The 57,060-nt window shown below is 67.2% G+C and carries 50 protein-coding genes, 1 tRNA gene and 2 pseudogenes (2 of these 53 cut by a window edge); 23 read left to right on the top strand and 30 right to left on the bottom strand.

All coding sequences use genetic code 11. The features are described from left to right. The 3 genes from CVUC_RS10575 to CVUC_RS10565 form a co-directional block, all read left to right on the top strand. On the top strand, positions 1-551 hold the 3' portion of the coding sequence (locus tag CVUC_RS10575) for a LacI family DNA-binding transcriptional regulator (protein WP_096032468.1). It extends 496 nt beyond the left edge of the window; only the last 551 of its 1,047 coding nucleotides appear in the window; its start codon lies off the left edge, out of view; it ends in the stop codon at positions 549-551. A gap of 12 nt (positions 552-563) precedes the next feature. After that, positions 564-3,167, top strand: coding sequence for a GH92 family glycosyl hydrolase (locus tag CVUC_RS10570; RefSeq protein ID WP_096032469.1), 2,604 nt, complete (start codon positions 564-566; stop codon positions 3,165-3,167). 311 nt (positions 3,168-3,478) lie between these two features. Further along, entirely contained in the window at positions 3,479-4,951 is a 1,473-nt protein-coding gene (locus CVUC_RS10565) for a serine hydrolase domain-containing protein (protein WP_096032470.1), read from the top strand. A gap of 479 nt (positions 4,952-5,430) precedes the next feature. On the opposite strand, the gene CVUC_RS10560 is transcribed toward CVUC_RS10565, so the two are convergent. The 6 genes and pseudogenes from CVUC_RS10560 to CVUC_RS10535 all read right to left on the bottom strand — a co-directional run bounded on the left by CVUC_RS10560 (position 5,431) and on the right by CVUC_RS10535 (position 12,746). After that, a complete protein-coding gene (locus tag CVUC_RS10560) occupies positions 5,431-6,315 on the bottom strand; it encodes an isoaspartyl peptidase/L-asparaginase family protein (protein ID WP_096032471.1) in 885 nt (294 codons plus the stop codon). Then, positions 6,312-7,607, bottom strand: coding sequence for a cyanophycinase (locus tag CVUC_RS10555; protein ID WP_236849605.1), 1,296 nt, complete (start codon positions 7,605-7,607; stop codon positions 6,312-6,314). The genes CVUC_RS10560 and CVUC_RS10555 overlap by 4 nt, the downstream gene beginning before the upstream one ends. Further along, complete coding sequence (gene yfcC, locus CVUC_RS10550; RefSeq protein WP_096032473.1) at positions 7,532-9,019, bottom strand: putative basic amino acid antiporter YfcC; 1,488 nt, start codon at positions 9,017-9,019, stop codon at positions 7,532-7,534. The genes CVUC_RS10555 and yfcC overlap by 76 nt, the downstream gene beginning before the upstream one ends. A gap of 61 nt (positions 9,020-9,080) precedes the next feature. After that, positions 9,081-11,987 (bottom strand): annotated as a pseudogene (locus CVUC_RS10545) (TonB-dependent receptor plug domain-containing protein); the annotation flags it as partial. A gap of 106 nt (positions 11,988-12,093) precedes the next feature. After that, positions 12,094-12,165, bottom strand: coding sequence for a hypothetical protein (locus CVUC_RS10540; RefSeq protein ID WP_024265571.1), 72 nt, complete (start codon positions 12,163-12,165; stop codon positions 12,094-12,096). A gap of 125 nt (positions 12,166-12,290) precedes the next feature. After that, on the bottom strand, positions 12,291-12,746 hold the full coding sequence (locus CVUC_RS10535) for an Lrp/AsnC family transcriptional regulator (RefSeq protein WP_024265572.1): 456 nt from the start codon (positions 12,744-12,746) through the stop codon (positions 12,291-12,293). A gap of 118 nt (positions 12,747-12,864) precedes the next feature. Between CVUC_RS10535 and CVUC_RS10530 the strand changes: the two genes are divergently transcribed. From CVUC_RS10530 to CVUC_RS10515, 4 genes are read left to right on the top strand one after another with little or no spacing between them, the layout of a single operon-like run. After that, entirely contained in the window at positions 12,865-13,908 is a 1,044-nt protein-coding gene (locus CVUC_RS10530) for an arginine N-succinyltransferase (RefSeq protein ID WP_010918468.1), read from the top strand. After that, positions 13,895-15,313, top strand: coding sequence for a succinylglutamate-semialdehyde dehydrogenase (gene astD / locus CVUC_RS10525; protein ID WP_096032475.1), 1,419 nt, complete (start codon positions 13,895-13,897; stop codon positions 15,311-15,313). Before CVUC_RS10530 ends, astD begins: the two co-directional genes overlap by 14 nt. After that, positions 15,310-16,590, top strand: a complete 1,281-nt coding sequence (locus tag CVUC_RS10520; RefSeq protein ID WP_096032476.1) for an N-succinylarginine dihydrolase — start codon at positions 15,310-15,312, stop codon at positions 16,588-16,590. The genes astD and CVUC_RS10520 overlap by 4 nt, the downstream gene beginning before the upstream one ends. 9 nt (positions 16,591-16,599) lie before the next feature. After that, positions 16,600-17,778 carry an aspartate aminotransferase family protein gene (locus tag CVUC_RS10515; RefSeq protein WP_096032477.1) on the top strand — a complete coding sequence of 393 codons (1,179 nt, stop codon included), beginning with the start codon at positions 16,600-16,602 and terminating at the stop codon, positions 17,776-17,778. Between the two features lie 403 nt (positions 17,779-18,181). Here the strand turns inward: CVUC_RS10515 and CVUC_RS10510 are convergent, their stop codons facing one another. Continuing rightward, positions 18,182-18,736, bottom strand: a complete 555-nt coding sequence (locus CVUC_RS10510) for a hypothetical protein (RefSeq protein ID WP_096032478.1) — start codon at positions 18,734-18,736, stop codon at positions 18,182-18,184. A 19-nt stretch (positions 18,737-18,755) separates the two neighbouring features. On the opposite strand from CVUC_RS10510, the gene CVUC_RS10505 reads away from it, so the two are divergent. Together CVUC_RS10505 and CVUC_RS10500 are read left to right on the top strand one after the other, a co-directional pair. Continuing rightward, positions 18,756-18,941, top strand: a complete 186-nt coding sequence (locus CVUC_RS10505; RefSeq protein ID WP_012640011.1) for a hypothetical protein — start codon at positions 18,756-18,758, stop codon at positions 18,939-18,941. Between the two features lie 137 nt (positions 18,942-19,078). After that, positions 19,079-21,286, top strand: a complete 2,208-nt coding sequence (locus CVUC_RS10500; protein WP_096032479.1) for a PAS domain S-box protein — start codon at positions 19,079-19,081, stop codon at positions 21,284-21,286. 81 nt (positions 21,287-21,367) lie between these two features. Here the strand turns inward: CVUC_RS10500 and CVUC_RS10495 are convergent, their stop codons facing one another. After that, complete coding sequence (locus CVUC_RS10495; RefSeq protein WP_164468061.1) at positions 21,368-22,531, bottom strand: pentapeptide repeat-containing protein; 1,164 nt, start codon at positions 22,529-22,531, stop codon at positions 21,368-21,370. A 101-nt stretch (positions 22,532-22,632) separates the two neighbouring features. Between CVUC_RS10495 and CVUC_RS10490 the strand changes: the two genes are divergently transcribed. Beyond that, entirely contained in the window at positions 22,633-23,010 is a 378-nt protein-coding gene (locus CVUC_RS10490; RefSeq protein WP_096032481.1) for a response regulator transcription factor, read from the top strand. 53 nt (positions 23,011-23,063) lie between these two features. Here CVUC_RS10490 and CVUC_RS10485 read toward each other — a convergent pair whose 3' ends face one another. The 3 genes from CVUC_RS10485 to CVUC_RS10475 form a co-directional block, all read right to left on the bottom strand. Continuing rightward, entirely contained in the window at positions 23,064-24,977 is a 1,914-nt protein-coding gene (locus tag CVUC_RS10485; protein ID WP_096032482.1) for a methyl-accepting chemotaxis protein, read from the bottom strand. A 78-nt stretch (positions 24,978-25,055) separates the two neighbouring features. After that, positions 25,056-25,517: a hypothetical protein gene (locus CVUC_RS10480; protein WP_096032483.1), complete on the bottom strand. Its 462-nt coding sequence runs from the start codon at positions 25,515-25,517 to the stop codon at positions 25,056-25,058. Between the two features lie 5 nt (positions 25,518-25,522). Continuing rightward, positions 25,523-25,906, bottom strand: a complete 384-nt coding sequence (locus tag CVUC_RS10475) for a response regulator (protein ID WP_010918478.1) — start codon at positions 25,904-25,906, stop codon at positions 25,523-25,525. A 591-nt stretch (positions 25,907-26,497) separates the two neighbouring features. Between CVUC_RS10475 and CVUC_RS10465 the strand changes: the two genes are divergently transcribed. The 6 genes from CVUC_RS10465 to CVUC_RS10440 are packed head-to-tail and all read left to right on the top strand — an operon-like array spanning position 26,498 to position 33,430. Further along, positions 26,498-28,384 carry a methyl-accepting chemotaxis protein gene (locus CVUC_RS10465; protein ID WP_096032484.1) on the top strand — a complete coding sequence of 629 codons (1,887 nt, stop codon included), beginning with the start codon at positions 26,498-26,500 and terminating at the stop codon, positions 28,382-28,384. A gap of 37 nt (positions 28,385-28,421) precedes the next feature. Continuing rightward, positions 28,422-30,716 (top strand): chemotaxis protein CheA, encoded by a 2,295-nt coding sequence (locus tag CVUC_RS10460; protein WP_096032485.1) that lies wholly within the window; start codon positions 28,422-28,424, stop codon positions 30,714-30,716. After that, the gene (locus tag CVUC_RS10455; protein WP_096032486.1) at positions 30,713-31,165 is read left to right on the top strand and encodes a chemotaxis protein CheW; all 453 of its coding nucleotides are present in this window, start codon (positions 30,713-30,715) and stop codon (positions 31,163-31,165) included. Before CVUC_RS10460 ends, CVUC_RS10455 begins: the two co-directional genes overlap by 4 nt. Continuing rightward, positions 31,162-31,530: a response regulator gene (locus CVUC_RS10450; protein WP_010918483.1), complete on the top strand. Its 369-nt coding sequence runs from the start codon at positions 31,162-31,164 to the stop codon at positions 31,528-31,530. The genes CVUC_RS10455 and CVUC_RS10450 overlap by 4 nt, the downstream gene beginning before the upstream one ends. Then, entirely contained in the window at positions 31,527-32,603 is a 1,077-nt protein-coding gene (locus CVUC_RS10445; RefSeq protein WP_096032487.1) for a protein-glutamate methylesterase/protein-glutamine glutaminase, read from the top strand. Before CVUC_RS10450 ends, CVUC_RS10445 begins: the two co-directional genes overlap by 4 nt. Further along, positions 32,600-33,430: a CheR family methyltransferase gene (locus CVUC_RS10440; protein WP_010918485.1), complete on the top strand. Its 831-nt coding sequence runs from the start codon at positions 32,600-32,602 to the stop codon at positions 33,428-33,430. The genes CVUC_RS10445 and CVUC_RS10440 overlap by 4 nt, the downstream gene beginning before the upstream one ends. A gap of 17 nt (positions 33,431-33,447) precedes the next feature. On the opposite strand, the gene CVUC_RS10435 is transcribed toward CVUC_RS10440, so the two are convergent. Then, positions 33,448-33,524, bottom strand: a tRNA-Arg gene (locus CVUC_RS10435). Positions 33,525-33,610: 86 nt separating this feature from the next. Between CVUC_RS10435 and CVUC_RS10430 the strand changes: the two genes are divergently transcribed. The 3 genes from CVUC_RS10430 (at position 33,611) to CVUC_RS10420 (ending at position 36,527) form a co-directional block, all read left to right on the top strand. Continuing rightward, positions 33,611-34,864 carry a dicarboxylate/amino acid:cation symporter gene (locus CVUC_RS10430; RefSeq protein WP_164468269.1) on the top strand — a complete coding sequence of 418 codons (1,254 nt, stop codon included), beginning with the start codon at positions 33,611-33,613 and terminating at the stop codon, positions 34,862-34,864. A gap of 167 nt (positions 34,865-35,031) precedes the next feature. Continuing rightward, the gene (locus CVUC_RS10425) at positions 35,032-36,177 is read left to right on the top strand and encodes a sensor histidine kinase (protein ID WP_012640022.1); all 1,146 of its coding nucleotides are present in this window, start codon (positions 35,032-35,034) and stop codon (positions 36,175-36,177) included. After that, positions 36,174-36,527 (top strand): response regulator, encoded by a 354-nt coding sequence (locus CVUC_RS10420; protein WP_010918516.1) that lies wholly within the window; start codon positions 36,174-36,176, stop codon positions 36,525-36,527. Before CVUC_RS10425 ends, CVUC_RS10420 begins: the two co-directional genes overlap by 4 nt. 62 nt (positions 36,528-36,589) lie before the next feature. On the opposite strand, the gene CVUC_RS10415 is transcribed toward CVUC_RS10420, so the two are convergent. The 6 genes from CVUC_RS10415 to CVUC_RS10390 all read right to left on the bottom strand — a co-directional run bounded on the left by CVUC_RS10415 (position 36,590) and on the right by CVUC_RS10390 (position 43,777). Beyond that, on the bottom strand, positions 36,590-37,774 hold the full coding sequence (locus tag CVUC_RS10415) for a glycosyltransferase family 61 protein (protein ID WP_096032490.1): 1,185 nt from the start codon (positions 37,772-37,774) through the stop codon (positions 36,590-36,592). A gap of 10 nt (positions 37,775-37,784) precedes the next feature. Beyond that, complete coding sequence (locus CVUC_RS10410; RefSeq protein WP_096032491.1) at positions 37,785-38,837, bottom strand: glycosyltransferase family 61 protein; 1,053 nt, start codon at positions 38,835-38,837, stop codon at positions 37,785-37,787. Then, positions 38,834-41,290 (bottom strand): glycoside hydrolase family 99-like domain-containing protein, encoded by a 2,457-nt coding sequence (locus CVUC_RS10405; protein WP_096032492.1) that lies wholly within the window; start codon positions 41,288-41,290, stop codon positions 38,834-38,836. Before CVUC_RS10405 ends, CVUC_RS10410 begins: the two co-directional genes overlap by 4 nt. Next, complete coding sequence (locus CVUC_RS10400) at positions 41,287-42,039, bottom strand: ABC transporter ATP-binding protein (RefSeq protein WP_096032493.1); 753 nt, start codon at positions 42,037-42,039, stop codon at positions 41,287-41,289. Before CVUC_RS10400 ends, CVUC_RS10405 begins: the two co-directional genes overlap by 4 nt. Positions 42,040-42,048: 9 nt before the next feature. After that, positions 42,049-42,840 (bottom strand): ABC transporter permease, encoded by a 792-nt coding sequence (locus CVUC_RS10395; protein ID WP_096032494.1) that lies wholly within the window; start codon positions 42,838-42,840, stop codon positions 42,049-42,051. Between the two features lie 133 nt (positions 42,841-42,973). After that, complete coding sequence (locus CVUC_RS10390; protein ID WP_096032495.1) at positions 42,974-43,777, bottom strand: hypothetical protein; 804 nt, start codon at positions 43,775-43,777, stop codon at positions 42,974-42,976. Between the two features lie 87 nt (positions 43,778-43,864). Here CVUC_RS10390 and CVUC_RS10385 point away from each other — a divergent pair, with 87 nt between their 5' ends. Then, a complete protein-coding gene (locus CVUC_RS10385) occupies positions 43,865-44,872 on the top strand; it encodes an AraC family transcriptional regulator (RefSeq protein ID WP_096032496.1) in 1,008 nt (335 codons plus the stop codon). Here the strand turns inward: CVUC_RS10385 and CVUC_RS10380 are convergent. From CVUC_RS10380 to rplK, 5 genes are all read right to left on the bottom strand, one after another. Next, on the bottom strand, positions 44,869-46,077 hold the full coding sequence (locus CVUC_RS10380) for an NAD(P)/FAD-dependent oxidoreductase (RefSeq protein WP_096032497.1): 1,209 nt from the start codon (positions 46,075-46,077) through the stop codon (positions 44,869-44,871). The two genes, CVUC_RS10385 and CVUC_RS10380, sit on opposite strands and share 4 nt — an antisense overlap. Further along, positions 46,077-46,472: a type II toxin-antitoxin system VapC family toxin gene (locus CVUC_RS10375; RefSeq protein ID WP_096032498.1), complete on the bottom strand. Its 396-nt coding sequence runs from the start codon at positions 46,470-46,472 to the stop codon at positions 46,077-46,079. Before CVUC_RS10375 ends, CVUC_RS10380 begins: the two co-directional genes overlap by 1 nt. Beyond that, entirely contained in the window at positions 46,472-46,711 is a 240-nt protein-coding gene (locus CVUC_RS10370; protein ID WP_096032499.1) for a type II toxin-antitoxin system VapB family antitoxin, read from the bottom strand. Before CVUC_RS10370 ends, CVUC_RS10375 begins: the two co-directional genes overlap by 1 nt. A gap of 226 nt (positions 46,712-46,937) precedes the next feature. After that, on the bottom strand, positions 46,938-47,627 hold the full coding sequence (gene rplA / locus CVUC_RS10365; protein ID WP_096032500.1) for a 50S ribosomal protein L1: 690 nt from the start codon (positions 47,625-47,627) through the stop codon (positions 46,938-46,940). Positions 47,628-47,631: 4 nt separating this feature from the next. Then, the gene (gene rplK, locus CVUC_RS10360) at positions 47,632-48,063 is read right to left on the bottom strand and encodes a 50S ribosomal protein L11 (protein WP_058346464.1); all 432 of its coding nucleotides are present in this window, start codon (positions 48,061-48,063) and stop codon (positions 47,632-47,634) included. A gap of 560 nt (positions 48,064-48,623) precedes the next feature. On the opposite strand from rplK, the pseudogene CVUC_RS10350 reads away from it, so the two are divergent. Continuing rightward, a pseudogene (locus tag CVUC_RS10350) lies at positions 48,624-48,803 on the top strand (hypothetical protein); the annotation flags it as partial. Positions 48,804-49,218: 415 nt separating this feature from the next. Here the strand turns inward: CVUC_RS10350 and CVUC_RS10345 are convergent. Together CVUC_RS10345 and CVUC_RS10340 are read right to left on the bottom strand one after the other, a co-directional pair. Further along, entirely contained in the window at positions 49,219-49,854 is a 636-nt protein-coding gene (locus CVUC_RS10345; RefSeq protein ID WP_164512718.1) for a 2-hydroxychromene-2-carboxylate isomerase, read from the bottom strand. Further along, positions 49,851-50,588, bottom strand: a complete 738-nt coding sequence (locus CVUC_RS10340) for an SDR family NAD(P)-dependent oxidoreductase (protein ID WP_096032503.1) — start codon at positions 50,586-50,588, stop codon at positions 49,851-49,853. The genes CVUC_RS10345 and CVUC_RS10340 overlap by 4 nt, the downstream gene beginning before the upstream one ends. A gap of 95 nt (positions 50,589-50,683) precedes the next feature. On the opposite strand from CVUC_RS10340, the gene CVUC_RS10335 reads away from it, so the two are divergent. Next, the gene (locus CVUC_RS10335) at positions 50,684-51,142 is read left to right on the top strand and encodes a winged helix-turn-helix transcriptional regulator (protein ID WP_096032504.1); all 459 of its coding nucleotides are present in this window, start codon (positions 50,684-50,686) and stop codon (positions 51,140-51,142) included. Positions 51,143-51,339: 197 nt separating this feature from the next. Here the strand turns inward: CVUC_RS10335 and CVUC_RS10330 are convergent, their stop codons facing one another. The 5 genes from CVUC_RS10330 to CVUC_RS10310 form a co-directional block, all read right to left on the bottom strand. Further along, a complete protein-coding gene (locus CVUC_RS10330) occupies positions 51,340-52,869 on the bottom strand; it encodes a cryptochrome/photolyase family protein (protein ID WP_096032505.1) in 1,530 nt (509 codons plus the stop codon). A gap of 12 nt (positions 52,870-52,881) precedes the next feature. Next, on the bottom strand, positions 52,882-53,520 hold the full coding sequence (chrR, locus tag CVUC_RS10325) for a cadmium/peroxide/UV radiation responsive anti-sigma factor ChrR (protein ID WP_096032506.1): 639 nt from the start codon (positions 53,518-53,520) through the stop codon (positions 52,882-52,884). Next, the gene (locus CVUC_RS10320; protein WP_096032507.1) at positions 53,517-54,128 is read right to left on the bottom strand and encodes a sigma-70 family RNA polymerase sigma factor; all 612 of its coding nucleotides are present in this window, start codon (positions 54,126-54,128) and stop codon (positions 53,517-53,519) included. The genes chrR and CVUC_RS10320 overlap by 4 nt, the downstream gene beginning before the upstream one ends. An 86-nt stretch (positions 54,129-54,214) precedes the next feature. Further along, on the bottom strand, positions 54,215-54,586 hold the full coding sequence (locus CVUC_RS10315) for a DUF6491 family protein (RefSeq protein WP_164468062.1): 372 nt from the start codon (positions 54,584-54,586) through the stop codon (positions 54,215-54,217). Between the two features lie 58 nt (positions 54,587-54,644). Beyond that, complete coding sequence (locus CVUC_RS10310) at positions 54,645-55,955, bottom strand: DUF5690 family protein (RefSeq protein WP_096032509.1); 1,311 nt, start codon at positions 55,953-55,955, stop codon at positions 54,645-54,647. Between the two features lie 208 nt (positions 55,956-56,163). Between CVUC_RS10310 and CVUC_RS10305 the strand changes: the two genes are divergently transcribed. After that, a protein-coding gene (locus tag CVUC_RS10305; RefSeq protein WP_096032510.1) for a PAS domain-containing hybrid sensor histidine kinase/response regulator crosses the window boundary here: on the top strand, positions 56,164-57,060 show its start. 1,434 nt of this gene lie beyond the right edge of the window; the window shows 897 of its 2,331 coding nt (coding positions 1-897); it begins with the start codon at positions 56,164-56,166; its stop codon lies off the right edge, out of view.

Genomic DNA, 57,060 nt, shown 5'->3' with positions numbered 1-57,060 from the left:
AGGCCGTGACCATGGACGACCGGGGCGGCGCGCATGACGCGGTATTGGCCGCTGCTGCGCTCGGACGCACCCGCATCGCCCATCTGGCGGGCTATGACGCGATCAACATCGGGCGTGAACGCCGGGCTGGCTATGAGGCCGGCATGCGGGCGGCAGGCCTGTCGATCAATCCCGACTGGGTCATCACCGGCGGGTTGGCCGAGGCCGACGGCTATCAGGCGTTCGAGCGCCTGTGGTCCCAAGCCGAGCGGCCTGACGCGATCTTTTGCGCCTCATTCCCACTGGCGGTCGGGGTGGCCGATGCAATGCGCGCCCTGGCGCCGGAGGCGATCGGCAAGGTGCTGCTGATGTTCTTCGGTGTGGCCGAGATGGCCCGCTTCTTCCCCGAGCCGTACATCTGCGTCGTCCAACCTGCAGCGGCCATGGGGCGTGTCGCCGTCGACAGGATCCTGCATCTGATTCAGGACCGGGAAATGGAACGCCATCCTCCCTTGCCGGTCCACCTGATGGCGTCGCCTGCGCTGAGCGCGCCGCTGACCTCAAGACACTGAACCAGAACAACCGTGAACCCGGGAAAGGGACCTGTCGTGCGTTTCCGAGTCCAACTCCTTGTCGTCGGCTTTGCTCTGGCTCTTGGGGCCGCTCACCAAGCCCAAGCCGCGCCCGGTCGTGCGCTCTACAAGCTTCCCGACCTTCGCGTCGGCTTGGGAGACGATAATCAAGGCGACACCATTCCCGGGCCGACCCGGCCAAACGGATCGATCCACCCGTCGCCGGACACGCTGAAGGCCAGTAACGCCGGCTACAACCCGGCCGAACCGATCAGCGGCTTTGCTCAGCTTCATTCGCAAGGATCCGGTGGCGTCACCACCTACGGGACCTTCCTGTTGTCGCCGCAGGTCGGCGAGCCTGTTTTCGACGAAGCCGCCCATCTGTCGCCCAAGGCCGATGAGACCCTGGCGGCCGACGCCTATTCAGTCCGGCTCACCCGCTACGACACCAAGGTGGAGATCACGCCGGCGCACTACGCGGCCATCTACCGGCTGACCTATCCCACGACCGACCAGGCGCAGGTCGTCCTGGACGTGACCCGCAAGGTCGGCGGGCTGGTGGCTTCGGAACAGGCCGATGTCCAACTGTTCCCCGAGCAGGGGCGTATCGTTGGCCACGTCAAGGCCAAGGGTTACTGGAACCCGGCCCTGATCGACATCTGGTTCGTGGCCGAGTTTGATCAGAACCCGACCGCCTGGGGTGTCTTCGACAAGGCTGAACGCAGGGACGGCGCCCTGTCGGGCCGCACAGGGTCGGATGAGCGGCTGGGCGCCTGGCTCACCTTCAAGACCACGCCCACCAAGCCCCTCCTGGTGAAGATCGCCGTCTCCTTTGTCAGCGCCGAGATGGCCAAGGCCTTGCTGGACCGCGAGATCCCTGACTGGGACTTCGAGCGGGTTCGCCGCGACACCCAAGCCGCCTGGAACGATCGTTTGGGTCAGGTGCGCGTGGAGGGAATGGCCGAAAGCCAACAGCGTCGCTTCTACAGCGCGCTGTACCACGCCTCGACGCACCCGCGTGACCGCTCGCTGGACCAGCCGGCCGCAAGACTTGGCCGTCCGAACTGGGACGAGCACTACACCCTCTGGGACACCTATCGGACGCTGTTCCCGCTGATATCGGTGCTCCGGCCCAGCCTCTACACAGCCAATGTCAATTCGCTGATCCACACCTTCGACAAGTTCGGGGCGGCGGATACGGCGATCATCGGCGGCCAGAACTATCATGTCGGGCAGGGCGGGGATGAAGTCGACAACGTCCTGGGCGAGGCCCTGCTGCGCGGGGCCGAGGGTGTGAACTGGCGCGACGCCTGGCGGGTCGCTCGTTTCAACGCTTTTGAGCGGCGCCGCCCGCGCTATCTGGAGAGCGGCTATTTCGCGGTCGGCGACCGTAGCCCCGAGCCGAACAACCAGAGGGCCAAGTCAGGCTCCTCGACCCTGGGCTTCGCGCTGAACGACTTCTATGCCGCCCAGGTCGCCGCCAAGGCCGGCCAGACCGACGAGGCCAAGATCCTGACCGAGCGCTCGGCCAACTGGCGCAAGATCTGGAACCCTGACGCGACCAGCGACGGCTTCTCAGGCTTTCTGATGCCGCGCTATGCCGACGGAAAGTTTCAGGACATCGACCCGAAGCTCGGCTGGGACGGCAAGGTCCACAACAACGTCGGCTACTATGAGGGCACGGCCTGGATCTATTCGTATGGGGTGCTGCACGACTTGCCGGGCCTGGTCGAGGCGATGGGCGGTCGCGTTCGGTTCAATGAGCGCCTGAACCACGCCCTCGATGCGGGCCTGATCGACATCACCAACGAGCCGTCGTTCGCCACGCCATGGTTGTTCCACGCGATCGGACGGGCGGATCTGTCGTCCCGTTGGGCGGGGGAGGTGGTCAAGCACTTCACCGCGGACGCCTATCCGGGCGATGAGGACGCCGGCGCGATGAGCTCCAACTTCGTCTTCAACAGCCTGGGGCTGTTCCCGAAGCTGGGCAGCGATCTCTACTACCTGCACGGGCCCCGCTATGGTCGCACCGTGATCCAGTTGGAGAACGGCAAGACGCTTGAGATCCTGGCGGCCAAAGCCGGAGCCAGCCGTCCCTACATCGCGAGCGCGAGCTTCAACGGCAAACCTTTGGCCGGGCCCTATGTCTCGCAGGCCCAGCTCTTGGGCGGCGGCGTTCTGTCCCTGTCGATGTCCGATCAGCCGGGACAGTGGATCTATGCGGGCGCGGTGCTGACGGCGCGCGCCGATCAGCCCAGCCTTGTCGACGGCAAGACCTCGACGGGTTGGCGCGCCGCGCCGGGCCAGTCGGTCACCCTCAGTCTCAAGGCGCCCGCCTGCATCGCCGCCTATTCTGTCAGCGTCGGCCCCGACCAAGCCGATCCCTCGCACTGGACCCTGCAGGCCCATGACGGGCGAGTCTGGGTGAGCGTCGACCAGCAGAGCAAGGTGGTGTTCGACCATCGCCACGCGACCCGGACCTTCCCGCTGGCGCCGGGACGATACGCCCGTCTGCGATGGGTGCTGGACGGTGGCAGTGAGGCGAGCGTCTCCGAGGTCGAGCTCATCGCGGGGGCGTCCTGTGCGGCGCCCACCTCGGGTGCGCCGCCGCTCTGAGGTTGAGGAGGTATCCGAAATCCGCGCCCTCTACCCCACTCACCACCGGTCGCGTCCGCGCCGAGGTGGAAGCGATCGGACGTAGCAAAGGCGACGTGAACACCTCCGCCGAATGTCGCCTTTCTAGAGGTTAGTCAACGGCAGCAAATGGCGCACTTCCCACGCCAAGAGAGAGGACTGTTTGCGCTTCTCGCGGTAGTGCTGGAAATCGAGCCGGCCGTTCGAACGCGGCCTGATGCCTTCCACCAAATGGCCTAGCAAATCCCCCAAGCGATCCTTATGGGGGGGTGAAACATGGCTGGAAGATTTCTATGATGCGGTTCTCGGGTGATGGCCTTCAGCGCCGCAGTTTTCTGGCCCTCGTATCCACGACACCTCTGCTGACTGCATGGGATGTCCGAGCGCAAACACGACCGGATCCTATCGACGCCCTGGTTGCAAAGATCGTCACAGAGCATCAGGCCGATGGCATCTCGGTGGCCGTCGTCCAGGATAACCGCACGCGACACTACAATGCCGGTCTGATGGCGCGCGACGGATCCCCGGTTAGCGAGCGATCTGTTTTTGAAATTGGCTCAATCTCCAAGACTTTCACCGGCCTTCTTTTGGCCCATGCCATAAAAGAGCGGCGGCTTGTCGCCTCAGACGACGTACGGCAACATCTGCCCGCAGGGTATGACAATCTCGTGCGCGACGGGCGTCCGGTTCGGCTGATCGACCTCGTCAACACAACATCGGCGCTGCCGGATAACATTCCTGACTGGCGCACTGCTGCTGCAAACGCCAAGCCATCCGAGGCCGCGTTGGTCGCAGCTCAGATGCTGGCAAACTACAGTACCGATCAGTTGATGATCGATCTTCGCAACGCCAGCTTGGTCGATGTCCCTGGTCGAACGCCTAGGCATTCCAATGTGGCGTCCGAGCTTCTTCGTGTCGTTCTCGAACGCGTTTACGGACAATCCTATCAGACCTTGCTGGCGCGCTACATCGAGCGGCCCTTTGGCATGGGGGCAGGCGTCGTCGAGCCGCCACGTAGTATTCTGGCGCGAGGCTATGATGGAACTGGGCTTGAGGCTCCGCCATCCATCGATGCGGTAAGCCTCGGCGCAGGAAACCTTCGCTATTCAGCGATCGACATGGCGCGTTACCTCAACGCCCATTTGGCGGCGTCGAGCCCGGCCATTGCGCTCACTCATGAGCCAACCTTCGGCACACCGGAGACCGGCGCGATTGGCTATCATTGGCTCGTCAACAAAACGGCCGACAGTCAACTCTATCTGAGCCACAGCGGGAGCACATACGGCTTTTCCAGCTACTGCGAATTCTATCCCGGTAAGGGGTATGGCTCCGTCATCCTGGCCAACCGCGTGGGCTTGGAATGGCGCCTAGGAGAGCTTGCACGGGCGGTGCATGAAGCCCTGTTTGGACCACCTGCAGGTTTGAAGGCGCTAGAGGCGATGCTTGAAGAAAGCGACTACGCGGATGTGGCCGCATCGGTGTCCCTTGTCCGCCAGCGCTACCCCGAACTTCACCTCACTGAGGACTATGTGAATGGCTGGGGCTATCGCCTAATTGAGGCAGGGCGGCCCGTCGCTGGACGCGCGATGTTCGCGTTCAACGTCGCCAGTTTCCCAGCTAGCGCCAATGCTTACGACAGTTACGGAGATGGCTTGGCGGCCACTGGCGACAAGGGGGCGGCGATTTCCAACTATCGCCGTTCCCTTGAGCTGAATCCCGGTAACGATCACGCTCGCGAAATGATCGCCAAGCTTGTGCAGCCCTGAAGGCCAAGATCCTAGGGGCGGGCGTCCATCGCTGGCAAACGTCGCCTTTCGGCAGGCGCCAGGCCAGGCGTCGCCGTTCGGCAATCGTCAGGCCCGGCAAGCGATGGTTGACTTTCGGAAGGTCCGCAAGCGGGCGGGGAGGGCAGATCGACGTGCCCAGCGGGAGCGCTCCGACCTTCAGATAGCCATACGAACACCTGAGCTATCGTAGCCGCTGCGCTGCAGGCTGAGACCGCTCGACTTATCCCCTGACGGGTGCGTAAGCGTCCAACCAAGAAAGCCGGAAATGTTCCTGTAGCGGCAGGTCATCCGGCCTCCCAGCGCCAGCGGCTGACATTGGCGCACCTCTAGGATGTTCGGGCAGAGGTGTCGCGCAATCGAAAACGACTAGAGATGGCGCCTAGAGGTCGGCCTGCTCGGATGTTTCCAGCGCGTCGTCGAGCTCGAGGCCACCGAATCTGTGAACGTCGCATTTGCCGCTAAACCACCGCTTGCGTGAGGCGCCCGCAGCCAGCCACCGCGCGCTTCAGGCCCGGTGAATTGAACTGGAAGCTCACACGGCCGCGCCGGTCCACGGCGATCAGGCCACCATCCCCGCCCAGTTCGCCGATCCGGGCTATGGCGCCCTGGCAGGCTTGGTCGAGGGATTGTCCCGCGTAGCGAAGGCGGGCGGCGACGTCATAGGCCGTCGCGCCGAGAATGAAGTACTCGCCGACCCCGGTGCAGGACACGGCGACTTCGCCGTCAGCCCATACGCCCGCGCCGGGCAGAGGGGTGTCGCCTACTCGTCCGGGCCGCTTTCCGAAGACACCGCCCGTCGACGTCGCCGCGGCCAGGGCTCCCCGCCGGTCGAGCGCCACGGCGCCCACCGTGCCGTGCGCCAAGGCGGCGGCCTCAGCGTCGATGTCGGCCTGAGTGAGGCCGACAGGCGTGCGGTAGAAGTTTGCGGGATCCCCGATCAGCGGCAGGCCGCGCGCGCGCGCGAACTGACTGGCGCCTTCTCCGGCCAGGAGAACGTGCGGCGTGGCCTCAAGCACCTGGCGCGCCGCGCCCACTGGACTGGCGACGCCCTGTATGGCGCAGACCGCCCCCGCGCGGTGGCGCGCGCCGTCCATGATCGAGGCATCCATTTCGACCACGCCCACAGCGTTCGGGGCCGAGCCGCGCCCAGCAACATAGAGGCCGCTGTCCTCCATTTCCGTCACGGCGATCTCGACCGCGTCGATCGCGTCGAGCCCGTCCGCGAGCTTGGATGACATCCGCGCCGCAAGATCGCGAAGATGGTCGAGCGCGCGACCATAGTCCCGTCCCGGGATCACGCCCGCCCCGCCATGCAGAGCGATTACATAGGGGACATCGGTCATGGTCGGCCCTGCGGTTCTTTGGATTGGATGTGCGACGTGATCGAAAGCTTCACGTCAATGAGCGTGACGCCCGATCGGTCAGGCTGATCGGGGCCAACGAAGACCCTGGCGCCTCGCGCCCGCGCGAAGCTGAAGTCGACGCGCGCATGGTCACCGATCGGCTGAGTCAGCCGGTGTGCGGCGCCAACGGGCAGCGCGAGAAGCTCAGAAGCCAGCCGCGCCTCGGGTCGTGATCGCGCGGACAATGGCGTCGCGACGAGCACTTTTCCGGAGGACGGCGTCACATGCAGTGACCGCAGATCGATCGCGTCGCCATCGGTGAGCATGGTGAGCGTCGCGTTCCGCAAGGCGTAGGGCTCACGCCGCAGGCGGCCCGGCTTACGGGCGTCCAGCACGGTCACCGCGCCGGCGCCGATCACGCGGGCTGCGTGTCGATCGACATCGACCACCATGGCGGTGTTCTCGTCGACGCCGAAGCCCAGCCGCTGGGTCGGCGATAGGGCGCCCAGCGCGCGCGCCAAGCGCCCCAGGCGTTTGCGACGGTCGAAATGTTGATCGACGAGCCCAAACGAAAAGAAGCCCAAGCCCTGGCCCATGGAGAGTGGTTCGCCCAGCGGCCCCGCTGCTGCGCCCACCGGCAACACGAGGGCGGCCGGACTATCGCCTGCGACGATCATCGGACCACTCATCATGGCAGCGCCAGCGCTGGTCCCGCCGATCGCCGCACCAGTCCGCCACCGCGCGCGCAGACGCGCCAGGAACGGCGTATCGCCGCCCTGGTGGGTCTTCAGCGTCGCGATGATCCGGGACTGATCGCCGCCGACGAACCAGATCCCGTCGGCGGTCGAGAGCTTGGCGATCTCGCTGGCCAAGCTGGCGCCGTCGCGCCATCGTGATTCGTCGACTGCGGGCGTCTCCGGATCGTCGACCATCGCGATCTCGGCGACGGCGATCACCTCACGCGCCACGCCCCGTCGGACAAGATGGCCGATCATCGCCTCGGCGGATCCGCTGGGTTCGGCGGAGCCCGCGGGCACGATCACGAAGCGGGGCGCGCGAGGATCGGCGGCGTGACGCGCCGCCTCGGCGATAAAGGCGCCGTAAAGCGCGTCGTTGGCCGGATCCACCGCGCCGCCGGCGATCACTAGGCGCCCGGTCTCCGCCAAGGCCGGCCCCGCCGCCAGCACGGCGAGACCAAGTCCCATCGTCAGCCGCTTCATTGGTAGCCCAGCCCCTGCGCGATCAGGATGAAGGCCGCCGCCAGCAGCAGGAGACCCGCGAGCGGACGCCAGACGAAGGTGATCCAGGTGGAGAAGCCGAGGCGCCCGGCCGCTAGGCATCCCATCAGGGCCGCAGAGGTCGGCGCGACAATATTGGTCAGCCCGTCGCCCAGTTGGAACGCCAACACGGCCGTTTGCCGAGACACGCCCGCTAGGTCAGCCAGCGGAGCCATCAGGGGCATGGTCAGGGCGGCCTGGCCGGAGCCCGACACGATGACGAGGTTGATCGCGCTCTGGAAGCCCAGCATGCCCAAGGCCGTCGCCCAGTCGGGCAGTAAGGCCGTCAGGCCGCCCATGGCGTGAAGCAGACTGTTGAGCAGACTCCAGTGGTCGGGCTTGTCGCCGCCGATCATCAGCAAGACGCCCTTGGCGATCCCGACGACGAGCGCCGCTGGCGCCAGCTGCGCGGCGCCTTCGCCGAACGCTCGAACCAGATCGTTCGCGCCGGACTGGCCCAGTTTCAGAACGTAGGCGATCAGACCAACGGCCAGACCCATCGCGAAGAACTGCGCCGCGATCTCGGCGAGATAATAGCCCTTGGCGATGACGCCCCACGCGACCCAGATGACGGTCGCCAGCAGCAAGGCCAACACCACGAGGTCGCCCTTCCGAAAGGCGGTTGAGTCGACGACCGAGGCGGTGTCGCGCCAGCGCGCGTCGGACTGGAAGGCGACCGAAAGCGTCGGATCGCGGCGCACGCGGCGGGCGTACCAGCCAAGATAGGCCACCCCGACCAAGGTGAAGACCACCCACATGACGAGGCGCAGGCTCATCCCCGACAGGGTGGGCAAACCCGAGATGCTTTGCGCGATCACCAAGCCGAACGGGTTCATCCAGGAGGTGGCGAAGCCGACCTGGGTCGCCACGTAGCAGGTCAGCATGCCGGTGATGGAGTCATAGCCGCTGCGCACCAGGATCGGCGTCAGGATGAGGCTGATGGCGATTGCTTCCTCGCTCATGCCGAAAACGGCGCCCGCCAGCGAGAAGGCGACGAACAGGCCCATCACCATGAGGTCGCCACGCACTGTCCCCAGCTTGTCTGGCGGACCGATCAGGGCGGTCAGCACCCGGTCGATCGAGCCGGTGCGCATCAGGACGCCGAACACGCCGCCGATCACGAGGATGAAGGCCATCAGCCCGACCGTCGTGGAGGATCGGTCGCCGGCGACCAGTCCCTCGAACGGAACGTTCAAAAAGCCCACGGCGCCGTCCTGGCCAAAGAGCGGCGCGCGTAGCGGCGCCGCGCCGGCCTCGAACGACGTCGGATCGATGCGTCCCTTAGCGCTCAAGGCGTAGCGACCGGGCGTGAAGATCCAGGTGCTCACGAAGGCCGCCAGGGCCAGAAACAGCAGAATCAGAAAGGTGTCGGGCAGCTTGCTCTTGCCCGGCGCACCCTTCGGCGGATCTGAGGTCGGGGACGACATGGGAAATCTCAAAAAGGCGCGCGTGGCTCCGCGCCGCGAAGCCACGCGCTGGGCCCAAGGGCTAGAAGCGATGTGTCAGGCGGAGTGTAGCAAACCGCCCGATGAGGTCATGATTGTAGAGGTCGACGTTCGCGCTTGAGCCCAGAACCCGAGGCGGCGCCTCGTCCAGCAGGTTGCGGACGTTCAGCTGAATGTAGCTGTGCTCCGAGAAGTCGTAGCTGACGCTGCCGTCCAGCGTGAACGAGGCGTCCACCTTGACCTTGGTATTGGCCGCGATACCGACCGCTGCCAGGGTGCGCGGGTCGGGCTGGTCGGTGTAACGACTAACATAGCGGGCGCCCAAGGAGGCTCGCAAGGCGTCCTTGCTCCAGCGGATCCGGGCGTTCGCCATGAATCGCGGATAGAGATAGTCGCCGGCCAGGCGCTCAATCAGCGCGTCGGCCGAGGCCTTGCGGTCGAAGGCGATCAGATAGGTCGCGTCGAACGTCGCGGTGAAGCGCCCCGCCGAGCTCTCGGGCAGGTGCTGGGTATAGGAGAAATCGACGCCGCGGGTCTTCTGGTAGCCAAGATTGCTGATCTGGAAGTGCGCGTCCGTAACGAAGCCGTTAGTGACCTCGACACCCGCCTGGCCCGTCGGAAGTTGGCCCGGCCCCTTCACCGGGAAAGCCCCGGCCAGGGCGCGACGGATGAAGTCGTCCTCCGCGACGCCCACCAGGTTGCGGTGTTCGATATTCCAGTAGTCCAGCTTGATCTCAATATCGTCGGTCGGCTCGAACAACAGACCACCGCCCCAAGTCTTGGCGTTCTCGGCCTTCAGTTCGGGGTTGCCGACGTCCTCCGACAGGAGCGCCTGTCCGTTTGCGGTCGCGCTGCCGCCGCAGGCCTGCGGGGTGATCCTGCAGTTCACGCGGTAGCTGGACAGCAGCACGCCGGCGCCGCTCTGGGCCAAGGATGGCGCGCGGAATGAGGTGGACCAGTTCGCCCGGAACGTCAGGGCGTCCGTCGCGCGGAACCGCGCGGAAACCTTCGGATTGAAGTCGCCGCCGAACGCGTCGTAGTGGTCGTACCGGGCCGCCAGCTGCAGATCCAGACGGTCCGATAGCGGGGCATAGACCTCGCCGTAGACGGCCCACTGGTCCCGTTCTGCCTTGGCGCTGGTCGATGAGAAACCCAGGATCGGTTCGGGGTTGGTCGCGGTGGCCACGGCGTCGCCGGACGGCGTGTCGCGCAGGGTCTCGCGGCGATACTCCGCCCCGAAGGCGCCCTTCACCTGACGACCAGCCAGGGTGAACAGGTCCCCCGACAGCGACCCGTCCAAGGCGTAGGCGCGAGAGCGACCCTCGCGGCGGGCCTTGGTTTCCAACCGGTCGGTCAAGCCGCCCGGTTGCTGGGTCTGGCCGCCGAACGGATTGTACCAAAGCGTCGTCTTGCCCGCCGCCTCACATGTGGCGCCGACATAGGTGGCGCTGGGCCGGCTTAGGTTGACGTTCCAGCGTCGGACAGCCGATCCGTCCGTACACAGATTTCCGAGATTGGCGTCATAGAAGGCCTTCGAGCGGTAGAGCCCCGAGAGGCCTTCCTGCGTCCGGTCGTTGCCGCCGATGGTCAGGCCTGCATCATAGGTCCAACCCGAGGCCAACCGACCCTTCAGGCCCGTCACGAAGCGGTAGGATTGCGACTCCACTTCCACGGCGCGGGAGTCGATCAGCTTGCCCCAGGCGAAGATCGGAAAGCCGTAATAGGAACTGAAGCGCCGCACCTTGCCCTCGGCGACGAGGTCGTCCTTCAGCGTGGTCGGCCAGTTGGGATTTTCCGGATCGATAGGCGCCCGTGAGAAGTTGGCCGGCGAGCTCGTGCCCTGCGCCTTGGAGGACTGGAACAGGAGTTCGTTGTACCAAGTCGCCCCGTCGCCGAAGCTGTAGCTGTGCGAGATCAGCCCGCCGACGCTTTCCTGCTCGTCCTGAGAGGAGACGTAGCGGTTGGCGTTGACCTGACAGTACTCGCCGAGGTTCCCGACCTTGAAGTCCGCGCTCGCGCAACCGCTTCCGCCAGGCCCTTCGGTCTGGTCGTTGGTCATGAAGAAGAGATCGTTGAAGCTGGGATGGAAGCCCTGCTGGCTGGGTCGGAAAGAGTCGCGGGAAGCGGCGCGGTCTCGCAGATAGAAGGCGTTGCGCTTGAAGTAGTCGACCACAGCCGTCACGTGGTGATCGCCGAACGCCTTGCCGGCGACAAGGTTGAAATTGACCCGGCCTTCGTCGCTCTTGGCCGTCGAGTCGCCGTAGGAGAGCGACGCTTCCAGGCCCTCGAAGTCCTTGCGCAGGACATAGTTAACGACACCGGCCACCGCGTCTGCGCCGTAGAGGGCCGAGGCGCCGTTAGGGAGGATCTCGACGCGCTCGAGCGCGGCCAATGGGATAGCGCTGGCGTCGATGAAGGATTCCTGGCCCCGAGCGAAGGCGCTGATCGACGCGCGTCGACCGTTGATCAGGGTCAAGGTGGCGCTGGTTCCCAGCCCCCGCAGCGAGACGCCTGACGCGCCGACGGGCGTGTCCCCGGAAAGCGCGCCGGCGCTGGCCGTCGAGAAGGTGCCGCCGCCGCCGGCGGCGATTGGCAGCTGGTTGAATAGGTCGATGACCGAAGTCGCCCCCGACTCGTCGATCAGTTCGCGGTCGATCTGATAGGCTTGCACCGCCCCCTTCAGATCCAGACCCTGGATCCGGGTGCCCGTTACGGTCACGGCTTCGAGCACCTGCGGCTCATCCTGGGCGGCGGGCGGTTTGGCTGGCTTGGTTTCCTGGGCGAAGGCGGTCTGCGTCAGGCCGAGCGCCAGTATCGCCCCGAGCACATGGCTCAGGTCGTTGCGATGGAAGTTCATGGAAAATGTCCCCCGGAGCCACGCGACGGGACCTTGCCCGCGAGCGGCGCTATGTCGATGGCGAAGAGCGGTGGAAGGCGGGACGCCGCAAGGGTTCCGACCATCGCGAGGCGCGACGGCTCAGGGCCTGTATGGGGATGTCCAAGGGCGCCCTAGGGGCGCACGCCTATGGCCGACCGCTGGGCGGCCGGGGGGCGTATCACTCGTTGAACCAGTCTTTCAGATGGTACTGAACAGACCGGCGCACGAGAACCTGATGCGGGGTGCGCATGGCTGAGCGTGTCCTCTCGACGCGATAACGCTACATAAAAGTCCGCATCTGGCAAGCCGCCTGCAAGATGATGCCGCCGAAGACCCACGTCACCGCTCAAAATTCAGGCGCCGCCACCGGGTCGCCTAGAGCGGATATCCGACGAAGGGCTTGGTCTCCTTCATCAGGATGTGGGTGGCGATTTTGTCGACGCCCAACTCGCTGCGAAGCAGACTGTCCGCCAGCTCCCGCCAGCTGAGCACGTCGCGGGCGCAGACCTTCAGGAAGTAGTCGAACGGACCGCTGACCTGAGCCGCCTCAATGACTTCCGGCAAGTCGGCGATGGCGGTTTCGAACACCAGAAAGTCATCCGGATGGTGCCGCTTGAGCGTCACCTCGGCGTACACGATCACAGTCGGCCGCAGGCGCTCCACGGCCAGACGGGCATGGTAGCTGAGCAGGTAACCCTCGGCCTCCAGGCGACGGGTTCGCACCAGGCAGGCGCTGGGCGAGAGGCCCACCTGTTCGGCCAGGGCCGCGTTGGTCAGGCGCGCATCGGCCTGCAGCGCCCGCAGAATCTTCTCGTCGATCCGATCCACCACAGCTTCTGTCGCTCCGCCCTTAGAGAACCGCATTTTCTTCGGCCTGAACGCCGAAGTTCAATCAGCAATGCCGTGAAACCTCGGCAAGACTGGAGACTAATCGGGAGGAGAAAATTCGGTGTCAAGGCCACCCACAACGCCATCCGCGCCCCAGACGGCCGATCTGGTTCGCCCTGCGCGCCGCGGCGACCTTGACGGACTGTTGGCTTTGGCGCGGGCGGCCGATGCGGGAATGACCAATCTCCCCGCCGACCGAGCCGCGCTCGACGACCGCTTGGCCGCGTCGGAACAGGCCTTGATCGACCCGGAAACCCGCAACGCCGGAGCGGCGGTCTATCTGGTCCTGGAGCGGCAAGGCCGCGTTATTGGCGCGGCCTGCGTGTTCGCCCGGATCGGGGTCGCTCAACCCTTCTACAGCTATCGCGTCACCCGCCTGACCCAACTGTCGCCGGACCTGGGCAAGCGCGTCGAAATGTCTGTGCTGACTCTGGTCAACGACCTTACCGACCAAGCCGAGGTCGGAGGGCTGTTCGTCGCGCCGGACGCGCGCAAGGGCCAGGCAGGGCGACTGATGGCCCGTAGCCGCTATCTGTTCATGGCCCGCCACCGGGACTGGTTCGGCGAGCAGGTGATTGCAGACCTTCGGGGCGTTCAGGACGCAGATGGTCGCTCGCCGGTCTGGGATGCGCTCGGCGCGCATTTTTACGCCATGGATTTCGCGGCGGCCGACCGCGCCTGCGCGCTGAGCGGCACCCGCTTCATCTCCGACCTCGGTCCCAAGTATCCGATCTACGTCGGGCTGCTGCCGCCCGCAGCCCAGGCGGCGCTGGGCAAGCCCCACCAGGACGGTGTCGGGGCCGAGCGCCTGCTGCGCGAAGAGGGCTTCGTCAGCGACGGCTATGTCGACATCTTCGACGGCGGTCCGACCTTGCGCGCGCGGATCGACGATCTGAAGGCCATTCGCGAGGCGCGTCGCGCGCCGTTAGCCGGTCTGACCGACACCCCCACCGACGACGCCCTGGTCTGCGCGGGGGCCGGCGCGGCGTTCCGTGTGGTGCGCGGCGGCCTGAGCGCGGGCGACGACGGCGTCCGCGCCGAAGCCTCGCTCATCAACGCCCTGGGCTTGGCGCCCGGCCAGGAGATCACCCATGTCCGCTTCTAGGCTCATCTCTCGTGACCCCTATACGGGCGAGGCGATCGCGGATTTCGCTGTGAACGATGCGCGCAGCATCGACGCGGCTTGCCATAGTGCTCGCGCCGCGTTCGCGGAATGGGCGATGACGCCGCTGGCCGAGCGCCGCGCGATCGCCCTGCGCTTCGCCGAGATCGTCCGTGCACGCCGGGAGGAGATCGCCACCCTGATCGCCCGCGAGACCGGCAAGCCGATGTGGGAGGCGCTTACCGAGGCCGACAGCGTCGCGGCCAAGGTCGCCATCTCGATCCGCGCCCAGGACGAGCGAGCGGGCGAGCGGTCCGAGTCCATGGCCGACGCTACTGCGCGGCTGGCGCACCGGCCTCACGGCGTCCTGGCTGTGATCGGCCCGTTCAATTTTCCCATGCACCTGGCCAATGGCCACATCGTTCCGGCCCTGTTGGCGGGTAACGCCGTGGTGTTCAAGCCCAGCGAAAAGACGCCCGCCTGCGGCCAGTTGATGGGCGAACTCTGGCGCGCGGCGGGACTGCCGGACCACGTCCTGACCATCGTGATCGGTGGCGGCGAGGCGGGCGAGGCGCTGGTTCGGCACGAGGCGGTGGACGGCGTTCTGTTCACCGGCGGAGTCCAGGCCGGGCGCGCCATCCATCGGGCGCTGGCTGACGCCCCGCACAAGATTCTGGCGTTGGAGCTGGGCGGCAACGCGCCCCTGGTCGTCTGGGACGTCGCGGACATTGAAGCGGCGGCGCACCTGATCGTCCAGTCCGCCTATGTGACCGCCGGCCAGCGCTGCACCTGCGCGCGGCGGCTGATTCTGCCCGAGGGCGCACGCGGCGATGCGCTGCTGGAGGCGCTGACGATGCTGATGGACCGCTTGGTGATCGGCGGCCCCTTCCAATCGCCCGCGCCCTTCATGGGCCCGGTGATCGACGCCCACGCGGCGGCTCAGGTTCTGGCGGCCCAGGACCGGATGACCGCCGACGGCGGGCGACCGTTGCGGCTGGCCGCGGTCCGCGAAGCGCGCTCGGCTCTACTCTCGCCTGGCCTGATCGAGCTCACCGACGCGCCGCTGCGCGACGAGGAGATCTTCGGACCGCTGCTTCAGGTTCGCCGCGCGGCGGATTTCGACGCCGCCCTGGCCCTGGCCAACGCCACAAGATTTGGTCTCGCCGCCGGTCTCATCAGCGATGACGAGGCGCTCTACCGGCGCTTCTGGGCCAGCGTGCGCGCCGGGATCGTCAACTGGAACCGTCCCACAACCGGCGCCTCGTCGGCCGCGCCCTTCGGCGGGGTTGGCGGGTCTGGCAACCACCGCCCCAGCGCCTACTACGCCGCCGACTACAGCGCCTATCCCGTCGCCGGGCTGGAAAGCCCCAGCCCCGTCTTCCGTCTGCCGATCGGCCTGACCCCATGACCTTGGAAATCAATTTCGACGGCCTGATCGGACCGACCCACAACTATGCGGGCCTGTCCTTGGGCAACATCGCCTCGCACAGCAACGCGGGCGCGGTCTCAAGCCCACGCGCGGCGGCCCTGCAGGGCCTGACCAAGATGCGCACGCTTCTGGATCTGGGCCTGACCCAGGGCTTTCTACCGCCGCCGCCGCGCCCAGCCGCGCATGTCCTTCGTCGGCTGGGCTTCAAGGGTTCGGACCAAGCGGTCCTGGCCCAGGTCGCCGACGAGGATCTAGACCTGTTGCGCGCGGCGTCCTCAGCGTCGTCGATGTGGACCGCCAACGCCGCCACGGTGCTCGCCGCGCCCGACACCGCCGACGGCCGCGTCCACCTGGTCACGGCCAATCTGGGCACGATGATTCATCGGTCGCTGGAGGCGGATGACACCTACGCCACGCTGCGGCGCGTCTTTTCCGGCGAGGCCTTCGCGGTCCATGCCCCTCTGCCGTTCGCGGCCCATCTGGGCGACGAGGGCGCGGCCAACCATATGCGGCTGGCGGCGAACCACGGCGCGCGCGGCGTCAATGTCTTTGTCCACGGCGCGCCGCGGGGCGGCCGCTTCCCCGAACGCCAGGCCCTGCGCGCGAGTCAGGCCGCGGCGCGGCTGGCGGGCGTTCAGCCCGCCGCGCTTTTCGCGATGCAGAGCGCCGAGGCGATCAAGGCCGGCGCCTTTCACAACGACGTCGTCGCGGTCGCCAACGCCAACGTCCTGCTGGCCCACCCTCAGGCTTTCGCCACGCGTCCCGACCTGCTGGCCGAACTCTCCGCGCGGCTGCCCGGGCTGGTGGTCATCGAGACGCGCGACCTGAGCCTCGAAGACGCAGTCGCTTCCTACCTGTTCAATTCGCAACTGGTGTCCTTGCCGGACGGCGACATGGCCCTGATCGTCCCAGTCGAGGCGCGCGATAACGCCGCCGCCTGGCGTGAGATTCAGACGATCCTGGCGGCGGACAATCCGGTCACAAAGGTTAAGGTCGTCGATCTTCGCCAGAGCATGAGCAACGGCGGCGGTCCGGCCTGCCTGCGCCTGCGCGTACCCGTTGCGGCCGCAGCGCGCGACCAGATCAACCCGGCCTTCCTGCTGGACCACGCACGCCTCGATCGGCTGACACGCCTGGTCGAAACCTGGTGGCCAAGAGCTATAGCGCCATCCGATCTGACCGATCCCGCGCTCTGGGAAGCCGCCATGGTCGCCCACGCCGCCCTCGAAACCTTCCTCACCGCCCCGACCGTCTAGGAGACCGCCGTGTCCGCCCTGATGAACACCTATGCGCGCGCCAACATCGACATCGTCCGCGGCGAAGGCTGCTGGCTCTACGACCAGGACGGCCGCGACTACCTGGATCTCGCCGCCGGCGTGGCGGTCAACACCCTGGGTCACGGCGATCCGCGTCTGGTCCAGGCGCTGAAGACACAGGCCGACATCCTGTGGCACGCCTCCAACCTCTACCGGCTGCCGGCCCAGGAAGCCCTGGCCACCAAGCTGACCGACGCGACCTTCGCCGACCGCGTGTTCTTCGCTAACTCCGGCGCCGAGGCGGTCGAGGCCGCCATCAAGACCGCGCGGCGCTGGCAAGGCGCGAAGGGCCGCCCTGAGCGTTACCGTGTGCTGACCTTCGGCAACGCCTTCCATGGCCGCACCCTGGCGACCATCTCGGCCACCGATCAGATGAAGGTTCGGGAAGGCTTTACGCCGCTCTACGACGCCTTCGACACCACACCGTTCAACGATATCGAGGGCGCAGCGCGCGCGATCACCCCACAGACCGCCGCGATTCTGGTCGAACCGATCCAGGGCGAAGGCGGCCTAACGCCGGCGACTCCCGGGTTCCTGGCCGGCCTTCGCGCCCTGTGCGACCAGCATGACCTGCTGCTGATCCTTGACGAGGTGCAGACCGGCATCGGTCGCACGGGCCACCTGTTCGCCCATGAGCTCTATGGCGTGCGGCCCGATATCATCGCTGTGGCCAAGGGGCTGGGCGGCGGCTTTCCAATCGGCGCTTGCCTTGCGACCGAGGACGCCGCCAGCGGCATGACGCCTGGGTCACACGGCAGCACCTACGGCGGCAATCCACTGGCCTGCGCTGTCGCCTCGGCGGTGCTGGACGCGGTGCTGGCGCCTGGCTTTCTGGAGACTGTTCGTGAACGGGCGGCGCTTGTGGACGCTCTGCTACAGCGCCTCTTGCGTCGACACAGCGACCTGTTCGTCCGAGCTCAGGGCCATGGTCTGATGCGAGGACTTCAGGTTCGTGCGTCGGCGCGGGACGTCGTCGCGCACTTGCGAGACTTTGGCGTCATGACCGTTGCGGCGGGCGCCGATGTCGTGCGCCTCCTGCCGCCGCTGACGATCAGCGAACTGGAGATCGCCGAAGCCGAAGCTCGACTACTGCGCGCTGCGGAAGCTTGGTTGCCTATCGCTGCGTGACATGCCGGCCCGGGCCTAGAGGCAGCGAGTGAGCCAGTTACCCATTTGCTTGAATTATCTGCTCATGCTGGCCGGCGACGGCGCGTCATCTTCAAAGGCCAAAGGGGCGTATCGGGTTGACGGTATGCGCGCCATCACGGGCGCTACTCTCAAACCCCGTTGGCCGAAGCGCCCCGGCCACAGCTGCCATTCTTGCAACTGAGTCGCAAAGGCTGACAGCCTTAAGTGGTCAAAGTGGACAGCGTTAGGTGGTCCGTACAATACCCCTGTGGGGACCATTTTACGCTGTCCGCGTAGCCCTTTGATTTTTCAGAACACTGCCAAATCGACCATTTGGGGTCACCACTCAACGCTGGCCACAAACGGCATGGTGACCACTTAAGGCTGTCCAGAGACGCGCGGGTCATGCGTCCTCCCAGGCCTTGTTCAGGATCTTCGCGGCCCATGCGGCAACGGGCCCTCGATGGCGCCCGCGCCCCGTATAGGGATTGAAAATGCCGTAGCGCTGAATCGCCAGTCGCCAAGCTTCATAGAACGTATTCTGATCATAGGCGGCGCTCTTGCTCGTCGCCTTCATGGTCTTCACGAAAAAGGTCCCGGGATCCGCCGCGCCCCCAAGGAGGCGCGGCCTGTGAACCTTCAGATAGGCGCCGATCTGATCGTAGAGGCCGCCGAGGTCCGGCAGCAGCAGGCGAAACGGCTGGCGACCGAAGTACGAAGATCCCGCGTTCTTGAACGCGACAGCAGGGATGAACGCCTCCCAGCCCCCTTCACGTTCGTTCCAGCGGAGCTCGCCGCATTTCAGTGTCTCTAGGCGGCGCTCAGACGAGGCGGGCGCGCCGCGCTGGCAGATCAAAAGCTGGCGCAGGTTCTTCTGGCGTAGGCCTAGATGCAGTCCAAAGCGCAGCATCAGAAAGGCCCTGGACACGACCGACGGCGAGGCCGAAGCTTGGGCCACCCTCGCTGAGGAAGCCGCCTTGGACGATCAGCCTGGAGGCGTCGTCATACGCTTCATCACCGAAGGTCAAGACGTCCCGTCCGATGAAGACATCGTGCAGCGGGAGTGTGCCGACAAGCTCCGCGCCTTCATCGCCTTGGCTGAGGACCTCTTGGCAGGCTTGTGGCGACAAATACTTCGACATTGGCCCCTAGACCGCTCCTGACCTGCGGCCAATAGTCTCAGCGACCGTGATCCTCTCCTGGATGGCGTGCTTGGGCCGACCGAGAAGAATAGATTGAACGACGTGCTGCGCGACCGGATAGCCTCGCGCTGTGTAGGCCCTCAGAGATTGCCCAGTTCATGACCTCAGAGCACATGGCAGGCTCGGTCCCTGATCATCCGGCGATACACGCCCTCCTGTCCCTATATCGGAGGCGGCTTGGTGTTGAGGCTCTGGAGCTGATCAGACGCGGGACGTCGCAGAACGCCCTCCCAGGCAAGGGTTTCGCGGTCGATGTCGGCGCGTCCGGCTCTGACTTGTGTCTGTGGGCGAGCGGCTCAGACGGAGAGGCGGCGCGGGAGCTCTTGACGGAACTGGCGTCGCTCGTGGCCGACCTTGTCGCCGATGCGTCGCCCTTTGCAATGCTCGAACAGGCGCCCGACGATCTGATCAGCCATTATGACCTCACCGGACGCCTGCTGCGGGTCTCGCCGGCCTGGTCGCGCATCATTGGCGGTTCGGTCGCAGAGGCCGCGGGCCGTCGCACCTGGGATTTCATCGCGCCCGAGGATCACGCCGCGGTCGCGGCCTACTATGCGGACCTGCTGCGCGAGGGCGCGGCTCCGTCCAGCCGCTTGCGGATGCGTGTGCGGCACGTCGCCGGTGACATTCGCGTGCTCGAGTCCCGCCCCATGCCGATCCGGAACGCCGAGGGCGTCGTCACCGGCTTTGTCGATATTGCGCGCGACATCACAGAACAGATCGAGACCGAACGCCGCTATCAACTGGCGCTGGCGCAGGCGCATGAAGCGCGCGAACGCGCCGAGGCCAGCGAATGGCGCTTAAGGCTGCTGGCGGAGTCGGCGCAGGATCTCACCGTGCAAGTCGATGCGTCCGGAAAGATCCTCTACGCGTCGTCCTCGGCTGACCGCCTTGGCTTGGCGAACCTTGCTCAGGAAGGCGCGTCGTTCATGTCCCTGGTTCACCCCGATGAGACCGAGCGCGCGGCGGCCTTCATCGCCGGCGCCTTCGAGAGCCGCGGCGACAAGCGGCCGTCCCTGGACACCGAACTGCGATTCCTGAGCGTCGACGGCGACTATCGCTGGATGGAGGGCAAGGGGTGGCTGGAGCGCGACGCGGACGGTGTCCCCGTAGCCCTGACCTCGACCTTTCGCGATATGACCGATCGACACTCGTTGGAGGAGAGCCTGATCGCGGCTCGGGTGCGCGCCGAGGCCGCCGTGCGGGCCAAATCCGCCTTTCTGGCCAATATGACGCACGAGTTGCGCACCCCCCTGACCAGCGTCATTGGTTTCGCCGAGCAGATCCAGGCCGAGCCCGCGCTGTCGCCGACCGTACGCCATGCGTCCGATCGCATTTCCGCGGGCGGCCGCGCCTTGCTGTCCACGATCAACGACATTCTCGATTTCTCGAAGCTTGAAAGCGGGGGCGTGCGCATCGTCACCGCGGCCACAGAGGTCAATGGTCTGATCGCCGAGACGGTCGCCTTGCTCAGCGTGCAGGCCGACCGCAAGGGGCTGAGCTTAAGCTACGATGGCTCGGCGGTCCTCGGTCTGTGCGCGGCGCTGGACAGCCAGCACGTGCGGCAGGTGTTGCTGAATCTGATCGGCAACGCCATCAAGTTCACCGAACAGGGCGGCGTTACGGTCACTGCTCAGCGCAATGACGACGGAATGCTCGAGATTGCGGTAGCCGACACGGGCATCGGCATCGCGGAGGATCACCTGGAGCGCTTATTCGGCCGCTTCTCGCAGGTGGATGACACTATTGCGCGGCGGTTTGGCGGCTCGGGGCTGGGCCTCGCCATCGGTCGATTCTTGGCGGAGGCGATGGGCGGTGAAATCCAGGTGAGCTCGACGGTGGGGCAGGGATCGACCTTCACGCTGACCTTGCCCATGCTGTCGCTGGACGCGGCTCCCGAGAGCGCCGCCGCCTCGCCCGTCTTGCCCGAAGGGGCGCCGATCCTGCTTGTTGGATCGGCGATCCAGAGCCTGTCAGCGGTCCTGGCCGATGCGGGCGCGCGCGTTGACGAGGCTACAACAGCCGAGGCGGCCCTCAGTCTCAGCGAGGCGCGGGGCTATGACTGTGTCGTGTTCCAACTGGACCTCGATCTTGACGGCCATTGCGACCTGGCGCGGCGGATGCGGCAAGCCGGCCAAAATCGCTACGCCCCCTATCTGGCCGTCGTGTCCCGCGAGGCGGCCGCCACGCCCCCGCCGCAGATCCTTGATGGACTTCTGGCGCAGGACGCGAGCCCCGCGACGGCGATCCGGTCGGTCGCGGCCATGATGGATGACGGGCTTCCGGAGGGCGTGGGGCCAGCCTAGAGCGCTTTAGCCTTAGACGGGATCAGCGAAAGCGAAAGGGCTCCAAACATCTGATCTCAAAGCCTCTAAGCGCCGAGAAACCTAAAGGCCGCGAGCGCCCGTTGTATCAGCCTGCGGCCAGTTTCCGCTGCGCTTGGCCTCGCGAAGATCGGCGTACCGCAGCATCGCGCCATCGAGCTTGGTCGTCAGGTCCCGCCCGGTTTCAAGTCCAAGGTTGCGCAGATCGGCTTCTCGAAGATCGGCTTGCGAGAGGTTGGCGCCGCGCAATGAGGCGCCGCGGAGGTCGGCGCCGCGGAGGTCCGCTCCACGCAGATCCGCCTCGTCCAGATCGGCGCCCTGTAGCATCGCGCCGGCCAGCACCATGCCCGCCAGGCACGCGCCGCGAGCTTTCAGCGCGGTCAGTTCGCTGTTGGCCAGCAGCGTGCCCAGCGGTCGAAGGTCGCGGCCCTCCAGGCGGGCGACCTGACCACTGGCGCCGCCGGTGGCGAACCACTGCCGGTGACTGTCGAGCGCCTGGCGCAGCGTAGGCGCGGCTTCAATCGCGGCGGGGGTCGGCGCCGTCAGCACCCCTTCGATGATCGCCCCCTCGATCCGCGCGCCCTTCATCGCGGTCCCGACAAGGATGGCGCGCGAGAGGTCGGCGTCGCGCAGGTCCGCCCCCGCGAGATTGGCGTTGCTGAAATCGGCGCCGCGCAGGCGGGCGTTCTTCAGGCGCACGCCCTGCATGGTGGCGCCCCGGAGCGAGCATTCGCTCAGGTCGGCTTCGCCCATCAGGACCTGGTCCATGCGCGCGCCGTCCAAGGTCGCTCCGGTGATCGAAGCGCTTTCCAGGCGGGCGGCCGAAACGTCCCGCCGGATCATGACGAACTGGCTGGCTTCGTCGGCTACCGCCAGTTTGCCGGAGCGAAAATCGACTTGCCGCAGGTCGGCGCCGTCGAGGATCGCGCCCCGCAGATTGGCGCCGCGCAAATCCGCGCGCTGCAGACGACCAAGGCTGAGGTTGGCCCTTTCCAGGAGCGCTCCGAACAGGATGGCCTCCTCCAGCATGACGCCTTCGAGCCGCGCATCGGAAAGATCCGAACCCGTCAGGTCTGCGCCGCGCAGATCGCGGTTGGACAGATCAAGGCCGCTAAGATCGTGAAAGCGCATGATCAGGCGCCGACCGCCTTCGCCCTGCCTGAACCGAGCGTGCGCCACAGCCGCTTGACTGAGCTGCCTTTGGTCCAAGCGGTCGGGCGTGCTCACGATTTGGCGCTCCCGTACTTCCGCGCAGCCAAGGGCACATCGGGAAGAAGCGCGCTTGATCTCGCACGCCTGATCATGAAGAACAGAGGGCGGATAGTCGGGTGGGCGCGATGCGAATCCTTCTTGTGGAAGACGACGAAGCGATCCGCGACCTCGTGACCGGGGTCCTGGAAGGCGCAGGTTACGAGGTCAGCACCGCAGCCGACGGACAGGCCGCTCTGGACATGCTGCCAGTGGTCGCGCCGCACGCCATGGTCGTGGACATCAACATGCCCGGGATGGATGGCCTGGCCTTGCTCAACGCGGTGCGTCGCGATCCGACGTTCGCGGAGATCCCGGCCTTGATGCTGACCGCCCAGACCTCGCCCGAGGATATCCGCCGATCGATGAATTTGGGCGCGGCCGACTTTATCGGTAAGCCTTTCGAGGCGCGGGTGCTGCTGCGCCGCCTTGAGCGGATGGTGCGTTCGGCGTCCTAGGCTGCGGCGCTGCGCGCGGCGTGAACGCCGCAGGGACGATGACGCGCCGTTCCTCATCCGAACAGACGATCGATTTCGTCGAGCGCCTCAATGGACGGCGGTTCGGCGCTGGCGTTCTGGCGGCCTTGCAGCGGCCCTTGGAAGCGCGAGATCGAGGTCGTCAGCGTGCTGGCCTCATCGGCCAGGGTTTGACTGGCGGCGGTCGCCTCGCTCACCATCGAAGAGTTGTCGCGCGTGATGGCGTCGATCACGTCAACCGCCCGCGTGATTGAACCGATGGTTCCAGCCTGGGCTTCGTTGGACGCGGAGATGCGTTCGACCAGGCCGTGGATTTCCAGGACGCGACTTACGATCGCGTTGAGGGCCGCGCCGGTGCTGCTAACCTCGCGCCCGCCTTGCGCGACGTCAGCGCGGGCTGAATTGACCAGCGCGGTGATCTCCCGGGCCGATTGAGCGGAGCGCTGGGCCAGCGAGCGAACTTCTTGCGCGACGACAGCGAAGCCGCGGCCGGACTCTCCTGCTCGCGCGGCCTCGACCCCCGCGTTCAGGGCCAGGAGATTGGTCTGGAAAGCGATCTCGCTGATCACCTCGCTGATCTTCTGAATGTCGGCCGATGAAGACTCGATCCGGCTCATGGCCTGCACGGTGCGCTCCATGGCGCTCAGCGTGGTGTCTGCGGAAGCCTTGGCGTCGCTGACGACGCCCAGGACGTCCCGGGCGGTCATGTTGTTGGCCGTGACCTCGTCCTTAAGGTTCGCCAAGGACTGCGCCGACTGCTGCACCGACGAGGCCTGTTCGCCGGTATGCGTCGCCATACGGTTGGCCGCGCGCGACAGTTCGGACGCGCCGAAGCTGACCGCCTCCGTCGCCTCGAGGATGGACTGCATGACCTTGCCCAGCGCTTCCATCGAGACGTTGAAGTCGATGCGCAGCTGGTCAAAACCCTCGGGGAACCGCTGGTCCAGCCTCACGCCCAGATCACCGACCGCCACGCGCTCCAAGGCTTCGCCCAAGTCGTTGAGGATGGCTGACCGCACCGTGTTCATGCGTTCGACGTCCGACGCGCTGCGCTCGAGTTCGAGCTGATAGAGCTCGACCTCGGCCTCATGCGCCTCGCGGGCCTTGCGACGTTCGAGGAGCGCGTCCTGAAGTCCAGCGATGGAGCGGGCCATGCAGCCGATCTCGTCATTGCGCTCGGCGAAGGGCGGCGCGATATCGTACTGGCCGGAAGTCATGCCCGACATATGTCTGGTGATCTGGCGCAGCGGCTTGAGGATGCGTCGCTGAAGGATCGCCAGGATCGCGCCGCCGATCAGCAGGCTCGCCCCGGCGATGACGATCGCGAAAGTGAAGTTCCGCTGGCTATCGTTCAGCAAGGCCGCCTCGGACGCGCGGCGCTGGTTGCCATGTCGCGCGGCCAGCGCGCCCACCGCCTGATCCAGTGCCTCGACGGCTTGGGTAAGCGTCTGAACGCGGGCGTCGAACGGACCGCGCAGCGGCGCGGCGGCGGCTGATCCGCCGGCTTCGATGGCCGCAGCCAGGACTTCGACCTCCGCGCTGAGCGGCTCAAGGCTGGTCTCTATGGCGGCGACTTGCGCGCCGAGACCTGGCAGTTCCGCACTCTTGACGAGGCGGCCAACCTCTCGGACGTCCCGTTGCAGTGTCTTGGCCTGGGCGCGGACGGACTCGATGCCGATCAGGGAGACGTCAGCGCCGGTCGCAGCGACCTTCAGGGCCAGAAGATCGTAGCGGATCACGCCCACGCGCCGGGTGAGCGCTTGCAGGCGGTCATCGTGGATCAGGTCGGTCTTGGTTTGCTGCTTCCGCAGCGCCATCTCGTTGGCCTCGACGCTGGCCCAGAAGAGGGCCGAGGCGGCCAGCAGGAGGGTCAGCAATCCGACCGCCAACATCAGAATGCGGCTGATCGAACCTGTTAGCGCCTTCGGCGAGAATGAATGGGGCGGCATGATCGCTGACCTTGAACCCAGGTTCGACTATCTGGCGGAAACGGTTAACAAGCCGACACGGCCACGCCGGGCCGATGGCTATTCGAAAAGACGGTCAGCGTCGGCCTGCGAGAGTCCTTCGGCGGGACGCGCGGGACCGTTGAGCCAGAGCTCCCGTTGACGGGCCTCGGAGGGAGACTCTGCCTCCGGAAGCGCGGTGAGCGCGGCGGCGCCGGCTAGGCGCGCCAGCCGCCGGTCAAGCTCGGCCAGCAACGCCTCGACCTTGGTGAGACGCTGGCCAACGATGTCATGAACGGCGCACGCCTCCATCACGGCGATAGCGCGTTCGACGGAGGTGTCGCCGTCGAGCATCGCCTCGGCCTCGGCGAGGATGCGCTCAACGGCCTTCTCCACGTCCTGGCGCGCCGCCTGCAATTCGACCAGCGCCCCGCCGATCCGCTCGCCTGCGAAGCGGGCCGGATTCAGGCTGCAAATCGCCGCTTGCAGGTCCGCCTCCGGAGCGCCGCCAGGATCGGACATGAGGTCGGGCCGCGCCGTCATCGCGGTCAGAAGTCCCCGAAGATGGACACAATTTTCTGCTTGAGGGCCTCGGCGCTGAAAGGCTTGACGATGTAGTTGTTGGCGCCGGCCTGTTTGGCGGCGACGACGTTCTCAACCTTGCTTTCCGCGGTGATCATAATGAAGGGCGTCGCGCGCAAGGCGCTGTCGGCGCGCACGGACCGCAGCAGTTCGATGCCGGTCATCGGCTCCATGTTCCAGTCCGAGATGACCAACTGATAGGATTGCGTGCGCAGTTTGCGCAGGGCTTCCTCTCCGTTCTCGGCCTCATCCAGGTTCGTGAACCCGAGCTGGCGCAAAAGTCCGTGTACGATCTTGATGGTCGTCTTGTAGTCGTCGACGACGAGGATGGGCATGTTCGCGGCTGGCATCTTTGTCTCTTGGCTCCGTCCGGATGACGACCTGATCCAGTCGATCAAAATCTCGGCTGAAGCATAAAGATTGCCTACTTCGGCCTCGTGACATTTGGCCGCACCCCGATATCGGGCCGATTTCACTCGCGAAAACTAATCCTGGATAGATCTTGTTTGCGATCGGTTTGAGGGCTTCCTATTCCGTGGCTAAGTGAATACATGAGCAAGTTTTGCTAGAATAATTCAGTTTTAAAATTTAGGCGCGTATTTTTGAGTATAAGGGAGCCATTTTGCTCATTTAGATAGGCGGTGTTTCTGATTTTGCGCCGCCGGAGCTCGCGGTGAGCGGCGTGGCGGAAGCCTAGTAGGTGCAGCTCGACGCTAAAAGGCTTCAGTATTACTCCAAATTTGCCGCACTCAAAATGAGTATAGATCGCACCTCTTAGAGTTAATCGGGGCCGGGGCTCGGGGCGGGTAACGCGCGGTTAATCGCGCGGATCAGAGATTGACGACCCATGCGATTTGCCCAGGCCGCCCCCATCCCCCGGATGAAGGCGAGGGGGCGGAGCGCGATGAAGGCGGGTTTTAAGACTCTGCGGCGTTGGGCCCGTGGCGCGCCGTGAAGATCGGGAAAAGGGACGGTCGATGTTCGAGCTACTCAACAGCAGGCTTTCCATCGGAAAGAAGCTGGGCCTGATGGCGCTGGTTCTTCTGGCGCCGCTGGCGCTGATGACCTTCATCTATGTTCAACAGGTGATGAAGGAGGTCTCGTTCGCCCAGAAGGAGCGCGCCGGCGTCGAATGGCTCCGGAAGGCCTGGCCGCAAGCGCTCTCGATCTACGCCTCGGCGGGTCAGACCGGCGGCGCGTCCCCGGCCGGCGCCGAGGATTTCTCGGCGGAAGCGGCGGCGCAGGCCTTGCAGGGCGCGACGCCCGACCAGCGCGGCGAGGCGATGAACAAGCTGATCGCGGCCGTGGCCGACGGCTCCAACCTGACCCTGGATCCTGATCTGGACAGCTACTACGCCATGGATGCGGCGGTCATCGGCTTGCCCAACCTGGCGCGGACCATCGGTGTTCGGCACAACCAGATCACCCTCGAAGACCGCGCGGTGAACTCCGCACAGATCAAGGACGCCCTGGACCGGACCAAGGCGTCGGTGGAAGCGGCGGTGGCGAACGACAAAAGCCGCGCCGTGGCCACGGGTTTGACCGCCTCGTTGCGCCAGCTGGAGACGGCGGTGAGCGCCGTCATGGCGGCCAGCGATCCGACGTCGCCCGAAGCGATCGCCGCCGAACGCGTCGCCTTGAACGCGATCGACGCGCTTTGGCGCGCCGACACGGTCGTGCTCGACACGATGCTGGAGAACCGCCAGCAGGCGGCCATGACCGATCTGTTCGTACGGCTCGGCGTCGTCGCCGCCTTCCTGGCCCTCGCGGTCTTGCTGGCCGTCCAGCTCGCGTTCGGCATCCAGCGCCGCATCGGCGGTCTGCTGGCGGTGATCGACAAGCTCCGCGCCGATGATCTGGACGTCCACACGCCGTTTACCCGCGATCAGAACGAGATGGGCCGCCTGGCGGTCGCGCTGGAGGACTTCAAGGGTAATCTCAAGGCCGCCCGCGAGACGACGGCGCAGTCCGAAATCGCCAAGCGCGAGGCTGTTCGCGCCATGGCGGATCAGTTCGAGGCGGATGTCGGCGCGGTCGTCGCCCTGGTCGCCGAGAAGGCCGACGAGTTGGAGCTCACGGCCCGCGCCTTGGCCGATACCGCCAGCCGCACCAGCGAGCAGTCGGCGACCGTGGCCGCCGCCGCCGAAGAAGCCACGACCAGCGTCGCCGTGGTGGCCTCCTCGACCGACGAGATGGGCAAGTCGGTCAACGAGATCGCCCATCAGGTCAATCACTCGACCTCGATCGCCGCCCAGGCCGTCGACCGCGCTCGCCGCACCAGCGAGACCATCGACCGGATGTCCGTCTCGGCGCAGAAGATCGGCGAGGTGGTCAACCTGATCAGCGAGATCGCCGGTCAGACCAATCTCCTGGCCCTGAACGCCACGATCGAAAGCGCGCGCGCCGGCGAGGCCGGCCGGGGCTTCGCCGTCGTGGCCGCCGAGGTCAAGGGTCTGGCCACCCAGACCGCCAAGGCCACCGAGGACATCGCCGCGCAGATCCACGAGATCCAGAACATCACCAGCGACTCGGTGTCGGCGATCTCCGAAATCCAGCGCATCATTGACGAGATGAACGCGGTGTCGACGGCCATCAACGCCGCGGTCGAAGAGCAATCGGCCGCGACCCGCGAGATCGCGCGCAACACCTCCGAAGCCGCCAACGGCGCTCAAGACGTGTCGCGGAACATTTCCGACGTCTTGCATGGCGCGCAACAGACCGGCTCGGCCTCGCACCAGGTGGTCAGCGCCTCGCAGGAGCTGGGGCGCCAGGCCGCAGCGCTGCGTGACCGCGTGGACACCTTCCTGAAGACGGTGCGGGCCGCCTAACCACGCTCCGGCGCGGTTAGGGCCTTCGGAGATAGCGATGGATGATCTGATCGCCGACTTCCTGGTCGAGGCCCACGAAGGGCTCGAGGTGATCGATGTCGAACTGGTGCGGTTTGAAGCGCGGCCCGAGGATCGCGCCGCTCTGGATAAGATCTTTCGCCTCGTCCACACGCTGAAGGGCGCCTGCGGCTTTCTGGGCCTGGGACGCCTGGAGGCCATCGCCCACGCCGGCGAAACGCTGCTGGGGCGGTTCCGCGACGGGCGTCTGCAGGTCTCTTCGCAAGCCGTGACGGCCGTGCTGAGCGCGATCGACCGTATCAAGATGATCCTTGACGGGCTCGGCGATCTGGGCCGGGAGCCCGAGGGTGACGACACGGCGCTGATCCGGGCGCTGGAGGCGTTTTCGGACGGCGCCGCCCCGTCGGAACAGTCGGCCGTGGCCGCCGAACCCGAACCGCTCGCAGCGGACGTGGCGGCTCCGGAGCGTACGCTGCGGCCGGGCGAGGTGTCTCTCGAAGAGCTTGAGGCGGCGTTCCTGGCCGCCGAAGGGCCGGTCTTCGGCGCGCCGGCGCCGCCCGTCGAGACGCCGGCGGCGGCCTCGCCGGCTGCAGCGTTCGAACCGGACCAAACCGACAGCGCGCCCGAAGCCCCGGTGAGCGAGAGCCTGGGTCCTCAGACCATCCGCGTCGGTGTCGACGTGCTGGAAGACATGATGACGCTGGTTTCGGAGCTGGTTCTGACCCGCAATCAGCTCCTGCAGCTCAATCGAGGGCGCGGGGACGAGACCTTCACGCCACCGCTGCAACGCCTGTCCTCCATCACCGGAGAGCTGCAGGACAGCGTCATGAAGACGCGGATGCAGCCCATCGGCCAGGCTTGGAAAAAGCTGCCGCGGCTGGTTCGCGACCTCTCCGGCGAGTTGGGCAAGCCCATCGAACTGGTCATGGAGGGCGAGGCGACGGAGCTGGATCGGCAGGTCCTGGAACAGATCCGCGACCCCTTGACCCATATGGTCCGCAACTCCGCCGACCACGGTCTGGAGGGGCCGGAGGCGCGTCGCGCGGCGGGCAAGCCCGAGGCCGGCTTGATCCACCTCTCAGCCTATCACGAGGGCGGCGCGATCGTGATCCGCCTGCGGGACGACGGCCGGGGGCTGGACACCGCGCGCATCCGCGAGAAGGCGATCGAAAAGGGCATTGTGGGCCGGGCCGAAGCCGAAACCATGACCGAGGCCCAGGTGCATCGGCTGATTTTCGCACCGGGCTTCTCGACTGCGGTGGTCGTCACCAATGTCTCGGGCCGCGGCGTCGGCATGGATGTGGTCCGCAGCAATATCGAACAGATCGGCGGCCAGATCGAGCTGCAGTCGACCCTGGGCCAGGGCTGCGTCGTTACGGTCAAGATCCCTCTGACGCTGGCGATCGTCTCGGCGCTGATCATCCGCGCAGCGGGCGAACGCTTCGCTGTCCCGCAGGCCTCGGTGCAGGAGCTGGTCAAGGTCAGCGCCGATTCCGACCACCGTTTCGAGGAGATCGAGCACGTCCGCATGCTGCGCCTGCGCGAGCAACTGATCCCGCTCATCGACCTTTCCGAGGAGCTGGGCCGCGAACGCCGGCACGAGGCCAAGTTTGTCTTGATCATGCGCGTGGGCGCGCACCGCTTCGGCGTTCTGGTCGAGGAGGTGATCGACACCGAAGAGATCGTGGTCAAACCCCTGGCCAGCGTCTTGCGCACCATTCCCGTATTCTCGGGCGCCACCCTGCTGGGCGATGGTTCGGTCGTGCTGATCATTGATCCCAACGGCTTGTCCGACCGCGCCGGCGACATGCCCGCGCGCGCCCAGAAGGCGATCGACGAAGCCGCGGTGTGGACGGAAGCGGAGGCGGCGGAGCTGGTCAGCCTGCTCATTGTCCGGGTCGGCGCAGGCGCGCTGAAAGCCGTGGAGCTCTCGCGCATCACACGCCTCGAGCAGGCGCCGGTCACCACCATTCAACGCATCGGCGATCGCGCTGCGGTCGATTATCGCGGCAAGTTGATGCCGGTGCTCACGATCGAAGACGGCCAGCGCTTTATGGAGAGCGGATCGCAGCCGCTGCTGGTGGTGCAGGGCATGCTCTACGCCATGGGCCTGGCGGTCGACCAGATCGTCGACGTGGTCGGGGCCAAGCTCGATATCGAGCTGACCGCAAGTCGACCGGGCGTCCGGGGCGTGGCGCTGATCAACGGGCGGGCGACCGAGCTGCTGGATCTCGACCACTTCATGCTGCTGGCCCTGGCCGAGCACGCCAAGGGCGCGACGGGCGGCGACGCCGATGGAAGGATCGCCGCATGAGCGCGCGGGACTATGTGACCCTCCGCGTCGGCGGCCATCTCTTCGGGTTGGACGCCTTGGTGGTGCATGACGTGTTTTACCCACGCAACATCACCCCGGTGCCGCTGGCGCCGCCGGAAATCATTGGCGTGTTGAATCTTCGAGGGCGGATCGTCACGGCGGTCTGCGCCCGGGCGCGCCTGGCCATGAAACCGCGCGACCCCACCGCCAGGCCTGCCAAGGCGGTCGGACTGGAGCTGGGCGGCGACCACTACGGTCTGGTCGTCGACGAGGTCGAGTCGGTGGTGAAGCTGGATCCGATCGATCTTATTCCGCCCCCGGACAATTTGCCGGTGCGGTGGGCCGAAATCATCCCCGGCGTGTTCCGCCTGCCCGAGGGGCTGCTGGTTGTGCTGGACGCCTCGAAACTGATCACCGGCGGGACCGGGCATTATGGAGCCGCAGCATGACCTGTGTTCTGGTCGTCGACGACAGCGCGGTGATCCGGAAGGTCGCGCGGCGCATGCTCGAGCGCATGGGCTATGCGGTCGAGGAGGCCGAAGACGGGCTTGATGCGCTCAACGCGTGCCAGGCCCGCATGCCGGACGCGGTGCTCCTGGACTGGAACATGCCGCGGATGGATGGCTTGACCTTCCTGAAGACGCTTCGCGCCGCGCCCGCCGGGCGGGACGCCAAGGTCGTGTTCTGTACGACCGAAAACGATCTGGACCACATCACCCAGGCGATGGCGGCGGGAGCCGACGAGTACATTTTCAAACCGTTCGATGAGCCCGCTCTCGAAGCCAAACTCGCCATGGCCGGTATCGCGCGATGAGCGCCGCCGTCGCGGCGACAGCCCATCCCGTGCGGGTCATGATTGTCGACGACTCCGCCGTGGTCCGCGGGATGGTCACGCGCTGGCTTGAGGAGGCGGGCTTCATCATTGCGGCCATCGCCGTCGATGGCGGTCAGGCGCTGCGCAAGCTGGCGGACACCTCGGTCGACGTCTGCCTGCTGGACATCGAGATGCCGGTGATGTCGGGCCTCGAGGCGCTGCCCAAGCTCTTGGCGGCCAAGCCCGACCTCAGGGTCATCATGGCCTCGACCCTGACCGAGCGTGGGGCCGAAGTCACGCTGCGGGCGCTTGATCTGGGGGCGGCCGACTACATCGCCAAGCCCTCGGCCAACAAGCTTGGCGGCGCTGATCTGTACCGGAAGGACCTGATCGAGAAGGTCCGTCACCTCGGCGCGCGCGCCGCGCGGCCCGCGCCGCCCCAAGCCGCGCCGCGTCCAACGCTAGCCCCGCCCTCGTCGGGCCCCGCCGGTCCGATCGAGGCCGTGGTCGTGGCGTCCTCCACAGGAGGCCCCCCCGCGCTCCGTCGCTTTATCGCCGGGCTCGGCGCGGACTGGACGTCTCCCATTCTGATCGCCCAACACATGCCGCCCGGCTTCACCCGCACCCTGGCGCAGATGTTGGACCCCATATCGCATCTGACGGCCCGCGAGGCTCAGAACGGCGAGCCCATCGTGCCCGGCGTGATCTATGTCGCGCCCGGCGACTACCACATGACCGTCCGTGCGGCCGGCGGCGGCGGTCCCAGTATCCATCTGGATCAAGGACCCGAGGTCAACTATTGCCGTCCTTCGGCTGACCCTCTGTTCGAGTCCGCCGCGCGGTTCTGGAAAGGCCGTGTGCTGGGGGTCGTGCTGACGGGCATGGGACGTGACGGGCGCGATGGCGCGGCCGTCCTGGCCAAGGTCGGCGGGACGATCATCGCTCAGGATGAGGCGACCAGCGTCGTCTGGGGCATGCCCGGGGCGGTCGCCAACGCCGGCCTCGCCGAAGCTGTTTTGCCGCTGGATCAGATCGGCCCCTATATAGCGTCAAGAGCCCGGAGCGTGGCGTGACCCCTCAGAACCTTCTGTTTTTCGCCGAGCTCCTGCACCGGCGCACGGGTATCCTGATCGACGAGACCAAAGACTATCTGGTCAAGACTCGACTGGCGCCGATCGCCGGCACTAGCGGCTACGCCGATATCGACGCGCTCATCGACGCGATCCGGGATAGACCGGAGGCCCGCGTGGTCGACGCCGCCCTGGACGCGATGACCACCAACGAGACCTTCTTCTTCCGCGACCAAACGCCCTTCGAGGTCCTGCGAACTCTGCTCTCCGATCCAGGGCGCCGAGGGGCCGGCCCCCTCCGAATCTGGAGCGCGGCCGCCTCCACCGGTCAGGAGGCCTATTCCATCGCGATGCTTTGCGATGAGCTGCCGCACCTTAGCGCCGAGAACGCCGTCGAGATCGTCGGCACCGACATTTCGCAGAGCTGCCTGACCAAGGCCGCAGCGGGCGTCTATTCGAGTTTCGAGATCCAGCGCGGCCTGCCTATTCAGAAGCTCACCCGCTATTTCGACAAGGACGGCGAATCCTGGCGCGCCAAGAATGAGCTTCGCAGCAGGGTCACTTGGAAACGCCACAACCTGATGGACTCGCCTTGGGCTTTGGGGCGTTTCGACATCGTTTTCTGTCGCAACGTGCTGATTTATTTTGATATTTCTACCCGACGCCGGATCTTGGATTTGGTCGCCGGACAGATGCAGAACGGCGGCCATCTGTTCCTCGGCGCTTCGGAAACCACGCTTGGGGTGACGAACGCCTTCGCGCAGACGAATCGAGCCGGATGCTGGATCAAGGCCGACGCCAGCGCCGCGCCGCACGCGCTCTCAGCCTGAGCGATTACTGGCGCCCCTGGCGGCCCGGGAGGGACTCGAACCCCCGACCTTCGCTTTAGGAAAGCGCTGCTCTATCCTGCTGAGCTACCGGGCCGCGCGGCGCGCGGGTCAGGGTCAATAGCGCAAGACGGGGGCGGTTAGAACCCCGTCCGCGCGGCGGGGGAAGAACGCGTGCGGCATTTGAAGTCCATCTATGTGCAGGTGCTGATCGCGATCGTCCTGGGGGTGCTGGTCGGGGCGATATGGCCGCAGATCGGGGTGGCGCTGAAGCCGCTGGGCGACGGGTTTATCAAGCTGATCAAGCTGGTCATCGCGCCGGTGATCTTCTGCACCGTGGCCGGCGGCATCGCGCGCATGGGTGACATGAAGGCGTTCGGCCGGGTGGGCGTGAAGGCGCTGATCTATTTCGAGGTGGTCTCGACCCTGGCCCTGGTGATTGGCCTGGTCGTCGGCCGCCTGATCCAGCCGGGCGCCGGCTTCAACATCGATCCGGCCACGCTCGATGCGTCGATCGCCGCCGGCTACGTCGAAAAGGCCCAGCACGGCGAGGGCATGGTCGCCTATCTGCTGCACCTGATCCCCGACACCTTCATCGGCGCCTTCGCCGACGGGAATCTGCTGCAGGTGCTGGTGATCGCGATCCTGACCGGGTTCGCCTGCGTGCGCATGGGCGACTTCGGCGAGAAGGTCGCCCATGTGCTGGACGAGACGTCCAAGCTGTTCTTCGGGATCATCCATATCGTCGTGCGCCTGGCCCCGATCGGCGCGTTCGGGGCCATGGGCTTCACCATCGGCAAGTACGGGGTGGAGGCGCTGGTGCAGCTGGGCGCGCTGGTGGCGACCTTCTATGTCACCTCGCTGCTGTTCGTGCTGGTGGTGCTGGGGGCCATCGCCTGGGTCAGCGGGTTCTCGATCTTCCGGTTCCTGGCCTATATCCGTGAGGAGCTCCTGATCGTGCTGGGCACCAGCTCCTCGGAATCGGTGCTGCCGCAGATGATGGAGAAGCTGGAGAACGCCGGGGCCCGCCGCTCGGTGGTCGGGCTGGTGATCCCCACGGGCTACAGCTTCAACCTCGATGGCACCAACATCTACATGACCCTGGCCACGCTGTTCCTGGCCCAGGCGACGAACACCCCGCTGTCGCTGGGCCAGGAGCTGGCGCTGCTGGGCGTGGCGATGCTGACCTCGAAGGGCGCTTCGGGCGTGACGGGGGCGGGCTTCATCACCCTGGCCGCCACCCTGGCCGTCGTGCCCGACATCCCGATCGCCGCGCTCGCCATCCTGGTGGGCGTCGACCGGTTCATGAGCGAGTGCCGGGCCCTGACCAACCTGGTCGGCAACGGCGTCGCCACCCTGGTGGTGGCGCGCTGGGAAGGGGCGCTGGACCGACAGCGGCTGGATCGGGTTCTGCGCGGGGCGCCTGCGACCGAGTGACGCCCCCGGGCGAAAGTTTGAGACTTATCAAGGCGCGAGGCCCCGTCTCGTGCGACTTTCCGCAGGTTCGCGCGGCGTGGCGTTCTGATTCGCGCATGGTGATCGTGCTTGTTCAGCGACGGCTACATGTTAGGGTTTCACGGCACAACCATCGTGCGACTGGAGCTATGCGGGAGCTCGACGTCAACCACAGCATCGGCGACGCCGAAACCGGCCTGACGACTCTGATCGAGATGATCGAGACGCTGTCGGCGACGCGCACGATCAACGAGGTCGCCGATGTGGTGCGCGGCGCCGCGCGGCGCATTCTGGACGCCGACGGCGTGGCCTTCGTCATGCGTGACAAGGACCTGTGCTGGTACGTCGACGAGGACGCGATCGGGCCGCTCTGGAAAGGCAAGCGTTTCCCGATGGACCAGTGCGTGGCCGGCCGCGTGATGAAGAGCGGTCGCGTTGTGGTCTGTCCCGATATCTACGCCGATCCCGACATGCCCCACGACGCCTATCGGCCCACCTTCGTGAAGAGCCTGGCGATCGCGCCCGTCCGGCCGCGTGATCCGATCGCCGCAATCGCCGTCTATTGGGCGCGACCCTATGATCCGCCGCCCGAGGTGCTGCGCAAGCTGCAGGTGGTCGCGCGCGCCACGGCCTCGGCCCTGGAGAGCGGTCGGCTCAATGACTACCTCGCCGCCTCGCTCGAGCACGGTCACTTCCTGCTGCGCGAGCTGGATCACCGCGTGAAGAACACCCTGGCGATCGTGCAGTCGATCACCCGCCAGACCCTGCGCACGACCCCGTCGCCCGAGGCCTTTGCCGACGTGTTCGAGAGCCGGATCCTGGCGCTCTCGCAGGCGCACGAACTGCTGACCCGCCGCGCCTGGGGACGTCCGCAACTGGAGGAGATCCTGCAACGCACCCTGGCGACCTTCGCCGACGACGTTGCGGGACGGTTCGAGGTCCAGGGCCCGGCCGTCGCCTTCAGCGCCGAGACGGCGGTGTCGGTGCACATGGCCATCCACGAGCTGATCGCCAACGCCGCGCGCCATGGCGCCCTCTCGACCCCCCAAGGCCGGGTCGCGATCGAATGGAACGTCGACAAGGCGACCGCTCCGGGGCTTCTGACCCTGATCTGGCGCGAACAGGGTGGGCCCGCCCTGTCGGGGCCGCCCACGCGCAACGGGTTCGGCTCCAAGATGGTGCATCAGGGCCTGGCGCGGGACCTCGGCGGCCAGGCGGTGCTCGACTTCGCGCCCACGGGCTTGGTCTTCACGCTGCGCGCGCCGCTCTCCGAACGCATGAGCCTGGCCGCATGAAGACCGCCCGGGTCATGATCGTCGAGGATGAGGCCCTGGTGGCCATGATGGTCGAGGACATGCTCGGCGACATGGGGTGCGAGGTGGCCGGCTCATTCGGCGCCGTCGACGCCGCCCTGGCCTGGCTGCGCGACCATCCCTCGCCCGACGGCGCGGTGCTGGACGTCAATATCGGCGGCGAGATGGTGTTTCCGGTCGCCGAACGCCTGCGCGAGCAGGGCGTGCCGTTCGTCTTCGCCACCGGCTATGGCGACCTGCCGCGCGCGGGCTTCGAGTCGGTGCAGGTGCTGGCCAAGCCGATCAACGCCGGCGCGCTGCGCCTGGCCGTCGAGCGCTTCCGGATCGGCTAGCACCCCTTGGCCTGGGATGGGATCATCCAGAGCGTTCAAAAGGGGCGCTGGATGTTGGATCTCTACAGCCTGAGTTCCGGCGTATCGGCGGGGAAGGGGGCGTCGTCCCAGCCCGCCATGGCCTTGCGCGCCTGGGCTCGGTCCACGGCGATCGCCAGCTTCTGGCGGAACTCCACGGGGTCGATGGTGAACGGCTGGTTGGCCTGGGGTTCGATTGAATAGAGCCGGGCCTGGCCGTCGGCGGGCAGGATGTAGCCGACGTCGTGGCGGCGGAAGTTGCCGATCCGCGACTGCACCTCCACCAGCCAGTTCAGCGACACCACCTGGCAGCCCTGCGGCGAGAGCAGGGCGTTGTGCAGGCCCGAGCCGAACTCGCCGGCCACCAGACGCGCGCGGGAGAAGAGACGCGCCTGCTGGTCCCAGCCCAGGGTCTCGGGGCGCACCAGGGTGAGGCCGGCCTCCTGGGCCAGGCCCTCGATCTCGGCCTCGTTCTCAAGCTCGCGGAAGGACTGGGCCGTGCGCACGCCGCCCCGGCTGACGAACAGCATGTCCGCGTCACCGCCCTTGGTGAAGCTCAAGGCCTCGCGCTCAAGGTTCCAGCGCAGGAAGTCGTGGAACACATAGTTGCGGTTCAGCATGTGCGGCAGCAGGGCCGCGCCGATCTCGACGGCTTCGTCGCGCGGGTCGTAGGTGACGATCTCCTGGTCGGGCAGCATCATCCGCACGATGCGCGCCACATAGCCGGGGGCCGTCCGGGGCAGCAGCAGCGGCGCGGTGATCCCCGCCGCGTTCAGGGCGCGGATCACGAACAGCTTGGGGTACATCTCGGTCAGCCAGTGACCCCAGACGAAGTTGAAGTGGGTGATCACGAAGGCCCGGTCGAGCCGGTGCGTCACCGGCGCGTCGAAATCCCAGGCCTGGCGCGCAATGTCGTGCTGGTACCAGTGCTGGACGTAATAGGGATAGGCGCCCTCGGCGTAGACGAGCTGGTCGTCCAGCTTCAGGTGCGCGCCGGAGCCGCCGGCCACCACGCGTTTGGCCACCAGCAGGTCGACATCGGGCGCGTGGAGATCGCCCAGGATGTGCAGGCCGTTCAGCATGTCGCCGGCGCAGGGCCACAGCATCGGGCGCGGCGGCACCAGGGCGCCGCCCTGGATCAGCAGGGCGCGCGCCACGCGGTCGGGGCCATGCAGGGCGCCCGACAGGGGCGAGAGGTCCGCGCTCGAAAGATCGATGAAGGAAGCCACGGGGTCGCCCTCAGCTCCGCTGCGCCAGGAACGCCAGCAGCGCGGCTGCGTCGGCGCGCCAGCCGAACGCCGAGGCGGGCGGCAAGGCCGGATCCAGCGGCGCGTCCGGAGCTTCCTTCTCGCCCGGTGCGTCGAAGCCATGCCAGGTCGCGCCGGCGAGCACCGCCAGGTCGCGCACCCACAGACCGTTCGCGCCCGGCGGTCGGATCTCGACGATCTGGGCGTCGGCCGCGCAGAACAGGGCGTTGGCCAGCACGGTTCCGGTCGGCGCCACAATGACCTTGGCCTCGCGGAAAAGGCCGATCAGCTCATGCGTCGAAGACGTCTCGGGACGGACGATCGTATAGCCCAGCGCCGCCAGTTCGATCTCGACGCCCGCCTCGTCGACCATCACCGCGTTCATCGCGTCGGCGCGGCTGACATAGAGTTTGGGGCGGGCGCCGCTTTCCGGGCCCAGCGTCGCCAGCACGCGCTCGCGCACCTCGGCGAGCATGGCATGGGTCGCGACCGGGGAGGGGGGCGGCGAGAGCACGGCCTCGTCCAGGACCACCCAGGGCGCCGCGTTGATCAGCGGCGGGGCCAGCCCGGCCAGCGTCAGGAGATCGGCTTGCCAGCGCGTCAGCGGCGGCGTCACCAGCGGGTGGTCGGCCAGGATGCCGGCCTTGGACGCCTCGACGAGCGCGGGCAGGGTGTTCAGGACGAAGCCGGCATAGTTGCGCAAGTCGCCCCAGCCCGCGACCACGGCGCCCCTGGCCAGGCGAGGCGCACCTTCAGGCAGGATCAGCCGGCTGCCGCCTTCACTGACACGGACGCCCGGCAGGGCGGCGAGATCGGGGCTGAAGCCCAGGGCCTGACGCGCGGCGCCGCCCAGGACCTGGCCGCCGGCGTCCACCACCACGCCGAAGGCGGGCGCGCACCAAGCCTCGCGCGCCGTCGTGAAGTCCGGGGCGACGGGGGCGTCCAGGATCAACGGCAGCGACGGCGGTTCGGGCGTCTTGGGCGTGGGGGTCAGGGCCTTCAGCTTGCGCCCGACCCGACGCGCGAGGCGAGCGAGCCGGCTCACAGCTCAAAACTCGCGCGATAGCCGGCGCGCTCGACGATGGCGGCCGTCAGGCGCTCGATCGCATGGGCGGTGGTGCCGTCGACGCGACCAAGCTCCGGTCCGAAGGCGATCTCGTCATCCGACAGGTCGGTCAGGGGGGCGAAGGCTTCCGTCCGCCCCCAGAACATCGAGCCGGCGGCGAACGGCGTCTCCGGGCGCGGCTTCAGGCCCATGCGCGCCGACAGCCGGTCGGCCTCGGCGCGGTTGTTGTCCATGACGTCGGGATCGCCGACCCGCATCCGCGCGCCGGCGGCGGCCAGCAGGCCCAGCTTCGGGTCCTGGGCGAAGGCGCGCAGCGCCAGGGCCGCGGCCTCGCCGCCCAGCAGGCCCTCGACCAGCTTGGCCCGCCACTGGTCGCCCTTGGCCTGATGCGGCGAGCGCTTGGAGTGCAGTTTGCAGAACACCGAATAGCCCAGCGCGCGGGCGCGGCGCAGCGTCTCGACGAACGGGCGGATGTCGCGGCCCCGGTTCTCGGCGATCGCCAGGTGTGCGGCCGGGAAGGCGGCGCGGGCGCGGGCCAGATCCGCCTCGCTCCAGGTCTCCGGCACGGTGATCATCAGATCCAGAACGTCGGCTGTGGCGGCCAGGCGCTCGGCGAACCAGTCGATCAGTTCGGGATAGAACAGGTGCAGCAAGGTCACCGCGTCGGCGCGCTTGGCGAACTGGCTCTGTGCCTCGGCGATGATCGGATGGGCGTTGGTCAGGCGCGGCAGCCAGGCGCTGAGCGCGGTGCGGGTGGCGTGCAGATAGCCGTGGCCAAACCAGCGGTCGGGCTCGAGATAGGCGCCTTCGCCCCACTCGTTCCAGGCGTTGACGAACACCAGCGCCTCGCCCTTGGGATGCCTGGCCTCGGCGTGCTTCAGCGCCCCCGACAGCCAGCCGAAATAGCTTTCCGGATCGGCGTTGTGGAACGCCACCCCGGCCCACGGCTTGCGGGCCTGGTTGTCCCAGCCGGGCATGACGCCGGGGACGAAGGCGGCCGGAACCTGCTCCAGCTCGTCCAGCTTGTGGCGGGCCACGGCGGGATAGTCATAGACCTTGCCGGTGAAGCCGGCGTGCAGCGGCGTGACCCGGTTGGTGATCTCGCCCTCGACAATGGCGTGCGGCGGGAAGTCGACGATCCCGTCGAAGCCGTGGCCGGCATAGTCCTGGAAACCGAAGGCGGTGGTGCACAACAGGTGCAGCTCGCCCAACCCCATGGTCCGCGCCTGCTCGCGCCATCGGTCGGTGGTGGCCTTGGCGTCAGGCAGGATCTCGGGGCGGTACAGCACCAGGAGCGGCTTGCCGCCCACCCGCAGATAGCGCGGGTCGCGGATGTAGCGCGCCAGGTCCTCGAACACGGCGCGGTCGTCCTGCGGCGAGTGCTCCTGGCCCATCAGGATGTCGCTCTCGTCGCCGTCCCAGCGCCGGGTCCAGTTCTCGTTGGCCCAGCAGAGGGCGAACGGCAGATCAAGGCTCGGATCGTTCAGGAACAGGTCCAGCGGCCGTTCCAGAAGGCGCTTTCCGGCGAACCAGTAATAGTGGAAGCAGAAGGCGTGGACGCCCGCGCCCTTGGCCAGATCCACCTGCTGGGCCAGCACCTCGCGCTGACGCAGGTCATAGAAGCCCAGATCCGCCGGCAGGCGCGGCTGGTAGTGACCCAGGAACTGCGGCTGGGCCTTGGAGACGTTGGTCCACTCGGTGAAGCCCTTGCCCCACCAGGCGTCATTCTCCGGGAACGGATGAAACTGCGGCAGGTAGAAGGCCACCACCTTGGGCGCTTCGGCCGGCAGGGTGATCGGGGCGGCGATCGGGGCGGCGTAGTGCGGGCTGCGCAGGTTGCGGGAGACCGCGATCGCGTGGGCGTAGGTCGCGCCCACCGCGCCCTCGTCGCGTCCCGCCGGACGCGCCACGCGGCCCTTGGCCAGCAGCGCCCGGCCTCGGCGCCAAGCCGCGCCGGCGGGGCCGCGCAGGGGGCCCAGCATCGGCTTCAGCGCCTGGATGACCGCGCCGCGCAGGCCGCGCGGATCGCGGCCGAGATCGCCGATGCGGGTGACCGTGAAGGCCTCGACCGTGAAAGCGCAGGCGCCCTCGGACGGGTCGAGCCGCACGCCGTTCAGCTGGAAACTGCGGGCCGGCAGCGAGGCGAACCAGCCGTCCGGACCGGCCTTCAGGCGGGCATAGGAGTCCTCGGAAAAGCCGTCGCCCCAGTCGGCGTAGAGCGCGGGGCCGACCAGCTTGCCGTCGACCGCCTCAAGCTTGACGTCGATCCGCACCGCCTTGGCCGCCCGCAGCGCCTTGCGCTCCTCGCGGGTGGGCGTCCAGACCATCTGCGGATCGCCGTCGCGGGCGGTCAGGACCGTGCGCCCGGCCGCATCGACGCCGGTGACCGACACGTCGCGGCCGGTCTTCAGGCCGGGCGGCAGGCGGCTCATGCGGCCTGGGTTTCGCGGTAGGCCAGCCAGTCCTCGGTCGAGCCGAGGAAGGCGATCTTTCCGCCCTGCAGTTCGCAGACGCGGTTGCAGACGCGCTGGACCAGGTCATGGTCGTGGGTGGCCATCACCATGATCTTGGCGTCCTCGACCATGCGGTGCATACGCTGGGCGGCCTTCTGCACGAAGGCGGCGTCGCCGGCGCTGAGCCACTCGTCCAGCACCAGGATGTCGGCCTCGAACTCGGTGGCCACCGTGAACATCAGGCGCGCCAGCATACCGGCCGAATAGGTGCGCACCGGCAGGTGCAGGAAGTCGCCCAGGCCCGAGAACTCGGCGATGGCGTCGACGCGGCTGTCGATGACCTTCCGCGAAAGCCGGCGCATCAGGCCCAGCTTGTGGATGTTGCGAAGGCCCGTGGCCTCCATGTCGAGACCGGCGTTGATGGCGATCATCGAGGTGATGTCGCCGTCGATCGACAGCTCGCCGCGCGTCGGCGAATAGATGCCGGCGATGACCTTCAGCAGGGTCGTCTTGCCCGAGCCGTTGTGGCCGACGAGGGCGATGCGGTCGCCCTCGTTGATCTCCAGATTGATGTCGTGCAGCGCCTTCACGGCCGCCACATCGCCCGCAGCCTTGTACATCCGGCCGCCGACCGCGAGGTTGAACACCGCGCTGCGCAGCGACTGCGAGCGCAGGCTGTAGACGAAGTAGTCTAGATCGACGTTGGTCAGCTTGATCTGGTGCGTCATCCCCGTCTCCTACAGCCAGAAGACCACGCGCTTGCGGAACATCGCCAGCAAGGTGATGGCGACGACGACGAGCACGCCCAGGGTTCCTAGCGTCCACCACCAGTGGATGGCGTCCGGCGCATGGCCGGTCAGCGGCGCGCGCAGCAGCTCGACCTGATGGGTGAAGGGGTTCAGCTCGACCACCCAGCGGTGCTTTTCGCTGACGTTCTCGGTCATCCAGAACACCGGCGTCACGTAGAACAGCAGTTGGACGACATAGCTCATCATGTAGGCCACATCGCGGAAGCGGGTGGACGGGATGGCGATGATGAAGCCCTGGAAGCAGACGATCAGCATCATCACGGCCAGCGCCGGGATCAGCGTCCAGTGTGGGAACGCGAAACGGTTCAGCACCAGCATCGTCGCCCAGAAGGCGATCGCCTGGAACAGGAAGTTGGTCGCCGACTTCTGGGCGTGCAGGAAGACGTAGAAGCTGAGCGGCAGGCGTTGGCTCTGCATCAGGCCGGCGTTGTAGAGAAAGATCGCCTGGGCCTCGGCGATGGTGGTGCCCACCAGCGACCAGGCCAAGAGGCCCGCCACCACCTGCGGATAGCTCTTCATCATGTCCACGCCCATCAGGGCGCTGACGACAAAGGCCAGGGCGAAGGCGATGACCAAGAGGTTGCAGGCCATCCAGAACGGCCCCAGCACCGAGCGCTGAAAGCGCGACGCCGTCTGATCCAGGCCCAGCCGCCACCACAGGGGCGCGAGACGAATCCCGTCTCCCACATCCTTCAGGGCCGCCATCAGGGGACTTGGCATTCGCAACCTTCCAAAGCGCCGCGCGGCGTTCAGCAAGGCGCTTGCTTATAGGGGCCAAAGCGTCGGGACAATGGCTTGAACCATCGCCGGGCGGCGCTGGATGACGCTTCCTTCGATGTGTTGCGTAAAAACTTTAGTTTGCGCGCTGGCGGCGGCGGAGCGCCTCGTCGACATAGACCTTGCCCAGCCAGAACAGCAGGATCGGAAGCGGCGCCAGGGCGGCGACGTAAAGCAGCGCCGAATCCTGCAGGGCCTTGGGAAACACCTGCTGTTGCCCCAGGAAGAACGACCCCGAGGCGATGAACAGGGAAAAGCACATCCGCCAGAGGTGCCGCGCGATCCGCGAGGTCCTGGACAGCTGCTTGCGCAGCAGCGCGTGCGCCTCGCCCGCCGCCGCGAAGACGCCGGCGATCGTGAACAACAGGAAGGCCTGCGGCGGCGAGCCGTCCACCGTCCCGCTGGGGCTGGCCGCGCCCATCTTCATGAACGTCACGCCGGCGGCGGTGATGCAGAGGGCGACGATCAGCCCGATGACCTCGGGCGCGCCGGCCTTCTTGTCGCGGAGACGAGCCGCCATCGTCCCGCTGATCAGCAGGTACAGCGCCATGACGCCGGCGACGAAGTTGGGGCGCTGCCCCGTCTGGAGAAACGGCGCCACGCCCGCACCGATGGCGTAGGCGGTGAACATCGCCAAAAAGAACACCGATCCCGCCGCGCGGTGGACGCGCTGACCCTTGCGCGCGGCCAGGGCGATGACGCCGGTGACCATCCCGATCGCTCCGCCGGCGATGTGCGCCCAAAGCAGGGCGTTGGCGCCCAGGTGCATCCAGGCCGGATCGCCGGGCCTGGCCTCGAGGTTTTCCGCCAGGGCGATCGACGGCGCCAGCGCGGCGAGGGCGAACAGGATGGAGGCGACAGAACGATACCGGGGTGTCATGGCCCATTACTTGTCGATGGGCGGGACGCGCGCCATGATCTTTCCCGCCGTGCGCATGATCGTTTGTAACACCTGGGGCCCGCGACGATGTCGAACCTGACCACGTCGGCGGGAGTCGTCGCCGGCTTGATCGCGTTCGCTGTCCAGCAGGGCGCGGATCGCGCGGCGCTGATGGACCGGGCCGACCTTGTCCCTGAAGACCTGCAGGACCACGACCAGCGCCTGCCGCTCGCAACCTATATGGCGCTGATGCGCGCGGCTCAGGACCTTTGCGACGACCCGGCGCTGGCGCTGCATTTCGGCGAGGCGGTCGATCTTGCGGAGATCTCGATCGTCGGCTTGATCATGAACGCCTCGGCCACCATGGGCGACGCCTTCGCCCAGATGCAGCGCTTCGGGCGGCTGACCCTGGAGACCGAAGGGCTCAGCGACGGGCCGCGTTTTGCGCTGAGCGTCCGCGACGGCCAGCTTTGGATGGTCGATACGCGCGCGGATCCCAACACCTTCCCCGAACTGACCGAAGGAGCCTTCGCCCGACTGGTCTGCGGTCCGCGCCGCTTCCTGCCCGAGCCGCATGTGCTGGAGGTGTGTTTCACCCATCCGGCCCCGGCCTGGCGCGCCGAGCATGACCGCATTTTCCAGTGCCCGGTGACCTTCTCCAGCCCCTGGAACGCCATGCGGCTCGACCCGCGCATCGCGACCTGGCCCGTGGCGCTGCAGCCGCGCTACGTGTTCGGCGTCCTCATCCAGCGGGCCGACGAGCTGCTGCGGGAGCTTGAGGACCAGAAGACCGTCCGCGGCCGGGTCGAGGCCGTGCTGCTGCCGCTTTTGCACACCGGCGAGGTGAGCGCCGAGGCCGTCGCCCGCGCCCTGGGCTTCAGCCGCCAGACCCTGTTTCGCAAGCTGAAGGCCGAGGACGTCACCTACAAGACGGTGCTGGACGCGCTACGCCACCGCATGGCGCTGCGCTACCTCACCGGCGCCAAGGCCTCGGTCAACGAGACCGCCTATCTCGTCGGCTTCTCCGAGCCCGCCGCCTTCTCCCGCGCCTTCAAGCGCTGGACCGGACGGAGCCCTTGTCACGTGCGAACCTAGCCCAGCCGCTCCAGCGCCGCCCGGCCGGCGGCGACGCCGGTGGCGAAGCAGGCCTGCAGGAGGTAGCCGCCGGTGGGGGCTTCCCAGTCCAGCATCTCGCCGGCCAGCAGCACGTCGGGACGCCCCTTCAGCGTCAGGCCGTCCAGGCTCTCGAAGCGCACGCCGCCGGCCGAGGAGATGGCGCGATCCAGCGGCTGGACCCCGGTCAGGCGGATCGGGGCGGCCTTGATCGCCGCCGCCAGGGCGGCCGGCTCCACGGGGAGATCCAGGCCATGGGCCTCGCGCAGCAGATTGACCTCGACCGGCGACAGCTTGACGGCCTTGCGCAGGAAGTTGGCCAGGCTCTGGCCGCCGCGCGGGGCGTGCAGGCGGCGCTCCAGGGTCTCGACGGGAATGTCGGGGCGAAGGTCCACGGTCAGGGTCGCGCCGCCCGCCAGGGCCGCATCGCGCGCCGCTCCGCCCAAGGCGTAGATCGCGCCGCCTTCCAGGCCGTAGCGGGCGATGACCGCATCGCCGCGCGCGCGCGCCTCGCCCAGGCGCAGGGCGATGTTCTTCAGCGGTTCGCCCGCGAAGCGGTCGCGGAAGACCTCGCTCCAAGCGACGTCGAAGCCGCAGTTGGCGGGGCGGAAGGGCGCGATCTCCGAACCGCCCACCCGCAGCAGCGGCGCCCAGGCCGCGTCGGAGCCGAGCTTGGGCCAACTGGCGCCGCCCAGCGCCAGGATGGTGACGCGGGCGCGCACCGTGTTGCGGCCGTTGGGGTCGTCGATCCGCAGGCCGCCCATGGCGTCCCAGCCCCTCCAGGTCGAGCGCGGCCGCAGCGACACGCCCAGGCCTTCCAGGCGCGAGAGCCAGGCGCGCAGCAGGGGCGAGGCCTTCATCGCCTGCGGAAACACCCGGCCGCTGGCCCCGACGAAGGTCTCCTGGCCCAGCCCCTCGGCCCAGGCGATGAGGTCCCGAGGCGGGAAGGCGTCCAGCATCGGGCGCAGCCTCGCGGATCGTTCGCCATAGCGCGTGGCGAAACGGTCGAAATCCTCGCTGTGCGTCAGGTTCAGGCCGCCGCGTCCGGCCATCAGGAACTTGCGTCCGAAGGTCGGCATCTTCTCGAACACGGCCACGGACCGGCCGGCCTTCGCGACCGTCTCGGCCGCCATCAGCCCGGCGGGCCCGCCACCGATCACGGCGACGTCGAGGAGGGTGTCGGGCATCAGGCCGCCTCGATGTCGGTCAGGGCGAAGTCCTCGCCCTTGTAGAGGAGGGGGACACCGTGAACCTTGGCGCAGGCGTAGGAAAAGCAGTCGCCCATGTTCAGCCGCGCGGGATGGACGCCCTTGCCGAAGCGGGCGTGGGCGTCGAGAGCGATGCGGCCCTCCTCGGCGCCGATCGCGACGATCCGCGCGTCGATACTCGCCAGAATCCCCATCAAGCGCGCACGGACCACATCAACCGGATCTTTGGTCTCGCGCGTTGCGGCCCGCACCGTCTCCCAGATCGCTAGCGGGGAGGTCAGGATCGCCTCGGCGTCGGCTATGGCCATACGAAACCGCTCGCGCTCCGGCTCTCGAAGAATGATGGCCACCCAGGCCGAGGCGTCGACGAACATCAGTCGTCGTTGAGGCTGTCGAAGAACGCCTTGTCCGCTTTTAGGCCGGTGCGAGGCGCGGCGTCGAACTCGGCGAGAATCGCATCCATCCGCGCCAGCTTTTCCGCCCGGGCCTTTTCGCGCGCGGCTAAGGCCTCGGTCGCGGCCAGCTTCACGGCCTCGGTGATGCCGAGCTTGGTCTTCTGCGCCAGCTCACGCACCAGCGCGTCGGTCTCCGGGTCGCGGACATGGAAGGGCATCGGAACCTCCGGCTAGACAGAAGGTAGCATCGGCTAGCCGGGGCGGCAATTGAGGGGCGAGGGGCCACGGATCTTCCTCACCCGTCATCCCGCGCTTTATGCGCGGGATGACGACGGGAGCAAACGCTCAAGCCATCCCCAGCCCCCAAACGCAGAACGGGCGCTGGATGGCTCCAGCGCCCGTGCCGCTACGCTTTACTGGTACGCTTACTAAAACTCAGGTGGCTCAGGCGCCGATCGAGCTGACGTCGATCTTGAAGCCCGGGCCCATCGTCGACGACAGGCCGACGCGCTTGATGAACACGCCCTTGGCGCCCGAGGGCTTAGCGCGGTTCAGGGCTTCGATCAGAGCCTTGACGTTGATCGCCAGGGCTTCGTCGGTGAACGAGGCCTTGCCGATGCCGGCGTGAACGATACCGGCCTTTTCGACGCGGAACTCAACGGCGCCGCCCTTGGCGTCCTTGACGGCCTGGCCGACGTTCGGGGTCACGGTGCCGACCTTCGGGTTCGGCATCAGGCCGCGCGGGCCCAGCACCTTACCGAGGCGACCGACCAGAGCCATCATGTCCGGGGTCGCGATGACGCGATCGAAGTCCATGAAGCCGCCGGCGATCTTTTCGTACAGGTCGTCAGCGCCGACGTGCTCGGCGCCGGCCGCGGTGGCTTCGGCCGCCTTGGCGTCCTTGGCGAACACGGCGACGCGGACGTCACGGCCGGTGCCCGAGGGCAGGTTGACGACGCCACGGACCTGTTGGTCGGCGTGACGCGGGTCAACGCCCAGGTTGACCGAGATTTCGATGGTCTCGTCGAACTTGGCCTTGGCGTTGGCCTTCACGAGGGCGATGGCGGCTTCGACCGAGTGGGCCGCGTCGCGGTCGCCGGTCCAGGCGGTGATGCGCTTGGGTTGCTTAGCCATTGGATTAGGCCTCCACGATCTTCAGGCCCATGGCCTTGGCGGAGCCTTCGATGATCTTGGCCGCAGCCTCGATGTCGTTGGCGTTCAGGTCCTTCATCTTCTTTTCGGCGATTTCGCGCAGCTGGGTGCGCGTCACTTCGCCGACGGTCTCACGACCGGTCAGCTTGGCGCCCGACTTCAGACCGGTGATCTGCTTCAGGTAGTGCGTCGCCGGGGGCGTCTTGGTGATGAAGGTGAACGACTTGTCTTGGTAGACGGTGATCACGGTCGGCAGGGGGGTGCCCTTTTCGACGTTCTCGGTGCGCGCGTTGAACTCCTTACAGAAGCCCATGATGTTGACGCCGCGCTGACCCAGAGCCGGGCCGATGGGGGGCGAAGGCGTGGCCGAGCCAGCCTTCACCTGGAGCTTGATGTAGCCCAGGATCTTCTTAGCCATAGTGTCCTCACTGGTGAGCCGTGGTGCGGGCTTGGCGTCCCTCCCACGGATTTGAACCCGCCATCACCCCGAACGGATAACGACGAGCACGCCCCAGGACGAGGTCCGGGAGCGAGGCGCGGCGTGTAGCAGGCGGGGGACGGGGAGTCTAGGGGGAGGGGGGCGGGTGGGCGAGATGGGGAGAAGCTGCCGTTGCGCTCGAGGCATCCAGAGGCCAAGCTTTGACATGGCTTCACGCACATTCCGGTTCACAGCACGCTGGAAGGAAGAGTTGGTCGTGATCGGACCAGGCGGCTCATTCATCCTTGAGCTGCCGATGGGCGTCCTGACCGCGTGTCTTCCGACTGAGCAGGCCTGGCCAGCGGTCGCTCCAGACTGGGCTCTCGATCTTTGGCCGGTGCTTAAGGCAGACCTTGAACAGTGGTGTCTAGCGAACGGGGCTGAGCTGCAGATCGATCCAAGCGCTACGGTCATCCCGTTTTACGAAGTAGCGACACCGCCCATCGGCCGAACGATCCATGTAGTCGCATGCCTCGCGGTCGCGGTGCTGCTTATAGCCGCTGCTTGGCTCGTTCTTGGCTAAACGTCCGCAAAGCTCGCCAAGCACCCTCTCCCATGGGGAGAGGGCCGGGGTGAGGGGGTACGGCGTCCGACGGAGCGCCGGCACGCCGTCAAACCTCGTAACCCCTCACCCTCCCGCCGCTTCGCGACGGGCCCCTCCCTCTCCCTTTGGAAGAGGGGGTCACGCCCCGACCTCCTAGGTCGGTGTTCTCCTTACATCTCTTGGAGGCTGACCCGCCCTGCGATCGTCTCGCCGTGAGATGTAAGGAGGGTTCCCTCTCTGGGGAGAGGTCGTTCCACACCAAACCCGACCTTCCCGGCGAACGCCGGGATCCAGATCGAACCCGGGGGCGTGGCCGCTTGTATCGTGCGGGGGAACGCGAACGCCCAAACCGCTTTGGATGAATCTGGGCCCCGGCGTTCGCCGGGGAGGTCGGGGGAGGGCGTCGGGCCGCAGAAGCGCCCCCTCCGTCTCGTCGCTTCGCGCCGAGCCACCTCCCCCGCAAGCGGGGCAGGAGGGAGGCGGTGTCCTCCTCACCCGCGACGCGGGGGAGGCGGCGCGCGGCGCAGCCGCGTGACGGAGGGGGCGCTTTGCTACCCCTTCGCCAACTCCGCCTCGACCTGCCCGAGCCGCTCCTTCCCGAAGAAGATCTCGTCCCCCACGAAGAAGGTCGGAATCCCGAACGTCCCGCGCGCCACGGCCGCCTCGGTGTTGGCCGCCAACTCAGCCTTCACCTCAGCGTCACCCGTGGCCGCCAGCAGCGCTGCGCCGTCCAGGCCGGCGGCGTTGGCGGTGGCGACGAACACCTCGGGATCGTCCAGCTTCAGCCCGTCCTCCCACATGCCTTTCAGCATCGCCTCCAGATAGGCCTCGGCCACGCCCAGGCGCTGGGCGGCGATCATGCCGCGCATCAGCAGCAGGGTGTTGACCGGGAAGTGCGGGTTGAAGCGGAAGGCGGTCAGGCCGTGGGCGGCGATGAAGCGCCGGGTCTCCAGCATCTCGTAGTCCATCTTCCCCTTGATCCCGCCGAAGGCGATCATCGGGGCCTGGTTGCCGGTGGCCTTGAAGATGCCGCCCAGGAGGCACGGGATCAGCCGGACGCCGGCGCCCTGGCGCGCGGCGATGTCGGGGAGCAGCTTCCATGAGAGGTAGGCGTTGGGGCTGCCGAAGTCGAAGATGAAGTCGATAGACTTGTTGGGGGTCTTGGTGGTCATGTCGGGGCTCCTCACCAGCTCTCGGACCAGGGACGCAGGTCAAGCTCGTGCGTCCAGGCCGAGCGCGGCTGGTTGTGCAGGTGGACGTAGTTCAGCGCGATATCGGCGGGCTTGAGGATCAGGTCCTGCTCCAGGAGGTCGCCGACCTCGCCGCGCACCGAGCGGATGAAGACCCCGTCGATGGCGCCGTCGACCACCACGTGGGCGACGTGGACGCCCTTGGGGCCCAGTTCCCGCGCCGCGCTCTGAGCCATCGCCCGCAGGCCCGCCTTGGCCGAGGCGAAGGCGGAAAAGCCCTCCTTGCCGCGCAGCGAGGCGCTGGCGCCGGTGAACAGGATCGTGCCCCGGCCGCGCGGAACCATGACGCGGGCCGCCTCGCGCGCGGTGAGGAACCCCGCGAAACAGGCCATCTCCCAGACCTTGCTGAACACCTGGGCGGTGGTTTCGGTAAGGTCAAAGCGCACGTTCGCGCCGATGTTGAAGACCACGACCTCCAGCGGGCCGATCTCGGCCTCGATGCGGTCGACGAGGGCGATCATGCCGGCCTCCTGGCGGGCGTCGACGCCGAAGGCGCGGGCGTCGTGTCCTGTGCTGCGGATCTCGGCCGCCAGGGCCTCCAGCTGGTCCAGGTGACGGGGGCGGCGGGTCATGCAGACCGTATAGCCCTGCGCCGCGAAGGCCTTGGCGATGGCGCTTCCCACGCCGTCGCCTACGCCCACCACCAGGCACGCGCCCTTGCTGGCCGCCATCGTCGCTTCCTCCGTCTTTGGCGATCAAGTTCGTATTGAATCTGTACGGAGTCAAATGCAGAATGGCGGGGACCTGAAACGGCTGTGATTCACCGATGAAGTGGGAAGACCTCTCCGCCCAGCCGTGCTCGATCTCGCGGGCTCTGGCCGTGATCGGCGATCGCTGGACGCTGATGATCCTGCGCGACTGCTTTCTGGGCGTGCGGCGGTTCGAGCTGTTCCAGAAACGCCTGGGCGTCTCGCGCACCATCGTCACTGATCGCCTGCGGACCCTGGTCGAGGCGGGCGTGCTGCGGCGGGTTCCGTACCAGGGCAATCCGGTGCGCCACGAGTATCGCCTGACCGAGAAGGGCCTCGACTTGCATCCGGTGGTCATGGCCATCGCCCACTTCGGCGACATCCACTATGCCGGCGCCGAGGGGCCGCCGGTGCTGCGCCGGCACAAGGGGTGCGGCTGCGACTTCCACCCCGTGCAGGTGTGCTCCGAATGCGGCGAACCGGTCAGCGCCCGCCAGGTCGAGGCGCGGGCGGGGGCGGGGTTCCCGGCGCCGTAACGCTGTGGTGTTTCTCCTCCCCCTCTGGGGGAGGGGGACCGCCGAACGGCGGTGGAGGGGCCAGCCGAGCGGGCTACGCCTCTGTCAGTCAGGCCACGCTTCTCCCGCCGCCCACAGGATGGAACCCCGCCGCACAAGGCCCCCTCCACCCGCGTTCGCGGGTCCCCCTCCCCCGATGGGGGAGGAGAGGGGCGCTGCTATTCGCTGACGCCCATCTTCACCCGCAACGCCCTGGCCTGCTTGCGGAACGCCTCGCGCTCGGCGTCCGGCATCTTCTCCAGGGTGCGCAGCGGCATCATCATGCGGCCGTTGCCGGCCAGTCGCTGGGCGTGGCGGTCGATGAAGTCCCAGTAGAGGGCGTTGAACGGGCAGGCGTCGTCGCCGAGCCGCTTTTTCACGTCGTAGCGACAGCCTTTGCAGTAGTCGCTCATGCGGTCGATATAGGCCCCGCTGGCCGCATAGGGCTTGGAGCCGACAATGCCGCCGTCGGCGAAGGTGGCCATGCCGCGGGTGTTGGGCATCTCGACCCACTCATAGGCGTCAGCGAACACCACCATGTACCAGTCGTCGACCGCGTCGGGATGCACGCCCAGCAGCATGGCCAGGTTCCCCGTCACCATCAGCCGCTGGATGTGGTGGGCGTAGGCGTGGTCGCGGACAGCGCGGACCGCGTCGGCCACGCAGGCCATGTCGGTCTGGCCGGTCCAGTAGAACCCCGGCAGCTGGCCCTGCGCGTCCAGGGCGTTGCGCTGGCCGTATTCGGGCATCTTCAGCCAGTAGATCCCGCGCACGAATTCGCGCCAGCCGATGATCTGGCGGATGAAGCCCTCGACCGCGTTCAGCGGCGCGCGGCCCTCGCGCCAGGCGGCCTCGGCGCGGCGGCAGATGTCCAGCGGGTCCAGAAGGCCGATGTTCAGGGCCGGCGAGATCAGGGAGTGCCACAGGAACGGCCGCCGCCAGCTCATCGCGTCCTGCCAGTCGCCGAAGCTGGGCAGCATGTCGGCGATGAAGTGGTCGAGGATCGCGGTCGCCTCGTCCGGATTGGTCGGCCAGCCAAAGCCCTCGACCTCGCCGAAATGGTCGTCGAAGCCGCGCGAGACCTGCTCCAGCATCGCCTGCGTCGTCGGATTGGGCGGGATGCGCAGGCGCTCGGGCGGACGCAGGCCCGGCGGGAGCTTGCGACGGTTCTCGGCGTCGAAGTTCCAGCGCCCGCCGGCCGGCTGGTCGCCGTCCATCAACAGGCCCGTCTTGCGCCGCATCTCGCGATAGAAGAACTCCATCCGCAGCTCGCGCCGGCCCTCGGCCCAGGCGGCGAACTGGGTGCGCGAACAGAGAAAGCGGTCGTCCTCGCGGGTTTCCACCGGCACGGGGAGATCAAGGCCCAGCAGGTGGCTCTCCAGCCCCCACTTGCCGCAGGCGGTGCGGATCACCCGGTCGAAGGCGCCGTCTTCCAGTGCGCGGCGCAGCTCGCCGCCGATCGAGCCGGTGTTGCCTGGATCTTCCAGCGTCACATAGCGCACATTGAGCCCGCGCGCGCGCAGGCGCTCGGCGAACTGGCGCATCGCCGACCAGACGAGAACGAGCTTCTGCTTGTGGTGCTTCCAGGCGGTGGCCTCGACCCGGCTTTCGACCATCAGCACCTGGTCGCGCGACAGGTCTGCGTCCGCCAGGGCCGACAGATTGTCCGACAGCTGATCGCCCAGCACCAGGCGCAGGGCGCCGGCCATGTCGAAAACGGCCTAGAGCTTGACGAACGGCGCGAGCAGCTTGCCCATGCGGCCCGGCAGCTGGATCTGGCCGTCCAGGGCCGCCACGCACAGGCAGGGCTTGCTGGAGACCACGCGCGGCTGGTGCAGCACGCTGGGATCGGCCTCCTCGAAGTCGCCTTCCTCGAACACGCCGCTCTCGGTGGCGTAGGCGCCCTCGATCACGCAGGTCAGCTCGACGCCGCCATGGGTGTGGCGCGGGGTGGACTGGCCCGGCGCGATCTTCAGCAGGATCACGCGGCAGTCGCCGTCGCGCGGCCCCAGGACGTCGCGCACCCGCACGCCCGGACCCAGCCAGCGCCAGGGACCCAGCTCGAAGCCGCGCAGCGGGGCGGGCAGGGTGGGGTCGGTCTTGTCCAGGCGCACAGTCGGTTCCTGGGGCTCGGGCAGGTCCAGAAGCGCCAGGGTCTTGTCGAGCGCGCCGGCGTCCAGGGCGCTGGGCTCAAGATCTTCCAGCACGCCGCCGCCGACGGCCTGGCCAAGGTCGGACCAGACGCGAGTTTCGGGACGCAGGGCCAGGTGCGTGGCCACGACCACGGCTTCAGGCGGGCTCAGGGTGCCGGCGGCATAGGCCAGCAGACGCTCTTCACTGGGCAGACGACGCAGGCTCACGACGCGACTCCCGCCTCGCGCTCGATAAAGGCGCGCAGCTTCATCATGCCAAAGCGGATCCGAGCCTTGACCGTACCCAGGGGCACGCCCAGCGCCTCGGAAATCTGACTGTGGGTCTGTTCCTGGAAGAAGGCCATTTCGATTGCTTGGGATTGATCGGGATTGAGGGTTTGCATGGCGGAGCGGACGATCTGGGCGTCCTGCATGCCGCTGAGAATGGCGTCGGGTTGCGGGGGCTCCTCGGCGCCGAGGTTCAGGTCCACCGCATAGAGGGCCGAAGACCCGCGCCGCAGGCTGTCGATGCGCAGATTGCGGGCGATGGTGAAGATCCAGGCCGCCGCCGAAGCGCGCTTGGGATCGAAATAATGGGCCTTGCGCCAGACGGCCAGCATGACCTCCTGGGCCAGCTCCTCGGCCGCCGACGGGGTCGAGCCGCTGCGGACCAAGAGGGTCTTCACGCGCGGCGCGTAGTGTTGAAACAGTTCTGCGAACGCGGCGCGGTCCTGCGTTTCCGCGATCCGCGTGATCAGCGCCCCGCCATCGCCTTGAGCGGCGTTCACTCGGGCGCCGCCCCTTGATCGAGCCTGTGCGTGTCCTGTCGCATACATGCCCCTTATACGCGGCCTCGGCGGGAACGGATGACTCAAGTTCCGCGTTCGCGAACTTTTTTCGTCAGAGCATGGTCGGGGCGCGCCTAGCGCTTGCGCTTGGCCTGGATCTCTTCGGTCGTCAGCTTGCGGACCTCGGTCACCGGATAGCGCCCCATGCCCGTCCTGTCGCCGGGCACGATGATCGTGGCGTCCAGGCCGGTGCAGATCCACGAGCCGCCGCGCGCCTCCACGCCCAGCTGCAGCGCGCTGTCGATGTCGCGCGACGGGGCGAACAGGGTCAGCCGATAGACCTGTCGCGGGCTGATCGAGACGTCGACGGTGCGATCGTCGATGACGTTGAAGCCATTGATGTCCGAAGCGTCAAAGCAGGCGCGCGCGGCCTTCGGCTCGGCCGCCAGGGCCGGGGCGGCGACCAGCAGCGCGCAGATCACGGTGGATGCGGTCAGGATACGCATAGGGTTTACTCCAGAAAGGCGCCCGCCGGAGGTATCTTCAGGCCAGAGCGTGTCCGGCTCAAGGCGCCATCCGCCCAAGCTGGGATTTAGCCAGCAAACGATGGGCGAAGAAGACGCCCACCAGGCCAAGGCCACAGGCCAGGTACGCCCCGTTGGCCAGGAACTGCCCCCAGGCGATGTCGAGCCTGGCGAACGACTTCACCAGCAAAAGCGAGATGCTGCCGATATAGCCGAACGAGTCGGCGACATAGATCAGGAAGCCGGCGGTGCCGACCTTGCCGGTGGCCGCGATCAGGCGGTCGAACAGCATGGCGTTGAACGGCGTGTAGCCCATGTAGAGGCCCGCCCCGGCCAGCACCATCCACCACACCGGCCCCAACAGATGCAGCTGGTAGGCCAGGGTCGAGGCGCCCAAGAGCGCAAAGCCCAAGGCCACGAAGCCGAGGTTGAACGCCACCGCGCGGCGATTGTCCTTCACGCCCATCAGGGCGGCCAGGCCGATCAGCACGATCGCCGCCACCGGCAGCTCCGACAGGGTGAAGATCGCCGCAGCGTTCTTGAAGCCGAGCTCGGCCCAGATCTCGGCCGAGAAGTTGTCGCGGAAATCGCGCAGGGCGGTGAGGATCATATAGACCGCGATCAGCAGGATCAGGGCCGGGGCGTGAGCGGCGAACAGGGCCGCGCGGTCCTTGGCGTTCATCGGCGCGCGCTTGACCCGCTCGGCCTCGTCGGCCGGCGTGGGCGGCGGCAACTGCGCCAGGGCCAGCACCGCCACCAGCATCAGGGGCGCGAAGATCAGGCCCGAGACGAACGGCATCCACCGCTCGTCGATATTGGCCAGCAGCAGCGTCTTGCCCACCGACTTGGCCACGCCCGACGACAGGATGAAGCTGGCGCACAGCATGGCGCTGAGCACCTCGGTCAGGCGGCGTCCCTCCAGGAAGCCGAACACCAGGCCCCAGATCATGCCCAGGCACAGACCGTTCAGATACATCGCCATCGGCCCGATCACCGTCGGCACGGTCCCGAACAGCAGCAGCGACATCTCGGCCCCGAAGATCAGGGTCAGGATGGTCATGGCCCGGCGGCCGGCCTGCATTTCGGAGATCACCTTGACCCCGATGAACTTGGCCGTGGCGTAGCCGGCGACCTGGGCGATCACCAGGGCGATCTTGAAGTCGAACTCGAACGGCCATCCGGCGGGCTGGGCGTAGGCCGCCGCCGTGAAGGGCTTGCGATAGCCGAACATCGCGAAATAGACCGCGAAGGACGCCAAGCCCCCATAGAGCGCGAACAGCCAGGGCGGCGCGGTGGTGAGAAAGCGGGTGACGGCGCCCGGGGCGGCGGGCGGATCGGTCGCTGGAGTCATGATGCGTCGCCCTCGTGCCTGCGCCTGTATTCAGCTAGCCCGCTTCGACGGGACGGAGCAAACAAACTCGCAGGGCGAGTGCCTGGACATGTAGAGGTTGAGTAAAGAAGAGGCCGTCGAGCCCACCTGAACCATCGCTGACGCGACCCATTGTCGCATCCCTAGAATATAACGATGTTGTTCAGGCTTCCGGGGCGATGAACACGTAATGCCGACGCCGTTTCCACAAGATATCGACGCCTTGAGGGCCAGCGAGGCCTTCTTCCGCCTCCTGACCGAACAGGCCGGAGACGTGATCAGTCGTCACCGCCTGTCCGGAACCGACCACTATGTTTCGCCCGCGGTCGAGCGGATGATGGGATGGACCGCCGAAGAGATGCTCGAGGCGGGGTTCAAGGCGTTCTATCACCCCGATGACACGCCGGCGGTCTACGACGTCTACAACCGAATGCGCGCAGGCGTCGAACACTGCAGCGTACGGTATCGCGGGCGTAGGAAGGACGGCCGTTATGTCTGGCTGGAGAGCCATCTCACCCTCGTAAGGGACGAGGCCGGCGCGCCGTCGGAGCTGATCGCCGTCACCCGCGACATCGACGAGCGCGTGCAGCTGGAGGACGAGGCGCGTCATACCCGCGAGGCCATGCGCGAGGCGTTGCAGCGCGCCATGCTGGCGGAACAGGTCGCCCAGGTCGCCTTTTGGCGGGTGGACCTGGTCACGAACGACGTTTTTCTGTCGCCGCGTTGCCGCGAGATCTACGGCTGGTCGGCGGACGATAAGGTTTCGCTGGGCGAGGTGCTGAGCCGCTTTCACCCCGAGGACCGCCCCGCCGCCCGCGCCCGCGTGGCCGAGCATCTGCGGAGCGGCGAGCCCTCGCGCAATCGCATGAACCGGATCATCCGCCTCGACGGCGCGGTGCGCCATATCGTCGGCAGCTTCGAGTTCGATTTCGACGACAACGGGCGTCCCATCGCCATGTCGGGCACCACGGTCGATGTGACGGACCTAGTCGACGCCCAACAGAGCCTGGCCAAGACCGAGTCTCGCTTCCAGGACCTAGCCAAGGCCACGCGCGATATCGTCATCGAGGTGGATCGGCGCGGGAAC

Origin of the sequence: Caulobacter vibrioides (assembly GCF_002858865.1) — a bacterium.
In the GTDB taxonomy this organism is placed as follows: domain Bacteria; phylum Pseudomonadota; class Alphaproteobacteria; order Caulobacterales; family Caulobacteraceae; genus Caulobacter; species Caulobacter vibrioides.
Note: the sequence above shows the minus strand (reverse complement) of the source record. Positions and strands in the feature narration are given on the sequence as shown.

Coding starts and splice junctions, on each gene's coding strand:
- CVUC_RS10565 (WP_096032470.1), top strand. CDS start 3,479: ATGATGCGGTTCTCGGGTGATGGCCTTCAGCGCCGCAGTTTTCTGGCC.
- CVUC_RS10560 (WP_096032471.1), bottom strand. CDS start 6,315: ATGACCGATGTCCCCTATGTAATCGCTCTGCATGGCGGGGCGGGCGTG.
- yfcC (WP_096032473.1), bottom strand. CDS start 9,019: ATGTCGTCCCCGACCTCAGATCCGCCGAAGGGTGCGCCGGGCAAGAGC.
- astD (WP_096032475.1), top strand. CDS start 13,895: ATGTCCGCTTCTAGGCTCATCTCTCGTGACCCCTATACGGGCGAGGCG.
- CVUC_RS10520 (WP_096032476.1), top strand. CDS start 15,310: ATGACCTTGGAAATCAATTTCGACGGCCTGATCGGACCGACCCACAAC.
- CVUC_RS10500 (WP_096032479.1), top strand. CDS start 19,079: ATGACCTCAGAGCACATGGCAGGCTCGGTCCCTGATCATCCGGCGATA.
- CVUC_RS10485 (WP_096032482.1), bottom strand. CDS start 24,977: ATGCCGCCCCATTCATTCTCGCCGAAGGCGCTAACAGGTTCGATCAGC.
- CVUC_RS10480 (WP_096032483.1), bottom strand. CDS start 25,517: ATGACGGCGCGGCCCGACCTCATGTCCGATCCTGGCGGCGCTCCGGAG.
- CVUC_RS10475 (WP_010918478.1), bottom strand. CDS start 25,906: ATGCCAGCCGCGAACATGCCCATCCTCGTCGTCGACGACTACAAGACG.
- CVUC_RS10460 (WP_096032485.1), top strand. CDS start 28,422: ATGGATGATCTGATCGCCGACTTCCTGGTCGAGGCCCACGAAGGGCTC.
- CVUC_RS10455 (WP_096032486.1), top strand. CDS start 30,713: ATGAGCGCGCGGGACTATGTGACCCTCCGCGTCGGCGGCCATCTCTTC.
- CVUC_RS10450 (WP_010918483.1), top strand. CDS start 31,162: ATGACCTGTGTTCTGGTCGTCGACGACAGCGCGGTGATCCGGAAGGTC.
- CVUC_RS10445 (WP_096032487.1), top strand. CDS start 31,527: ATGAGCGCCGCCGTCGCGGCGACAGCCCATCCCGTGCGGGTCATGATT.
- CVUC_RS10425 (WP_012640022.1), top strand. CDS start 35,032: ATGCGGGAGCTCGACGTCAACCACAGCATCGGCGACGCCGAAACCGGC.
- CVUC_RS10420 (WP_010918516.1), top strand. CDS start 36,174: ATGAAGACCGCCCGGGTCATGATCGTCGAGGATGAGGCCCTGGTGGCC.
- CVUC_RS10405 (WP_096032492.1), bottom strand. CDS start 41,290: ATGAGCCGCCTGCCGCCCGGCCTGAAGACCGGCCGCGACGTGTCGGTC.
- CVUC_RS10400 (WP_096032493.1), bottom strand. CDS start 42,039: ATGACGCACCAGATCAAGCTGACCAACGTCGATCTAGACTACTTCGTC.
- CVUC_RS10395 (WP_096032494.1), bottom strand. CDS start 42,840: ATGCCAAGTCCCCTGATGGCGGCCCTGAAGGATGTGGGAGACGGGATT.
- CVUC_RS10390 (WP_096032495.1), bottom strand. CDS start 43,777: ATGACACCCCGGTATCGTTCTGTCGCCTCCATCCTGTTCGCCCTCGCC.
- CVUC_RS10385 (WP_096032496.1), top strand. CDS start 43,865: ATGTCGAACCTGACCACGTCGGCGGGAGTCGTCGCCGGCTTGATCGCG.
- CVUC_RS10380 (WP_096032497.1), bottom strand. CDS start 46,077: ATGCCCGACACCCTCCTCGACGTCGCCGTGATCGGTGGCGGGCCCGCC.
- CVUC_RS10375 (WP_096032498.1), bottom strand. CDS start 46,472: ATGTTCGTCGACGCCTCGGCCTGGGTGGCCATCATTCTTCGAGAGCCG.
- CVUC_RS10370 (WP_096032499.1), bottom strand. CDS start 46,711: ATGCCCTTCCATGTCCGCGACCCGGAGACCGACGCGCTGGTGCGTGAG.
- rplA (WP_096032500.1), bottom strand. CDS start 47,627: ATGGCTAAGCAACCCAAGCGCATCACCGCCTGGACCGGCGACCGCGAC.
- rplK (WP_058346464.1), bottom strand. CDS start 48,063: ATGGCTAAGAAGATCCTGGGCTACATCAAGCTCCAGGTGAAGGCTGGC.
- CVUC_RS10340 (WP_096032503.1), bottom strand. CDS start 50,588: ATGGCGGCCAGCAAGGGCGCGTGCCTGGTGGTGGGCGTAGGCGACGGC.
- CVUC_RS10335 (WP_096032504.1), top strand. CDS start 50,684: ATGAAGTGGGAAGACCTCTCCGCCCAGCCGTGCTCGATCTCGCGGGCT.
- CVUC_RS10330 (WP_096032505.1), bottom strand. CDS start 52,869: ATGGCCGGCGCCCTGCGCCTGGTGCTGGGCGATCAGCTGTCGGACAAT.
- CVUC_RS10320 (WP_096032507.1), bottom strand. CDS start 54,128: ATGTATGCGACAGGACACGCACAGGCTCGATCAAGGGGCGGCGCCCGA.
- CVUC_RS10315 (WP_164468062.1), bottom strand. CDS start 54,586: ATGCGTATCCTGACCGCATCCACCGTGATCTGCGCGCTGCTGGTCGCC.
- CVUC_RS10310 (WP_096032509.1), bottom strand. CDS start 55,955: ATGACTCCAGCGACCGATCCGCCCGCCGCCCCGGGCGCCGTCACCCGC.